General features: G+C 71.9%; 49 protein-coding genes (2 of these 49 only partly in view). 20 read left to right on the forward strand and 29 right to left on the reverse strand.

Annotated elements, in window-relative coordinates:
- The 6 genes from rpoC to pxpA all read right to left on the reverse strand — a co-directional run.
- Positions 1–385, reverse strand: partial view of a DNA-directed RNA polymerase subunit beta' gene (gene rpoC / locus BLT21_RS07305; protein WP_091500790.1) — the start only. It extends 3488 nt beyond the left edge of the window; only the first 385 of its 3873 coding nucleotides appear in the window; it begins with the start codon at positions 383–385; its stop codon lies off the left edge, out of view.
- Between the two features lie 41 nt (positions 386–426).
- Entirely contained in the window at positions 427–3921 is a 3495-nt protein-coding gene (locus tag BLT21_RS07310; protein WP_091500791.1) for a DNA-directed RNA polymerase subunit beta, read from the reverse strand.
- A 249-nt stretch (positions 3922–4170) separates the two neighbouring features.
- Positions 4171–4800: a hypothetical protein gene (locus tag BLT21_RS07315; RefSeq protein WP_091500792.1), complete on the reverse strand. Its 630-nt coding sequence runs from the start codon at positions 4798–4800 to the stop codon at positions 4171–4173.
- A gap of 96 nt (positions 4801–4896) precedes the next feature.
- Positions 4897–5547 carry a hypothetical protein gene (locus BLT21_RS07320; RefSeq protein ID WP_091500793.1) on the reverse strand — a complete coding sequence of 217 codons (651 nt, stop codon included), beginning with the start codon at positions 5545–5547 and terminating at the stop codon, positions 4897–4899.
- Positions 5548–5630: 83 nt separating this feature from the next.
- Positions 5631–7214, reverse strand: coding sequence for a 5-oxoprolinase subunit B/C family protein (locus tag BLT21_RS07325; RefSeq protein ID WP_091502131.1), 1584 nt, complete (start codon positions 7212–7214; stop codon positions 5631–5633).
- 44 nt (positions 7215–7258) lie between these two features.
- Positions 7259–8005, reverse strand: a complete 747-nt coding sequence (pxpA, locus tag BLT21_RS07330) for a 5-oxoprolinase subunit PxpA (protein ID WP_091500794.1) — start codon at positions 8003–8005, stop codon at positions 7259–7261.
- Positions 8006–8499: 494 nt separating this feature from the next.
- Between pxpA and BLT21_RS07335 the strand changes: the two genes are divergently transcribed.
- Positions 8500–10227, forward strand: coding sequence for an ABC transporter ATP-binding protein (locus tag BLT21_RS07335; RefSeq protein ID WP_091500795.1), 1728 nt, complete (start codon positions 8500–8502; stop codon positions 10225–10227).
- Positions 10228–10296: 69 nt separating this feature from the next.
- Here BLT21_RS07335 and BLT21_RS07340 read toward each other — a convergent pair whose 3' ends face one another.
- From BLT21_RS07340 to BLT21_RS07350, 3 genes are all read right to left on the reverse strand, one after another.
- On the reverse strand, positions 10297–11250 hold the full coding sequence (locus BLT21_RS07340; RefSeq protein WP_091500796.1) for an ABC transporter permease: 954 nt from the start codon (positions 11248–11250) through the stop codon (positions 10297–10299).
- Positions 11247–12251, reverse strand: coding sequence for an ABC transporter permease (locus tag BLT21_RS07345; RefSeq protein WP_091500797.1), 1005 nt, complete (start codon positions 12249–12251; stop codon positions 11247–11249). The genes BLT21_RS07340 and BLT21_RS07345 overlap by 4 nt, the downstream gene beginning before the upstream one ends.
- 84 nt (positions 12252–12335) lie before the next feature.
- Positions 12336–14009, reverse strand: coding sequence for an ABC transporter substrate-binding protein (locus BLT21_RS07350; RefSeq protein ID WP_091500798.1), 1674 nt, complete (start codon positions 14007–14009; stop codon positions 12336–12338).
- Positions 14010–14172: 163 nt separating this feature from the next.
- Between BLT21_RS07350 and BLT21_RS07355 the strand changes: the two genes are divergently transcribed.
- From BLT21_RS07355 to BLT21_RS07365, 3 genes are all read left to right on the forward strand, one after another.
- Entirely contained in the window at positions 14173–15036 is an 864-nt protein-coding gene (locus BLT21_RS07355; protein ID WP_091500799.1) for a spermidine synthase, read from the forward strand.
- Positions 15037–15115: 79 nt separating this feature from the next.
- Positions 15116–15643 carry a hypothetical protein gene (locus tag BLT21_RS07360; protein ID WP_091500800.1) on the forward strand — a complete coding sequence of 176 codons (528 nt, stop codon included), beginning with the start codon at positions 15116–15118 and terminating at the stop codon, positions 15641–15643.
- Between the two features lie 40 nt (positions 15644–15683).
- Positions 15684–16172: a SprT-like domain-containing protein gene (locus BLT21_RS07365; protein WP_091500801.1), complete on the forward strand. Its 489-nt coding sequence runs from the start codon at positions 15684–15686 to the stop codon at positions 16170–16172.
- 89 nt (positions 16173–16261) lie between these two features.
- Here the strand turns inward: BLT21_RS07365 and BLT21_RS07370 are convergent, their stop codons facing one another.
- Positions 16262–16909 carry a 2-phosphosulfolactate phosphatase gene (locus BLT21_RS07370; protein WP_091500802.1) on the reverse strand — a complete coding sequence of 216 codons (648 nt, stop codon included), beginning with the start codon at positions 16907–16909 and terminating at the stop codon, positions 16262–16264.
- A 32-nt stretch (positions 16910–16941) separates the two neighbouring features.
- Between BLT21_RS07370 and BLT21_RS07375 the strand changes: the two genes are divergently transcribed.
- Complete coding sequence (locus BLT21_RS07375) at positions 16942–17457, forward strand: hypothetical protein (RefSeq protein ID WP_091500803.1); 516 nt, start codon at positions 16942–16944, stop codon at positions 17455–17457.
- Positions 17454–17981 carry a GNAT family N-acetyltransferase gene (locus tag BLT21_RS07380; RefSeq protein ID WP_256335980.1) on the forward strand — a complete coding sequence of 176 codons (528 nt, stop codon included), beginning with the start codon at positions 17454–17456 and terminating at the stop codon, positions 17979–17981. The genes BLT21_RS07375 and BLT21_RS07380 overlap by 4 nt, the downstream gene beginning before the upstream one ends.
- Before the next feature lie 36 nt (positions 17982–18017).
- Here BLT21_RS07380 and BLT21_RS07385 read toward each other — a convergent pair whose 3' ends face one another.
- The 5 genes from BLT21_RS07385 to BLT21_RS07405 all read right to left on the reverse strand — a co-directional run bounded on the left by BLT21_RS07385 (position 18018) and on the right by BLT21_RS07405 (position 23466).
- On the reverse strand, positions 18018–19397 hold the full coding sequence (locus tag BLT21_RS07385; protein ID WP_091502133.1) for an ABC transporter permease: 1380 nt from the start codon (positions 19395–19397) through the stop codon (positions 18018–18020).
- A 98-nt stretch (positions 19398–19495) separates the two neighbouring features.
- Positions 19496–20257 carry an ABC transporter ATP-binding protein gene (locus BLT21_RS07390; protein ID WP_091500805.1) on the reverse strand — a complete coding sequence of 254 codons (762 nt, stop codon included), beginning with the start codon at positions 20255–20257 and terminating at the stop codon, positions 19496–19498.
- Between the two features lie 197 nt (positions 20258–20454).
- Positions 20455–21111: a response regulator gene (locus BLT21_RS07395; protein WP_091500806.1), complete on the reverse strand. Its 657-nt coding sequence runs from the start codon at positions 21109–21111 to the stop codon at positions 20455–20457.
- A complete protein-coding gene (locus BLT21_RS07400) occupies positions 21108–22319 on the reverse strand; it encodes a histidine kinase (protein WP_091502135.1) in 1212 nt (403 codons plus the stop codon). Before BLT21_RS07400 ends, BLT21_RS07395 begins: the two co-directional genes overlap by 4 nt.
- Before the next feature lie 112 nt (positions 22320–22431).
- Positions 22432–23466, reverse strand: coding sequence for a diacylglycerol/lipid kinase family protein (locus BLT21_RS07405; RefSeq protein WP_091500807.1), 1035 nt, complete (start codon positions 23464–23466; stop codon positions 22432–22434).
- 178 nt (positions 23467–23644) lie between these two features.
- Between BLT21_RS07405 and BLT21_RS07410 the strand changes: the two genes are divergently transcribed.
- Entirely contained in the window at positions 23645–25135 is a 1491-nt protein-coding gene (locus BLT21_RS07410) for a DUF6421 family protein (RefSeq protein WP_091500808.1), read from the forward strand.
- Between the two features lie 47 nt (positions 25136–25182).
- Positions 25183–26250 carry a threonine aldolase family protein gene (locus BLT21_RS07415; protein WP_091500809.1) on the forward strand — a complete coding sequence of 356 codons (1068 nt, stop codon included), beginning with the start codon at positions 25183–25185 and terminating at the stop codon, positions 26248–26250.
- A gap of 123 nt (positions 26251–26373) precedes the next feature.
- On the opposite strand, the gene BLT21_RS07420 is transcribed toward BLT21_RS07415, so the two are convergent.
- Positions 26374–26829 carry a VOC family protein gene (locus tag BLT21_RS07420; protein WP_091500810.1) on the reverse strand — a complete coding sequence of 152 codons (456 nt, stop codon included), beginning with the start codon at positions 26827–26829 and terminating at the stop codon, positions 26374–26376.
- A gap of 100 nt (positions 26830–26929) precedes the next feature.
- Between BLT21_RS07420 and BLT21_RS07425 the strand changes: the two genes are divergently transcribed.
- A complete protein-coding gene (locus tag BLT21_RS07425; protein WP_091500811.1) occupies positions 26930–27931 on the forward strand; it encodes a helix-turn-helix transcriptional regulator in 1002 nt (333 codons plus the stop codon).
- A 117-nt stretch (positions 27932–28048) separates the two neighbouring features.
- On the opposite strand, the gene BLT21_RS07430 is transcribed toward BLT21_RS07425, so the two are convergent.
- Together BLT21_RS07430 and BLT21_RS07435 are read right to left on the reverse strand one after the other, a co-directional pair.
- Positions 28049–29968: a M3 family metallopeptidase gene (locus BLT21_RS07430; RefSeq protein ID WP_091500812.1), complete on the reverse strand. Its 1920-nt coding sequence runs from the start codon at positions 29966–29968 to the stop codon at positions 28049–28051.
- Between the two features lie 123 nt (positions 29969–30091).
- Entirely contained in the window at positions 30092–30703 is a 612-nt protein-coding gene (locus BLT21_RS07435) for an NUDIX hydrolase family protein (RefSeq protein WP_091500813.1), read from the reverse strand.
- A gap of 77 nt (positions 30704–30780) precedes the next feature.
- On the opposite strand from BLT21_RS07435, the gene BLT21_RS07440 reads away from it, so the two are divergent.
- From BLT21_RS07440 to BLT21_RS07455, 4 genes are all read left to right on the forward strand, one after another.
- On the forward strand, positions 30781–31437 hold the full coding sequence (locus tag BLT21_RS07440; protein ID WP_091500814.1) for an alpha/beta hydrolase: 657 nt from the start codon (positions 30781–30783) through the stop codon (positions 31435–31437).
- Positions 31438–31650: 213 nt separating this feature from the next.
- Positions 31651–33318: an ATP-binding cassette domain-containing protein gene (locus BLT21_RS07445; protein ID WP_091500815.1), complete on the forward strand. Its 1668-nt coding sequence runs from the start codon at positions 31651–31653 to the stop codon at positions 33316–33318.
- A gap of 115 nt (positions 33319–33433) precedes the next feature.
- Entirely contained in the window at positions 33434–38284 is a 4851-nt protein-coding gene (locus BLT21_RS07450) for an Lhr family ATP-dependent helicase (protein ID WP_091500816.1), read from the forward strand.
- Complete coding sequence (locus tag BLT21_RS07455; RefSeq protein WP_091500817.1) at positions 38277–39050, forward strand: DNA-formamidopyrimidine glycosylase family protein; 774 nt, start codon at positions 38277–38279, stop codon at positions 39048–39050. Before BLT21_RS07450 ends, BLT21_RS07455 begins: the two co-directional genes overlap by 8 nt.
- A 30-nt stretch (positions 39051–39080) precedes the next feature.
- Here BLT21_RS07455 and BLT21_RS07460 read toward each other — a convergent pair whose 3' ends face one another.
- The gene (locus BLT21_RS07460) at positions 39081–39728 is read right to left on the reverse strand and encodes a YitT family protein (RefSeq protein WP_256335981.1); all 648 of its coding nucleotides are present in this window, start codon (positions 39726–39728) and stop codon (positions 39081–39083) included.
- Between the two features lie 231 nt (positions 39729–39959).
- Here BLT21_RS07460 and BLT21_RS07465 point away from each other — a divergent pair, with 231 nt between their 5' ends.
- Positions 39960–40367: a transferase gene (locus BLT21_RS07465; protein WP_091500819.1), complete on the forward strand. Its 408-nt coding sequence runs from the start codon at positions 39960–39962 to the stop codon at positions 40365–40367.
- 29 nt (positions 40368–40396) lie between these two features.
- Complete coding sequence (locus BLT21_RS07470; RefSeq protein ID WP_091500820.1) at positions 40397–41137, forward strand: LysR substrate-binding domain-containing protein; 741 nt, start codon at positions 40397–40399, stop codon at positions 41135–41137.
- 44 nt (positions 41138–41181) lie between these two features.
- Here the strand turns inward: BLT21_RS07470 and BLT21_RS07475 are convergent, their stop codons facing one another.
- Complete coding sequence (locus tag BLT21_RS07475) at positions 41182–41481, reverse strand: hypothetical protein (RefSeq protein ID WP_091500821.1); 300 nt, start codon at positions 41479–41481, stop codon at positions 41182–41184.
- A gap of 76 nt (positions 41482–41557) precedes the next feature.
- Between BLT21_RS07475 and BLT21_RS07480 the strand changes: the two genes are divergently transcribed.
- The gene (locus tag BLT21_RS07480) at positions 41558–42283 is read left to right on the forward strand and encodes a glutamine amidotransferase-related protein (RefSeq protein ID WP_091500822.1); all 726 of its coding nucleotides are present in this window, start codon (positions 41558–41560) and stop codon (positions 42281–42283) included.
- Between the two features lie 43 nt (positions 42284–42326).
- Here BLT21_RS07480 and BLT21_RS07485 read toward each other — a convergent pair whose 3' ends face one another.
- Together BLT21_RS07485 and BLT21_RS07490 are read right to left on the reverse strand one after the other, a co-directional pair.
- Complete coding sequence (locus BLT21_RS07485) at positions 42327–43328, reverse strand: LacI family DNA-binding transcriptional regulator (RefSeq protein WP_091500823.1); 1002 nt, start codon at positions 43326–43328, stop codon at positions 42327–42329.
- A 221-nt stretch (positions 43329–43549) separates the two neighbouring features.
- Positions 43550–44095: a hypothetical protein gene (locus BLT21_RS07490; protein ID WP_091500824.1), complete on the reverse strand. Its 546-nt coding sequence runs from the start codon at positions 44093–44095 to the stop codon at positions 43550–43552.
- A gap of 911 nt (positions 44096–45006) precedes the next feature.
- Between BLT21_RS07490 and BLT21_RS07495 the strand changes: the two genes are divergently transcribed.
- From BLT21_RS07495 to BLT21_RS07510, 4 genes are read left to right on the forward strand one after another with little or no spacing between them, the layout of a single operon-like run.
- Positions 45007–46257 carry a sugar ABC transporter substrate-binding protein gene (locus tag BLT21_RS07495; RefSeq protein WP_091500825.1) on the forward strand — a complete coding sequence of 417 codons (1251 nt, stop codon included), beginning with the start codon at positions 45007–45009 and terminating at the stop codon, positions 46255–46257.
- A 2-nt stretch (positions 46258–46259) separates the two neighbouring features.
- A complete protein-coding gene (locus BLT21_RS07500) occupies positions 46260–47405 on the forward strand; it encodes a carbohydrate ABC transporter permease (protein ID WP_091500826.1) in 1146 nt (381 codons plus the stop codon).
- Complete coding sequence (locus tag BLT21_RS07505; RefSeq protein WP_371113430.1) at positions 47402–48274, forward strand: carbohydrate ABC transporter permease; 873 nt, start codon at positions 47402–47404, stop codon at positions 48272–48274. The genes BLT21_RS07500 and BLT21_RS07505 overlap by 4 nt, the downstream gene beginning before the upstream one ends.
- Entirely contained in the window at positions 48271–50184 is a 1914-nt protein-coding gene (locus tag BLT21_RS07510; RefSeq protein ID WP_091500827.1) for a glycogen debranching N-terminal domain-containing protein, read from the forward strand. Before BLT21_RS07505 ends, BLT21_RS07510 begins: the two co-directional genes overlap by 4 nt.
- 31 nt (positions 50185–50215) lie before the next feature.
- On the opposite strand, the gene BLT21_RS07515 is transcribed toward BLT21_RS07510, so the two are convergent.
- The 7 genes from BLT21_RS07515 to BLT21_RS07545 form a co-directional block, all read right to left on the reverse strand.
- Positions 50216–51067 carry a tryptophan-rich sensory protein gene (locus tag BLT21_RS07515; protein WP_091500828.1) on the reverse strand — a complete coding sequence of 284 codons (852 nt, stop codon included), beginning with the start codon at positions 51065–51067 and terminating at the stop codon, positions 50216–50218.
- Between the two features lie 31 nt (positions 51068–51098).
- Positions 51099–52838 (reverse strand): malto-oligosyltrehalose trehalohydrolase, encoded by a 1740-nt coding sequence (treZ, locus tag BLT21_RS07520; protein WP_091500829.1) that lies wholly within the window; start codon positions 52836–52838, stop codon positions 51099–51101.
- Positions 52839–52902: 64 nt separating this feature from the next.
- Positions 52903–53550 (reverse strand): VOC family protein, encoded by a 648-nt coding sequence (locus BLT21_RS07525; protein ID WP_091500830.1) that lies wholly within the window; start codon positions 53548–53550, stop codon positions 52903–52905.
- Positions 53547–54182 (reverse strand): alkylhydroperoxidase domain protein, encoded by a 636-nt coding sequence (locus BLT21_RS07530; RefSeq protein ID WP_091500831.1) that lies wholly within the window; start codon positions 54180–54182, stop codon positions 53547–53549. Before BLT21_RS07530 ends, BLT21_RS07525 begins: the two co-directional genes overlap by 4 nt.
- Positions 54179–54817, reverse strand: coding sequence for a CMD domain protein (locus tag BLT21_RS07535; RefSeq protein ID WP_091500832.1), 639 nt, complete (start codon positions 54815–54817; stop codon positions 54179–54181). The genes BLT21_RS07530 and BLT21_RS07535 overlap by 4 nt, the downstream gene beginning before the upstream one ends.
- Entirely contained in the window at positions 54814–55923 is a 1110-nt protein-coding gene (locus BLT21_RS07540) for a putative FMN-dependent luciferase-like monooxygenase (protein ID WP_091500833.1), read from the reverse strand. Before BLT21_RS07540 ends, BLT21_RS07535 begins: the two co-directional genes overlap by 4 nt.
- On the reverse strand, positions 55920–57281 hold the 3' portion of the coding sequence (locus BLT21_RS07545; RefSeq protein WP_091500834.1) for a dipeptide ABC transporter ATP-binding protein. It continues 312 nt past the right edge of the window; only the last 1362 of its 1674 coding nucleotides appear in the window; its start codon lies beyond the right edge, outside the window — the gene reads right to left on this strand; the stop codon is at positions 55920–55922. The genes BLT21_RS07540 and BLT21_RS07545 overlap by 4 nt, the downstream gene beginning before the upstream one ends.

Consider the following 57281-nt stretch of genomic DNA (forward strand, 5'->3'; position numbering starts at 1 on the left):
TGACCTTCTCGAGGTCCTTCGGCGCCATGTCGAGCAGGTACCCGAGGCGCGAGGGCACGCCCTTGAAGTACCAGATGTGGGTCACGGGAGCGGCGAGCTCGATGTGTCCCATGCGCTCGCGGCGGACCGAGGACTTGGTGACCTCGACGCCGCAGCGCTCGCAGACGATGCCCTTGAAGCGGACGCGCTTGTACTTTCCGCAGGCGCACTCCCAGTCGCGGGAGGGGCCGAAGATCTGCTCGCCGAAGAGGCCGTCCTTCTCGGGCTTGAGCGTGCGGTAGTTGATGGTTTCGGGCTTCTTGACCTCGCCGAAGGACCAACGACGGATGTCGTCAGCAGTGGCCAGGCCGATGCGAAGCTGATCGAAGGTGTGTGACTCGAGCACTGATTCTCCTGTGTCGGAATTCTGTTCGTTGCCTGGCCGGATCAGATCTCGTCGATCGACGAGGACTCGAAACGGCTGGAGATGTTGATGCCGAGCTCTTCCGCTGCGCGGAAGGCCTCATCGTCGGTGTCGCGGAGGTTGACCTCGGTGCCGTCGGCCGAGAGGACCTCGACGTTCAGGCAGAGCGACTGCATCTCCTTCATGAGCACCTTGAACGACTCGGGGATGCCGGGCTCCTGGATGTTCTCGCCCTTGACGATGGCCTCGTAGACCTTCACACGGCCGACGATGTCGTCGGACTTGATCGTCAGGAGCTCCTGGAGCGCGTATGCGGCGCCGTAGGCCTCGAGGGCCCACACCTCCATCTCACCGAAGCGCTGGCCGCCGAACTGGGCCTTACCACCGAGCGGCTGCTGGGTGATCATCGAGTACGGGCCCGTCGAGCGCGCGTGGATCTTGTCGTCGACGAGGTGGTGCAGCTTCAGGATGTACATGTAGCCGACCGAGATCGGAGCCGGGAACGGCTCGCCGGAGCGACCGTCGAACAGCTTCGTCTTGCCCGAGGAGTCGATGAGACGCTCGCCGTCGCGGGTGAGGTTCGTCGAATCGAGCAGACCCGCGATCTCGGACTCGAACGCGCCGTCGAACACGGGCGTCGCGACCTTCGTGCCGGGAGCGGCCTCGCGGGCGATCTCGGGCAGGCGCTCAGCCCACTCGGGGGTGCCCTCGACCTTCCATCCCTGCGCGGCGATCCAGCCGAGGTGCAGCTCGAGGACCTGGCCGAAGTTCATTCGACCCGGGATGCCGAGCGGGTTCAGCACGACGTCGACGGGCGTGCCGTCGGCGAGGAAGGGCATGTCCTCGACGGGGAGGATCTTCGCGATGACACCCTTGTTGCCGTGGCGGCCGGCGAGCTTGTCACCCTCGGTGATCTTTCGCTTCTGGGCGATGTAGACCACGACGCGGCGGTTGACGCCCGAGCCGAGCTCGTCGTCGCCGTCCTCGGCGTTGAACTCCTTGACCGCGATGATGGTTCCCTGCTCACCGTGGGGCACCTTCAGCGACGTGTCGCGGACCTCGCGGCTCTTCTCGTTGAAGATCGCGCGGAGCAGACGCTCCTCGGCCGACAGCTCGGTCTCGCCCTTGGGCGTGACCTTGCCGACGAGGATGTCGCCGGGGCGGACCTCGGCGCCGATGCGGATGATGCCGCGCTCGTCGAGGTCCTTCAGCAGGTCGGGCGCGACGTTGGGGAGGTCACGGGTGATCTCCTCCTTGCCGAGCTTGGTGTCGCGCGCGTCGACCTCGTACTCCTCGATGTGGATCGAGGAGAGGGTGTCGTTCTTGACGAGCTCCTGGCTGAGGATGATCGCGTCCTCGAAGTTGTGACCCTCCCACGTCATGAAGGCGACGAGGAGGTTCTTGCCGAGGGCGAGCTCGCCGTCCTGCGTGGCGGGGCCGTCGGCGATGACCTCGCCGACCTCGACGCGCTCACCGGCCGAGACCACGACGCGCTGGTTGTACGACGTGCCCTGGTTCGAGCGGTCGAACTTGCGCAGGAAGTAGTCCTGCGTGCCGCCCTCGTCGAGCTGCACGGTGACGACGTCGGCCGAGACCTCGGAGACGACACCGGCCTTCTGCGCGGTGAGGACGTCGCCGGCGTCGATCGCGGCGTAGCCCTCCATACCGGTTCCGACCAGCGGCGAGTCGCTGCGGAGCAGCGGCACAGCCTGACGCTGCATGTTCGCACCCATGAGGGCGCGGTTCGCGTCGTCGTGCTCGAGGAAGGGGATGAGCGAGGTCGCCACCGACACCATCTGGCGCGGCGAGACGTCCATGTAGCCGATCTCGTCGTTCGGGAACAGGTCGACCTCGCCGCCCTTGCCGCGACGGGCGAGGACGCGGTCGGCCACGAACGAGCCGTCCTTGTTCAGCTCGACACCGGCCTGCGCGACGACGTAGTCGTTCTCCTCGCTCGCGGTGAGGTAGTCGATCTCGTCGGTGACCTTGCCGTCGACGACGCGACGGTAGGGGGTCTCGATGAAGCCGAACGCGTTGATGCGCGCGAACGATGCGAGCGAACCGATCAGACCGATGTTCGGGCCTTCCGGGGTCTCGATCGGGCACATGCGGCCGTAGTGCGACGGGTGGACGTCGCGGACCTCGACGCCGGCGCGCTCACGCGACAGACCGCCGGGGCCCAGCGCCGACAGGCGGCGCTTGTGGGTCAGACCCGCGAGCGGGTTGTTCTGGTCCATGAACTGCGACAGCTGCGAGGTTCCGAAGAACTCCTTGATCGCGGCGACGACGGGGCGCACGTTGATCAGGGTCTGCGGCGTGATCGCCTCGATGTCCTGCGTGGTCATGCGCTCGCGGACGACGCGCTCCATGCGCGAGAGACCCGTGCGGACCTGGTTCTGGATGAGCTCGCCGACGGCGCGGATGCGACGGTTGCCGAAGTTGTCGATGTCGTCGGTGTCGAGACGGATCTCGGCGTTCTTGCCGTCGCGGATACCGTCGAACGTCGCGTCGCCGCGGTGCAGACGCACCAGGTACTTGATGGTCGCGACGATGTCGGCGACGGTGAGCACCGACTCCTCGATCGAGGTGTCGAGACCCAGCTTCTGGTTGATCTTGTACCGGCCGACCTTGGCGAGGTCGTAGCGCTTCGCGTTGAAGTAGAAGTTGTCGAGGAGCGCGCGCGCAGCCTCGGCGGCGACCTGCTCGCCCGGACGGAGCTTGCGGTAGATGTCGCGGAGCGCGTCTTCCTTAGTGAGGATGGTGTCCTTCGCCAGGGTCTCCTCGATGGAGTCGTAGCCGGCGAACTCGGCCATGATGTCCTCGCTCGTGAGGCCGAGGGCCTTGAGGAAGACGGTGACCGACTGCTTGCGCTTGCGGTCGATGCGCACGCCGACCTGGTCGCGCTTGTCGATCTCGAACTCGAGCCATGCACCGCGGCTGGGGATGACGCGGGCCGAGACGATGTCCTTGTCGGAGGTCTTGTCGGGCGTCTTGTCGAAGTAGACACCGGGCGAACGGACGAGCTGCGACACGACGACGCGCTCGGTGCCGTTGATGATGAACGTGCCCTTGCCGGTCTGGAGCGGGAAGTCGCCCATGAAGACCGTCTGGGTCTTGATCTCACCGGTGAGGTGGTTCATGAACTCGGCCTCGACGTACAGCGGGGCGGCGTAGGTCTTGCCTCGCTCCTTGCACTCTTCGATGGAGTACTTCTCGGGCTCGAGGTACGGGTTGGTGAACGACAGCTGCATCGTCTCGCCGAGGTCCTCGATGGGCGAGATCTCCTCGAAGATCTCCTCGAGGCCGCTCTGGAGCGCGATGTCGGTGCGGCCGGCGGCCTGCGCCTCGGCGAGGCGGGCCTTCCAGGTGTCGTTGCCGACGAGCCAGTCGAACGACTCCGTCTGCAGAGCCAGCAGGTCGGGGACCGTGAGCTTGTCGGAGATCTTCGCGAACGAGAGGCGGGAAGCTCCGCGACCGTTCTTGGTGGTGGTGGTGGATGCGTTGCTCGCAGCAGCCAAGGGGATTACCTCCGTGGCCCGAGGGGGGCCGGTTCCTTGTCGTCAGGTGGAGTGCTCCCGATCCGAGCTCGCGCGTCTCACGCCGTCGGACGAGGCGGAATCGCGCAGAGCACAAGCCGACCACCATATGAGGGCAAGGGGGACGGGAGCGCAACTACCAACTATAGGCGGCGCGACGCGCCATGTCCAGCGCAATCCTTGACGACCTTTGGATGCTGCGGTATAAACCCGCTCGGGCCCGGCGTCGGCTCAGTCCCAGGTCCAGCTGGACAGCACCGTGTCGGCCGTGTCGAGCCGCTCCGCATCGGCTGTATCGGCCGGCGACGCGAACGTGATCACGTACGTCTGATCGTCGCGGCTCGCGTAGTACTGGTCGATGATCACCTCGCCCTCCTCCGTGACGAGACTCGCGACGAGGTGGGCTGACTCGCTGCCGCCGATGTCGACGCGATCCTCCAGGGTCACCTCGGTGGCACCGACCGCCTCGAGGCTCGAGATGCCGTCGGCCTCGACGTCGTCGGCGGTGATGACGCCCGGTGAGACGACGACGCTGATGTAGCGTGCGGCGGCATCCGCGGACTCCGTGACGAACACGTCGACCTGGCCGTCGGTGGGGTCCTGGGCGGGCACGCTCCATCCGGCCGGCACCGCGAAGCTGTACCCCGTTCCGATCACCGTCTCGCTCTCCGCGGACGGGGCGGACGGGGTCGACGGGCTCCCGCCAGCGCCCGTGGGGGTCGCGGCGGGTGTCGCCCGCGGGGTGCCGGTGCCGGCCGTCCCCGTGGGGTCGCCGCCTCCCGGCCCGGCATCGCACGCGGCGAGGAGCAGCGCCGCGGAGACGACGACGGCGGCTATCGGTGCGGTTCGCGATCGCCTCATGGGTCTCACGCTAGGTGAAACCTCCGCAGCGGCCCTCCCCTTGACAGACGAGACGCGCCGCCCGCGGAGGAGCGGACGGCGCGTCGGGGGCAGGGGTCAGGCCCAGGCCCAGGAGGCGAGGACCGACTCGTAGACCGCGGCGCGGTCGGCATCCGAGACGTCCGTGTTGAACGAGAACGTGACGACGTAGGTGCGGTCGTCGGTGGTCGGGTAGAACTGGTCGACGTTGTACGTCGCCCCCTGCTCGGTGACCGTCGCGGTGATGTGCGCGGACTCGGTGCCGGCGATCACGGTGCGCGACCCGACGGCGACGTCGGCAGCCCCCGTCTGCGCCTTCAGCTGCTCGACGCCCTCAGCCTCGATGCTCTCGGGCGTGACGACCTGTCCGTCGGGCCCGACGACGACGTTGACGTTGTCGGCGAAGGCCGCGTTGGGGTCGGAGAGGTCGGCCACGAAGACATCGAGCTGCTCCGTGCCGGGGATCTGCTGCTCGGGGATGGTCCACCCCTCGGGGACCGAGAAGCTGTATCCGGTCCCGGTGATCAGCTCGCCCGTCGCGGGCGCGACGTCGGACGCGCTCGCGGTGGACTGGGGGGCGGATGAGGGCGCGGAGGCCGAGGGCGACGAGGACGACGCGCCGGCGTCCCCCGACGCGGCGGTGTCGTCGGCCTGCCCGCCGCAGCCGGCGAGCAGGAGCGCCGCCGAGACGAGGAGTGCGGCCGCAGAGGTGGTCTTGGTGCGTGTCATGTCCCCGACGCTAGGGGAAACCGCCCGACGGCACGGGGTCTTGACAGGGGGAGTTCTCCCCCTTGACGGATCGACCGATCCGGTCAGTGCGCCGACGACGCCACCGGTCGCAGCCGCACCCGGTCACCGGGCCGCGCCTGCGCGAGCCGGCCCAGGCCCGCCGCGGTGACGACGCCCACGACGGGGTAGCCGCCGGTCACCGGACCGTCGACCCCGAACACCACGGGCAGTCCGGAGGGCGGCACCTGGATCGCTCCGGGGACCATCCCCTCGCTCGCCAGCTCGTCCGAACGCGAGCGCTCGAGCGACGGACCCTCGAGGCGGACGCCGATGCGGTCGGCGGCCGCGGACACCGTCCACGTCTCACCGGCGAGCGCACGGCGGGCGGTCCCGGTGAGCCAGTCGTCGCGGGGACCGGGAACGAAGGGGACGTCGAGCGGCGCGGCGTCCGTCCCGACATCGGGGAGGCCCCAGGGATGCAGCGGCAGGGCGGGCGGATCCGTCGCGATCTCCTCGCCGACCGCCACGACGTCGCCGGCCCGCAGCGGCGCGGGCCCGAGGCCGGAGAGCGTGTCGGTGGAGCGCGATCCGACGACCGGAGCGGCATCCCACCCGCCCCGCACGGCCAGATAGGCGCGGGCACCGGCGAGCATCCCGTCGAGCCGCAGCTCCGTCCCCGCGGGCCACGCGTGGACGACGAAGGGATCACCGGGCCGGCCGTCGATGACCACGGGAGCCCACCCGCCCGTCACGACGACCGCCAGGTCGCGCTCCGCCACCGCGCGCAAGCCGCCGAGGACGACCTCGATCGCGGCGGCCCCGGCCCGGTTGCCCAGCAGCCGGTTGGCGAGCGCCCAGGCGTCGCGGTCGGCGGCGCCCGAGACGGCGATCCCCTCGGCGGCCCGGCCGGGGCGGCCGCCGTCCTGCAGTGTCGCCCGTGCGCCCGGCTCGACGATGCGGATGCCGCGGGGCGCGTGGTGACCGGCGGGCGACACGGGGGGCAGGGTCGGGCTCGAGGTCGGTGCGGGGCCGGGCGAGCGGCTCACGGACCGGGAGCGCGCGGGTAGGAACCGCACCGGGGTTCCCGGAGCGAGGAGCGCGGGACGGGTCCCGTCGGGGTCGAACAGCACCGCATCGGTCGTGCCGATGAGCCGCCAGCCGCCGGGGCTCTCACGGGGATACGCGCCGGAGAATGCGCCGGCGAGCCCCACGGCACCGGCCGGCACCTGCGCGCGGGGCGACGGCAGCCGGGGGACGTTCAGATCCCACCCCGCCCCGACGAGGTAGCCGAATCCCGGCGCGAACCCGGTGAATGCGACGGTCCACGCGGTCGCCGCGTGCCGGGCGACGAGGGCCTCCGGGCTCGTCCCGAGGATGCTCGCGACGTCATCGAGGTCGGTGCCGTCGTAGCGGACCGGCAGCACCGCCGGCGTGAGCGCGTCGGCGGCGGGAGCAGCACCGGCGGCCGCAGCCGACACCCACGCGCGCACCGTATCGGACGTCAGCCGCGCGCGATCGAACCGCACGAGTACCGTCTCCGCCGCAGGCACCACGTCGACGACGCCCGGAGGAACCGCGGCGGCGAGGCGCGCGTGCAGCGCCATCACACCCGCGAGATCACCGGCCTCGAAGAGCACGGCATCGCGTCCGAGCGGCAGCATCCTCATGCCGGCCGCTTGCATGTCGGGCACGGCCCGGCCGCCGGCAGCGCTCACCACGGCGCGCGCACGGCGATCCCCGCGGCATCCAGCGCCGAACGCACCGCCCGGGCCATCGACACCGCCCCCGGCGAGTCGCCGTGGACGCACAGCGAGACCGCATCGCTGTGCACCTCCTCGCCGGTGACGGCGACCACCACGCCCTCGGTGGCGAGGCGCAGAGCGCGCTCCGCGGCGGCGATGGGGTCGTCGAGCAACGCGCCCGCCTCGCCCCGCGGCACGAGCGACCCGTCGGACCGGTAACCGCGGTCGAGGAACGCCTCGAGTCGGAACGGCAGGCCCGACCGGGCGGCGGCACCCTCGATCGCACCGGCCAGCCCCAGCACCGGGACGGCCCGGCCGAGCTCCGCCGACAGGTCGGCCACGGCACCGGCGACGGCCGCCGCCGTGGCCGGGTCGTCACTCGCAGCGTGGTACAGCGCGCCGTGCGGCTTGACGTAACGGAGGTCGGCGCCGGCCCGCACCAGCGCCTGCAGCTGCCCGAGCACCTGCGCACGCAGTTCGATCGGTTCGACCGACATGCGTCGCCGGCCGAAGCCCGCGCGGTCGAGGTAGGACGGGTGTGCACCGACGGCGACACCCGCGGCAGCCGCATCCGCCACAGCCGCGCGCATCGACGACGCATCGCCGGCATGGCCGCCGCACGCGATCGACGCGCTCGTGACCACCGCGAACATCGCGGCGTCGTCGGCGGTCGGCACCCCCTCGACGGTCTCGCCCAGATCGGCGTTCAGGTCCATGGACCCACGCTAGCCGCGCCGCCCGCGTCGCGCCGCGCGGGTCCCGGGGTCGGCTTCGCCGCGCCGCGCCGGAGCCCGCGCCGCGTCGCGCCGGAGCCCGCGCCGCGCCGGTCCCGCGATCGGCTTCACCGTGCCGCGCACAGGCTGATCGACCCGCGGAGCCCGCCGACGGCGAGCCAGACGCGCCCGAACCTGCGGACGGCACGCCGAGCGGCACCTCCCCGGGCCCGCCCGGCGCCGCAGCCCGGACCGCGCCCGGCGCAGCAGCGGCGCGGCCGTGCCGTGGTCACTCCGTGCCGTCGACAGGCTCAGCCGCCCCCTCGGGGCCACGGACCGCGCTCCCGCCGCCCGCGAGCCTGCGCACGGCACGGGAAGGTGCCGTGCGGGCCGCGGCGCGGGGCGGACGACCGCCGACACCGCGGTCCGGGTTACGTCGATGTAACGGGTCGCGCCGACACCGTGCGCTCGCGGCCGCGGGCGGGCAGGATGGGCCAATGGCAGACTCCTCCACTCCCCTGCTGCGGGTGAGCGACATGGCCGTCGACTTCCGCACGCTCGAGGGCCCCGTCCACGCGGTCGAGGGCGTCGACCTCGAGATCTCCGCCGGCGAGACGGTCGCGATCGTCGGCGAATCCGGGTCCGGCAAGTCGACGACGGCGATGGCCGTCATCGGGCTCCTGCCCGGCAACGGACGCGTCGTGCGCGGCAGCATCCGCCTCGACGGCCAGGAGCTCGTCGGCGCCCCCGAGAGCACGCTACGACGCATCCGCGGCGGCGCGATCGGCCTCGTGCCGCAGGACCCCATGTCGAACCTCAACCCGGTCTCGAAGATCGGCACGCAGGTCGCCGAGACCCTGCTGGCGCACGGCCTGGCGACGCCGAAGGACGTCGACGCGAAGGTCGTCGAGACGCTCGCGGCCGCCGGCCTGCCCGACGCCGCGGAGCGCGCCAAGCAGTATCCGCACGAGTTCTCCGGAGGGATGCGGCAGCGCGCCCTCATCGCGATCGGACTGGCCTGCAACCCGCGGCTGCTCATCGCCGACGAGCCGACGAGCGCCCTCGACGTGACGGTGCAGAAGACGATCCTCGATCAACTCGACCGGATGACGGGAGAGCTGGGAACATCGGTCCTGCTCATCACCCACGACCTCGGTCTCGCCGCCGAGCGCGCGGCGCGGGTCGTGGTCATGCACCGCGGCCGCATCGTCGAGCAGGGGCCGGCCCGTCAGATCCTCGAGGACCCCCAGCAGCCGTACACCCAGGCGCTCGTGAAGGCGGCTCCGTCGGTCGCGGCGGTGCGGCTTCGCCCCGAGGCCTACCGTTCGACGCCCGCGACGCACGCGACGCCCGCCACGCCCGCGGCAGCCACGCCCGCGGCATCCGTCGTCCCGATCGTCGAACCCGCGACTCCGGGAGGCCGCGAGGCCGCCCGCCGCGAGAACATCGTCGAGATCGAGAACCTCACGAAGCTCTACAAGATCCGCGGACGCAAGGACGACTTCGCCGCTGTCAGCGATGTTTCGCTCACCATCCCGCGCGGCGAGACCGTCGCGATCGTGGGTGAGTCCGGGTCGGGCAAGACGACGACCGCGCGGATGCTGCTGAAGGTGATCGAGCCGACGTCGGGCTCGATCCGGTACGAGGGGCAGGACGTCGCGGCCCTGAAGGGCGCACAGCTGAGGGAGTTCCGTCAGAAGGTGCAGCCGATCTTCCAGGACCCGTACTCGTCGCTCAACCCGATGTTCACGATCGAGCGGATCATCGCCGAGCCCCTCGAGTTCTACCGCCGCGGCTCGTCGAAGGACCGCGCCGCCCGCGTGCGGACTCTGCTCGACGACGTCGCCCTGCCGCAGACGATGCTGCGGCGGTATCCCTCCGAGCTGTCGGGCGGTCAACGCCAGCGCGTCGCGATCGCTCGCGCCCTCGCCCTCAATCCCGACCTGATCGTGTGCGACGAGCCGGTGTCGGCGCTGGATGTGCTCGTGCAGGACCAGATCCTCACGCTGCTGCGCGACCTGCAGACCGAGTACGGGCTGAGCTACCTCTTCATCTCGCACGACCTCGCAGTCGTGCGACTCATCTCGGACTACGTCTGCGTGATGAAGAACGGCGAGCTCGTCGAGGCGGCGTCGAGCGAGGAGATCTTCACCAACCCGCGCGATCCGTACACGCGCCGGCTGCTGTCGTCGATCCCCGGCAACGAGCTCGACATCGCCTCCTGATCGGCCCACGCCGCCCGGCGGTGCGGGTGACCCGGCGCGGGTCACCGGGCGCGGGTCAGCGGGCGCGGGTCAGCGGGCGCGGGTGCGGGGGTCCATGGCTTCGCGGAGGGCCTCGCCGAGCAGCGTGAAGCCGAGCGCGGTGATCATGATGCACAAGCCGGGGAGGAACGCGAGCCACGGCGCGATCGCCAGCTCGTTCTGGGCGTAGGTGAGCATGCGGCCCCACTCGGCGGTGGCCGCTCCCCCACCGCCGAGCCCGAGGAACGACAGCGCGGCCGCGTCGATGACGGCGGTCGCGAGGGTCAGCGTCCCCTGGACGATGACGGGGCCGAGGCTGTTGGGCAGGACGTGGCTCATCGTGATCCGGCCGCGCCCGAGACCGAGCGTCTGCGCCGACAGGATGTAGTCGGCGCTGCGCTGCTGCAGCATCGACGCACGCAGCAGGCGAGCGAAGATCGGCACCTGCGAGGCTCCGATCGCGATCATGATCGCGAGCTGCGACTGCCCGAGCAGCGCCGCGATCGACACCGCGAGCAGCAGGTTCGGGACGGAGAGCAGGATGTCGACGAAGCGCATGACGACCGTGTCGACCCACCCCCCGAACATCCCGGCGATCAGCCCCAGCAGCATGCCGCCCGCGAGGCCGAAGGCCGTCGAGATGATGCCGATCAGCAGCGAGGCGCGCGCTCCCCAGATGAGCTTCGAGAGCACGTCGCCGCCGAAACGGTCGAGGCCCAGCGGGTAGCCGGCGATCTCGCCGGGACCGGGGATGTTGGTGGGCGTGACCTCGCGAGCACCGGGGAGCGCCGTCTCGGGGTACGGCGCGAGCCACGGGGCGAGGACGGCCACGAGCAGGAACAGCAGCACGATCGCGGCGCCGATCCAGGCGACCGGGTTGCGACGCAGCCGTGCGAAGACGTCGTGCCAGAAGCCGCCGCCCGTGCGGACCTCGAGCACCTCGTGCTCGGCCGCGGCGGTGGCGGGCCCGCCACCGGGGGCGGGAGGGAGCGCGTTGGTGCTCATGACACCCTCACTCTCGGGTCGATCAGGCTGTACGACACATCGACGAGGAGGTTGATGAGCGCGTAGATGATGGCGATGAAGATGATGAACCCCTGCAGCACGGGGAAGTCGCGGGCGCTGATCGCACGCGCCAGGAACGAGCCGATGCCCGGGAAGGCGAAAACCGTCTCCGTGAGGATGGCGCCGGCGAGCAGCAGACCCACCTGCAGGCCGACCGTGGTTGCGACCGGCAGCATCGCGTTGCGCAGGATGAAGCGGCTGCGGAGCGTGCGACGGGCGACGCCCTTGGCGCGTCCGGTGCGGACGTAGTCGGAGTTCTGCACCTCGAGCACCGAGGCGCGCGTGATGCGCACGATGATCGCGAGCGGGATCGTGCCGAGCGCGAGCGCCGGCAGGATCAGGTGCAGGACCGCATCCCACGCGGCGTCGAACTCGCCCGTGATCAGCCCGTCGAGGACGTAGAAGTTCGTGTAGTGCGTCGCGTCGATGCGGGGGTTCTGCCGACCGTCGGACGGCAGCCAGCCCAGCTGCACGGCGAAGACGTACTTGAGCATGAAGGCGAGGAAGAACACCGGCACCGTGACGCCCACGAGGCTCAGCACGACGGCGAGGTGGTCGCTGATGCGGCCGTGGTGGCGGGCGGCGAGGTATCCGAGCGGGATGCCGACGCCGACGGCGAAGACGAGTGCCGCGACCGAGAGCTCGATGGTGGCGGGGAAGCGGCGGAGGAACTCCTCGACGACGGGGCGGCCCGTCTCGATCGACGATCCGAAGTCGCCCGTGAGCAGGCGCCCCATGTAGGTGGCGTACTGCTCGAGGATGGGGCGGTTGAAGCCGTAGAGCTCGTTGATGCGCGCGATGGCATCGGGGGTCGCCTTCTCGCCGAGGAGGGCGACGGCGGGGCCGCCCGGCAGGGCGCGGACCCAGAGGAAGAGGAGGATGCTGAGCCCGAGGAGCGTCGGGATCAGCAGGAGCAGCCGGTGGCCGATGGTTCGCAGCAACGCGGAATCTTTCGGTCGAGAGGGGTGCGGGGCGGGCTCGCGCCCGGGGCGGCGGCCCGCCCCGCGGGAATCAGCGGGTCGTCGTCACTCGGTCAGGACGATGTCCGTGAACACCTCGTCGTTGACCGGGCTGGCCGGGTAGCTCTCGACGCGCGGGTCGAACGCGAGCGTCGGGGCCGGGTGGGCCAGCGGGACGCCGGGGATGAACTCCGCGACCTGCTCGTTGATCTGCTCGTAGAGCGCGGTCTGCTCCTCGAGGTTCGGCACGCCGCGCGCGGCGTTCAGCGCCGCGAACAGCTCGGGGTTGTCGAAGCCCCACTCGGCGGACTGCGCCCCGAAGAAGACGCCCACGAAGTTGTCGGTGTCGTTGTAGTCGCCCGTCCAGCCCAGCAGGTGGATGCCGTGGTCGGCGGTGCCGGTGATCTTGTCGAGGTAGTCGGGGCTCCAGGCATCCGTCTGGGCCGTCAGCTGCACACCGACCTCGGTCAGCTGCGTCGAGATGACGGTCGCGATCTGCTCGGGGTCCGGCATGTAGGGGCGCGAGACGTTGACCGGGTAGTTGAAGGTCAGCGTCAGCGGGTTGGCCTCGGTGTACCCGGCTTCGGCGAGCAGCGCCTTGGCCTGCTCGGGGTCGTAGTCGTAGGTGGTGACGTCGGGGTTGTAGCCGTTGACGGTGTCGGGCATGAACTGCGTCGCGACCTCGGTGCCCTCGGGGAGCACCTGCGAGATCAGCGCCTCCTTGTCGATCGCGTACGACAGCGCCTGACGTACGCGGATGTCCTGCAGCTCGGGCTGGGCCTGGTTGAAGGCGAGGTAGAGGATCGTGAACGGCGGACGCGAGACCATCGTGAAGCCGGCGTCCTCGAGGGCGGCCGTGTCGGCGGGCCCCACCAGGTCGTACCCGTCGATCGAGCCGGCCTCGAGAGCCTGACGGCGTGCCGTCGGGTCGTCGATGACGCGGAAGATGATCTTGTTCACCTGGCCGGCATCGCCCCAGTAGTCGTCGTAAGCCGAGAGCGTGAGCTCCTCGCCCGGCGACCACTCGTCGAACTTGTAGGGGCCGGTGCCCGTCGGGTGGCCGGCGCCGTACTCCGACAGCGACGGCGATTCCTCGGTGCCGCCGATCTCATCGGCGCCGTACTCCTCGAGCGCCGTGGGGCTCTGCATCGCGAAGGACGGCAGCGACAGGGCCGGGATGAAGCCGGCGAACGGCTGCTTCAGCTGCACGGTCGCCTCAAGGTCGGAGTCGGCGGTGCACGAGTCGAAGACGGCGGTGTCGGGGGACTCCACGTACCCGCGGAAGAGCTTGCCGTAGTAGTACGACAGCGCCTCGCTCGCGGCGAGACCGGTCCAGTTGTACCAGCGGTCGAAGTTGGCGCACACCGCTTCGGCGTTGAAGGGGGTGCCGTCGTGGAAGGTCACGCCCTCCTTCAGCTGGAAGGTGTGGGTCAGTCCGTCGTCGGAGGACTCCCAGCTCTCGGCGAGCAGAGGGGCGGGGTCGGCCGTGCCGGGCTCGGTGCCGACGAGGCCCTCGAAGATCTGGCGCGAGACGCGGAAGGTCTCGCCATCCTGCGCGAAGGCGGGGTCGAGGTTGGCCGGGTCGGCGGAGGCCGCGAAGACGAAGGTGCCGTCGACGTCGGTCGTGGCATCCGACTCGCCGCCACCTCCGCGCTGGCTGGTGCACGCCGAGAGCGCGAGGGCGCCGATGGCGACCGCCGCGAGTCCCGCGAGCGCGCGCTTGCGAGGAGTGGAGAGCATGGGGGTGTCCCTTTCTGAGGTCCGGAGCGGGCCCACCGCGGCGCGCTCCGAGGTAATTGGGTCCGAACCTATACGGGCCCGGGGGTCGAAGTCATTACATCGATGTCTCGATCGTGTTTCGACTGCGCGGAGCGGCCTGCCCGGGTGCCGCTAGCGTTGAGGGATGGCACGAGCGCGCGTCGAGGAGTCCGGTCCGCAGGCACGCCTGTCGGACGGCACGATCGCCCGCATCGTCGCCTCGTCGTTCACCTCGGGCTTCGAACTCGACGTCGACGGGACGCCGCAGTCGCACGTCGATCTCGACGACCCGACGCACCTGCACTTCGAGTACATCGCGCGCATGGCCGCCGTGATCGACCGGCTGCGGATGCCGGGACAGCCGCTCACCGCCGTGCATCTGGGAGCCGGGGCGCTCACGCTCCCGCGGTACATCGCGCACACCCGTCCGGGCTCGCGCCAGCAGGTGATCGAGCTCGAGCAGCCCCTCGTCGACCTCGTGCGGGAGGCCCTTCCGCTCCCCCGCGATGCGCAGGTGCGCGTGCGCATCGGCGACGCGCGCGCCGTGGCCGAGAAGCTGCCGCCGGGACTCACCGGCGCGGCCGATCTGGTGGTGTCCGACGTGTTCGCGGGAGCGCAGACCCCCGCGCACCTGACCACCGTGGAGTACTACCGCTCGCTCGCGCGACTGCTCGCCCCCGGCGGCGTGCTGCTGGTCAACGTCGCCGACGGCGCGGGCCTCGCGTTCGCCCGCCGCCAGGTCGCCACGGTGCGCGAGGTGCTTCCCGAGGTCCTGCTCCTCGCCGAGGTGCAGCTGCTGAAGGGCCGCCGGTTCGGCAACATCGTGATCGCCGCATCCGCCTCGCCGTTGCCTTCGGAGTGGCTGCCGCGGCTGATGGCAGCCGGGCCGTTCCCCGCGAAGGTCGCGCAGGGGACCGAGATCGACGAGTTCGCGCGCGGGGCGCGGGTCGCGACCGACGGCGATGCGACGCCGTCGCCCAAGCCCTCGGCATCCGTCTTCGAGCGCTGACCGGCGCGGCGGGCGGTCGCATCGCGCGCTTTCGGTGAGACTGGGATCCACCGTTCTCGAATCGCGGAGGGGGACGACGGTGGGCTACATCCTCGGGTACGACCCGGACACGCTGCGGGAGATCGTCGACCCGGACCAGTGCGCAGAGCGCCTCGCCGAGATCGGCGAGCAGCGCAGCCTGCCCGCGCTGCTCGAGCGTGTCTGGCTGCTGAAGGTCCTCGACCGCCTCGACGAGGCCCTCGTGGTGGCGGAGCAGGCGGTGCGCGTCGCGCGTATGGCCGGCACCCGCAAGGACCTGCTCCGTGCGCGCGTGCTGCACGCGACGATCCTGCAGAACCGCGGCGCCTACGCGGCCGCCATCCAGGAGCTCACCACGTGCGCGGAAGAGGCCGAGGGCCAGAACTGGCCGTTGCTCGCCGCCTTCGCGTACCAGCACCGCGGCAAGGTCTCGTACGACGCCGAGGAGTACGCCGACGCGCGCACCGACTTCAAGCGCGCCCTGTTCCTGCGGCAGGAGGGCGGCGCGCCCGAGGACCAGCTCGAGTCCACCCTGCTCGCCGTCGACGCCGCCGAGCGACGTCGTTCGCGCTCGAGCGTGGCGAGCTGAACACCGTCCGCTGTCGCACCTCGCACGTAGCGTCGACCGTATGAGCGATCTCGATCGGGTCCGGGTCTGGGCCGAGGCGCTGATCGGAGCGCACCTCGACGACTCGTGGTCGTTCCGCTTCGACAACGCCAAGCGCCGCGCGGGCCAGTGCGACTACACGCGCCGGTGCATCAGCGTCTCGCGCTATCTCGCCGCACGGTTCGACGACGACGAGAACCACCAGACCCTCCTGCACGAGGTCGCCCACGCCATGGCGGGGCCGGCCGCGGGCCACGGCCGCGACTGGCTGCGGACCGCGCGCGAGCTCGGATACGTCGGCGGCACGACCCATCGCGGCGAGACGGCCGTCGAGCTCGCGCCCTGGGTGGGACACTGCCCCGCCGGGCACGTCGCCTATCGGCACCGGCGCCCGACACGGGCGGCATCGTGCCGCGCGTGCGCTTCGTCATACGACGAGCGGTACCTCTTCCGGTGGGTGCGGCGCGAGATCTCGCCCGCCGACCGGCGCGCGGCCGCGACGCCCCGCTGAGGGGTTGCTCGAACTCCTCATCTCCGGTCGCCGAGTCGTCGGATCCGGTGGCTGAGGGCTCGTTCGGAGCGGTTCTTGAGGAGTTGGGGTCAGGCGCCGGTGAAGACGCCGTCGCGGAGCACGGGGGCGACCCCGTCGACATCGATCTGCGCGGCGGCGAGCGCATCGTCTCGGAGCCCGCGCTCGAGCAGCTCCTGACCCGATCCGCTCGCCGTCAGCAGGTGCCGGACGGCGCCGCCGAGCCCGCGGAACGACTCGCACGCCGCAGCGGCCTCGGGCGAGGTGTGGTCGATGCCGAGCCGCGACAGCGCGTCGACGACGGCACCGGCGCCCAGCAGATCCTCGACGGCGAAGCGCAGGTCGGACGCCTCGTCGGGGCCCGCGAGCTCTCCCGCGGCGATGACCGCGATACTCGTGCGCGCGCCGCGTCGCCGCTGCTCATCGAGCACCGCATCGGCGACCGCGGCGGCGTTGCGCAGGCAGCCGAGCAGCACGACCGAATCGGACGCCGCCGCCGCGATCGCCGCGCCGTTGCGCGACACCGCGTGCGCCGCCTCGTCGAGCGGCACCGCCTCGCCCGCCGCCACGCGCGCCGACACCGTCGACGAGAAGCGCAGCACGTCGACCACGACCACGACCTCGGCGGGCGCCGCTCGGCGCAGGCCCGCGAGACCCCAGTCGAGGCGCACCTGGTAGCGGGACTGGTCGAACGGCGTGGATGCTGCGGGCGACGGCATCCGATCAGCCTATGACGGGGCAGACTGGGCTCATGCGCATCCTCCAGAAGCTCGTGCTCGACTGCGACGCCGACGCCGCTTGGCGTGCCCTCCACTCGCCGCGGGCGCTCGCCGAGCTGTACGCGCCGCTGATGGGGCTCGAACCGCTGGCGGCCGAGGGGATGCCGACCGCGCTCGAGCCGGGCGCCGACGTCCCGGTTCAGCTGTCGGCGTTCGGGATGCCGGTCGGGCGGCAGCTCATCCACGTGTCGGACCGCGCCGTCGAGGAGCGTCGACCGGGGGCGGCGGATGCCGACACGGTGCGCATCCTGCGCGACAGCGGCATCCCGCTCACCGGCCCGCTGTCGGTGCTCGACGTCTGGGACCACCAGATGGCCGTCTCGCCGGCGCCCGGCGACCCGACCCGCACACTGTGGCGGGAGCGTCTGGTCATCGGCGGCCTCGCCGCCCCCGCGCTGTGGCCGATGTTGTGGGCGACATGGCAGTGGCGCTCGACGCGCCTGCGTCAGGTCGCGCCGACCTGGGCCTACGACCCCGAGCCCGCGTGACCCGACCGGCGGTGCGGCGGGCGGTGCCCGCGGACGCCGCCGCGATCGCGCACGTGCACGTGCAGGGTTGGCGCGAGGCCTACACCGGCCGGATGCCGCAGCGCATCCTCGACCGCCTCGACGTCGAGCGCCTCACGCGCGTACGGCGCGAGGTGCTCGTGCGCGAGCAGCTGATCGCCGGGGCGCCTGACGCCCGCTCGCACGACCCCGGTCGGACATGGGTGGCGGTGGCGGGTGGCGAGATCGTCGGCTTCGCCGTGAGCGGCATCTCGCGCGACGATCCCCGGGTCGCCGAACTCGAGCTGTACGCGATCTACGTGCTGGCCGCCCATCACGGCACCGGCGCGGGCCAGGCGCTCCTCGACGTCGCGATCGGCGACGGGCCGGCATCGCTCTGGGTGCTCGACGACAACCCGCGAGCCCGGGCGTTCTACGTCCGCAACGGGTTCCGCGCCGACGGTGCCGTCAAGGACGACTCGGTGTGGGGCGAGACCATCACCGAGGCCCGGCTCGTCCGCGGGTGACGGACGGGCCGGGCCGGCGGACGAGGCGCGGGGCACTCACTCCGCGAGGGCCTCGACCGGGGAGACCCGCGTGGCGAGCCGCGTCGGCACCACGGCCGCCACGAGGGTGAGGACCGCGGTGGCGACGACGATGCCCGCGATCGTGAGCCACGGGATCCCGGGCAGCACGAAGCTCGGCGCCAGCCACAGCGGTGGCACGCGCACCGAGCCGAGCAGCGACTGCGCCGCAGCCCAGCCGTAGGCGACGCCGAGCAGCAGCCCGAACATCACGGAGGTGATCGTGATGTGCGCGGCCTCGAAGAGCACCATGGACCGGATCTGACGCCCCGTCAGTCCGAGAGCCCGCAGCAGACCGAGCTCGCGTGTGCGCTGCACGACACCGATCGTCAGCAGGTTCACGAGCCCGACGGCGGCGATGACGGCCGAGACCCCGACGAGAGCCATCATGACCGCGCTGAAGGTGTCGAGCAGTCGCGCCATCTCGCTCGAGACCTCGCCACCGCCCGACGCGGACATCACGCCCTTCACCGACTCGGTGGCCACGGCGAACATGGTGACGAGCGTGACGCCCATCACGACGCCGATCGCCATGCGGCTCGACCGCTCGGGGTAGCGCAGCGCGTTCTCGGCCGCGAGCCGCGCCGGCGCGGAACGACCGAAGAGGCGGCCGGTGAGGCGCAGCAGAGGCGGCATCACGAGGGTGGCGCCGAGGCTGAGTCCGGTGAACGAGGCGAGACCGCCGAAGAAGGCGATCACGACGCCGAGCGGCGTGACGAAGCCGGTGAGGATGCCGAGGGCGAGCAGCACCGCCCCGAGCGCGAACAGCGAGACCGCGGTGACACGGCGGCGGACACGGCCGGCGGCCTCCTGCGCCGTCCGCGGTGCGGATCCGGCGAGGGCGGCGAGCGGCGTGACCTCGAGCACACGGCGCGATCCGGCCCACGCGGCGAACCAGGTCGTCAGCGCCACCACGACGGCGGGAGCGATCAGCACCGGCTGCACGACGCTGTAGTCGACGTCGAGGCCCCACGCGCGGGCCGCGACCGCCTGCAGCCCCAGAGCCGCCGCGGTGCCGCCCATCAGTCCGGCGACGGCTCCGATCGCGCCGACGACGAGACCCTGTCGGGCGATCTCGGCACGCTGCGATCGGGCCGAGGCGCCGATGAGGCGCAGGAGCGCTATCTGACGGGTGCGCCCGGCGACGATCGTCGCGAAGGTGTTGGCGGTCACGATCGCGGCGACGTACATCGCGACGGCGACCAGCAGCACGCTGAGGATCGCCACGACCGCGATGACGGTCTCGCCGCCCGCCAGGAACGGATCGGCCATGAGCCAGGCCCCGATGAGCCCCGTCGCCGCGACGAGCAGCACCCCGAAGCCGCCCGAGATCGCGGCGACGAGCACGGACGCGCCCATGCCGCGCTCGCGCAGCCAGGCGAGGCGTCCTGCTGCGGGACCGGGACGTTCCGGGCCCACCGTCGCACCGGGACGGGCCGTCGGAACGGTGGCGGCGGTCACGACGACACCTCGGCGGCGAGCATGTGGGCCGAGATCGCCTCGGCGCTCTGGCTGGGCTTGTCGGCGACGATGCGCCCGTCGCCGAGGAAGATCACGCGGTCGGCGTGCGATGCGGCGACGGGATCGTGGGTGACCATCGCGATGGACTGGCCGTGCTCGCGGCTCGCGGTCGCCAGCAGCGCGAGCACCTCGCGCCCCGAACGCGAGTCGAGGTTGCCCGTCGGCTCGTCGGCGAAGACGAGGTCGGGGGCGGTCGCGAGCGCGCGGGCGATCGCGACGCGCTGCTGCTGTCCGCCGGAGAGCTCGTGGGGGCGGTGCTTCAGACGCGCGCCGAGTCCCAACGATGCGACGAGGCCGTCGATGCGGGAGCGCTCGAGCGCCGAGGGCGCCCGCCCGTCGAGCTCGAACGGCAGGGTGATGTTGCCGATGACGTCGAGCGTGGGCACGAGGTTGAACGACTGGAACACGAACCCCACGCGGCGACGGCGCAGGATCGTGAGGTCGAGGTCGGAGAGCCCGGAGATCTCAGTATCGCCGATCCAGACGCGACCCGAGGTCGGGGCGTCGAGGCCCGCCATGATGTGCATGAGGGTCGACTTGCCCGAGCCGGAGGGGCCCATGATCGCGGTGAACTCGCCGCGACGGATGCCGACCGAGACGCCGTCGAGGGCGCGCACGCCCGATTCGCCGGAGCCGTAGGTCTTAGAGAGGTTCTGGACCCGGGCGGCGAGGCCGAGGTCGGTGGTCGAAATCTGCATGTCACCGACGCTACGGACGCCCCCGGGCTCCGGCATCCGCCCCCCGTCGCTCCCGCCTACATCTCCCGGATGACCCCCGACCCGCGAGACCTCAGTCGCGCCTCGAGAGCCCGGCGCCGACCCACCGTCTCGGGGCGCGACTGAGGTCTCGCGGTTCGGGTTCGGGTTCGGGTTCGGGTTCGGGCGGGGACGCGGGGTCAGGCGAGGCCGTGCTCGAAGGCGAAGACGACGAGCTGGACGCGGTCGCGCAGGGCGAGCTTCGCGAGGATGCGGCTGATGTGCGTCTTCACGGTGGCCTCGGAGAGGTACTCGCGCTGCGCGATCTCGGCGTTCGAGAGGCCGCGCGCGGCGAGCCCGAAGATCTCGCGCTCGCGGTCGGTGAGCCCGGTGAAAGCGGGCGGCACGGGCTTTTGCTCGGGCGCGGAGAACTTCTCGAACAGCTCCCGGGTCGCGGACGCCGCGATGACCGACGACCCCGCGTGCACCGTGCGGATCGCCGCGAGCAGGAACTCCGGATCGGCGTCCTTCAGCAGGAAGCCGCTCGCCCCCTGGCGGATGGCGCGGGCGGCCGCCTCATCGAGGTCGAACGTCGTGAGCATGACGATGCGGGGCGGGGCGCCGTCGAAGACCGGGTCGTCGAGCAGCTGCGCCGTCGCGGTGAGGCCGTCCATCACCGGCATCCGGATGTCCATGAGCACGACGTCGGGACGCGTCGATCGCACGACCCCGATCGCCTCGGCTCCGTCGGAGGCCTCGCCGACGACGTCCATGTCGGGCTGCGAGGCGATGACCATGCGGATGCCCGCGCGGAAGAGCGACTGGTCGTCGACCAGCACGACGCGCACCCCGCTCACGCGCCGCCGCCCAGCGGGGCGCCCACGGGCAGGGTCGCGGCGACCACGAAGTCCGAGCCGACGGGGCCGATCTCGATGCTGCCGCCGATGAGCTGCGCGCGCTCGCGCATACCGATCAGTCCGTGACCGCCCGAACGCATCGGCCCGGTCGTGTCGACCGTCGACGGCGAGAGCGGGTTGCGCACGCGCACCTCCACACGGTCGGCCAGCCACGACAGGGACACGTCCACGGTACCGCCGGCGCCGTGGCGCATCGCGTTGGTCAGCGCTTCCTGCAGGATGCGGTACACCGCGATCTGCACCGCGGCGGGCGGCTCGCCCGGCGGCGAGGGGTCGACGTCGACGCGAAGATCCAGACCCGCGGCGCGCACCTGCGCGTAGAGCACCTCGAGCTCGGCGACGGTGGGCTGCGGCCCCTCCCCCTCGCTGTGACGCAGCTGGGTGAGCAGCATCCGGACGTCGGAGAGTGCGGAGCGCGCCGTCGTCGAGATGGTCTGCAGCGACGTGGCCGCCGCCGCCGGATCCGCCGCCGCCGCGTAGCGGGCACCGTCGGCCTGCGCGATCACGACGGCCAGGGAGTGGGCCACGACGTCGTGCATGTCGCGCGCGATCCGGTTGCGCTCGAACTCGGCCGTCGCCCGCGCCTCGGCGCGGCGCTGCGCCTCGGCGTTGCCGCGGGCGCGCATGCCGACCCGCACGAGGGCGCCGACCGTCCAGGCCAGGAGCAGGCCGAAGACGGAGGCGACGAAGAGCATCGTCCCGGTGACCAGCAGGTAGGTCAGCTCGTCGCCGGCCGCCGTGATCGAGTACATCGCCGAGGGCACGAGCAGGTAGACCGTGATGGTCAGGGCGCCCGCGATCGACGACGCGAAACCGAGCCAGAACACCCGGTTCGAGCCGTAGGCGGCGCAGGTGTACAGCACCGCGAAGATCGCGATGTCGACGGGCAGCGGCGGCAGCTGGGCCAGCATCTGCAGGATCGCACCGACCCACGCGAGGGCGAGCGCGACGGGCGGCGAGAGACGGCGCAGCGCGACGGCGGCGCTGAAGGGCACGAGCAGGAGGACCGCGACGATGGCCGAGACGCGGTCGCTCGGGATGCCGGTGCCGAGCACGCCGACGAACGTGAACAGCAGCATGAGCGCGGCGAACGCCACGGACACCGAGACGTCGGTGGCGAGCTGGGGCCGGGTCAGCGAACGGAACACGCTACGACGGTACGCGAGCACCGGGGGCGCGACATCCGTCTGGCGATGTATCCCCTGGGGGGACGCCGGAGCGCCGGCCCGCACCGCACCGCACCGCACCGCGCGGCGCCGGTCAGACGGGCCGGTCGCCGTCCGCACCGGCGGCACCGTCGGGCTCGGCCGTGCGCGGCGCGTAGATCCGCAGCCCGTCGGGGACCGCGCGCACCCGCATCCGGTACCCGTCGGCCGGCGCCTCGCCGAGCTCGCCGTCGTGGGCGAAGACGGGCGTCGCGCGGCCGGGTCGCACCGTGAGCTCGATCTCCGCGACCACGAGGCGCTCGATGTCGGACGCCGGCGGCATCAGACGCAGCGCACGCAGGACGGCGAGCGTGCGACGGCCGAAGGCGAGCGAGGTGACGGCGCGCAGGCGGGTGCCCCGGGCGTGGTGCACCCGCACGTCGAGCACCGGCTCGTCGAGGCTCGCCCGGCGCATCATCGCGATGCGCCGGGGGTCGCCGCGGCCGATCGCAGCGAAGACCGACCACACCTCGGCACGCCGGCCGTCGCGGACGACGGTGACGCGATGGGCGCCGTGGATCTCGCGCCACGCGGCCACCGCCCCGCCCCACCACTTGCCGAGGCTCGTGCGCTTCTCGCGTTCGGCGAGCAGTTCGGGATACGCACCGAGCGACACGGCGTTCAGGACGGTGATCGGCTCGTCGTCGTCGACGGTGACCTCGGCGACCGCGACGACGCGGGTGCCGCCCGAGGCGAACGCGTCGAGCGAGACCGCGACGGACTCGAGCCCGGCGGCTCGGGCGAAGTGGTTGAACGTCCCGCCCGGGAGCACGAGCAGCGGCAGGTCGTGCTCCCGGGCGACGTGCGCGGCCCGCGAGACCGAGCCGTCGCCGCCGAGGACGGCGAGAGCTGAAGGAGGGTCGTCGCCCGACATCGCTGCGGACACGACGTCGCCGATCGTCGAGTCGCCGAGGTGCACGATACGCGCCTCCGGGAGCCGTCGCCGGATCTCGGTCATCGGGTCGGCACGCACCACCGAGGTACCGGCGCGGGAGTTGGCGATCAGCAGCACCCCGCGCCCGTCCGACGCCGGGGCGCCCCGGTCCGCGTCGGGGCCGGCGGTCGGGCTTACGGGGGAGTCGTCAGGCATGAGGCGACGCTAATCCCCCGGCCTACCGCCCGCCGACGGGTTGACACCCGCGCCCGCCCGCCGAACGCACCGCCGCACCTCACCGGACCATCGCCGGAACGCGGCCCGGCCGATTAGGCTGACGCCACCTGACCATCGCTCCCGCGCGGGAGCCGTACCTCGTAGATCGGAGGTTCCCATGTCCATCGCCCAGACGCACCCCACCCCCGGTGCCGCCAAGACGATCATCGGCGAGCCCGAGGTCGTCGAGGACGGCGGCGCGGTCGTCGTCGTCGCGAGCATCGCGCTCGCCGACGGCGTCGAGCACGACCCGGCCTGGTTCGCGTTGCGCGACGCCGCGACGGCCCTGCACGAGCTGCAGGCCGCCGACGGCTCCGTGCCCGACGCGGGCCATCACGAGGCGGCGCGCCGCCACGTCGCGGCGATCACCGCCGCCATCGGCCGGCTCGCCCCGAGGTTCCCGCACGACGCGGATTACCTCGCGGCGTCGATCCGGGACTTCGACCGGTGGGCGGCCTCCGATCATCCGGACGGCGAGGCTTCGACGGAGGGGGCGTTCGGCGTGCCCGATTTCCTCGATTCGCTCGTGGCCTTCCAGCCGCAGCTCCACCGCGTCGACGGCATCCGGCATCTCGTCGTCTTCCCGATGTACACGCAGAACGGATCGCGGAACCGCCACGTCGAGGCGCTGCTCGTCGAGACGATCTGGCCCGAGCCGATCGCGCGCCTCGAGACGATGTACCCGAACCGGCTCTTCGTCTCGCTGCGGCTGCTCGACTTCACGGCCGGGTACGACACCGATTCGGCGGTGCTGTTCCCCGAGACCGTCGCGATGCGCGAGATCCCTCCGTTCACGTGGGGTGCGATCTTCCAGGACCGCGAGGCCGCCCGGTACCGCCGCGTCGTGCGGGCCGCGTCGGAGATCACGAAGCTCGACCTGCCCGCCGAGGCGGCGGAGATGCTCGACGACCAGGCGCTCACCGAGCGGGCGTTCGTCATGTGGGACCTCATCCACGACAGGACCCACATGCGCGGCGACCTGCCGTTCGACCCGTTCATGATCAAGCAGCGGATGCCGTTCTTCCTGTACTCCCTCGAGGAACTGCGGTGCGACCTGACGGCGTTCCGCGAATGCGTCGCGCTCGACCGGCGGCTGAGTGCCGAGGCGGATCTCGACCCGGTCGACGCCGAGTTGCTGCGCCTTTCGCGGCTCGTGCAGTACGCAGTGATCTTCGACCGGATCTTCCGGTTCGCGATCACCGGCACGCGGGTGCGCAACTACGACGGGCTCGGCGGGCAGCTGCTGTTCGCCTGGCTGCATCGACGCGGTGTGCTGCACTGGACCGACACCGCCCTCGCGTTCGACTGGGGGGAGGTGCCGGATGCCGTCGTCGCCCTCGGCGACGCGATCGACCGCCTGTACTGGGAGTCGATCGACCGGCCCAAGACCGCGCACTGGCTCGCGGCCTACGACCTCGTCCGCTCGGTACTCGAACCGCATCCCGCGTCGGCGTGGGCCCGCGGCCTGCCCGACGAGGTGCTCGCGGGGCCACCGAAGGGCTACACCGACGCGGTGCTGGACGACGAGTTCCCGCTGTCGATGTTCTACGAGGCGCTCGAGAAGAAGATGCGCGACGTGATCGCCTCCACCCGCGGCATCCGCGGCTGACCCGCGCACGGACCCGAGGCCGCGCCCGAGGCTGAAAGGATGAGGTCATGACCTCCCTGCACGACACCTCGGTGCGCGGCTTCGCGTCCGACAACTACTCCGGCATCCACCCGGAGGTCCTGGCTGCGATCACCGCCGCCAACGACGGACACCAGACCGCCTACGGCTCGGACGTGTACACCGCGCGTCTGCAGGAACTCGTCGGCGAGCACTTCGGCGCGGGCGCCGAGGCCTTCCCGGTCTTCAACGGCACGGGCGCCAACGTCACGGCGCTGCAGTCGATGCTCCCCCGCTGGGGTGCGGTCATCGCCGCGTCGACCGCGCACATCAACGTCGACGAGGGCGGTGCGCCCGAGCGGGTCGGCGGCATCAAGATCCTGAACGTCCCCACCGACGACGGAAAGCTGACCCCCGAGCTCATCGACCGCGAGGCGTGGGGCTGGGGCGACGAGCACCGCGCGCAGCCGCTCGTCGTGTCCATCACGCAGTCGACCGAGCTCGGGACGGTGTACTCCCCCGACGAGCTGCGGACGATCGCCGACCACGTGCACGAACGCGGGATGCGGCTGCACATGGACGGTGCGCGCATCGCGAACGCCGCCGCGGCCCTGGGTCTGCCCCTGCGCGCCATCACGCGCGACGTCGGCGTCGACGTGCTGAGCTTCGGCGGCACGAAGAACGGCGCGATGCTCGGCGAGGCGATCGTCGTGCTCGACCCCGCGGCATCCGAGGGGCTCACCTACCTGCGCAAGCTCAACATGCAGCTGTCGTCGAAGATGCGCTTCGTCTCGGCACAGCTCGTCGCGCTGCTCGAGAACGACCTGTGGCGCCGGAACGCCGAGCATGCGAACGGGATGGCGCAGCGTCTTCGCTCGGCCGTCGAGGCAGGTATCTCCGACGGCTCGGTGCGGGGTGTGGCGTTCACGCAGCCGACGCAGGCCAACGGCGTGTTCGCGGTGCTGCCCGAGGGCGTCGCCGACCGGCTGCGCGAGTCGTTCCGTTTCTACGATTGGGATGAGGCCCGCCGCGAGGTGCGGTGGATGTGCTCGTTCGACACATCGACGTCCGACGTCGACGCCTTCGTCGCCGAGCTCGCGCGCCTGACGACCGCCTGACGCGCCCGCCCGCCCCGGCGCGGGCGCGGGCGCGGGCTCGGGCTCGAACCGCGAGACTTCAGGTGCGCCCCGAGAGCCGGGGTCGAACCCAGCGTCTCGGGGCGGAAGTGACGTCTCGCGGTGCTACGCGGCGGTCACGCTGAAGCTCCAGGTGACGCCGAACCGGTCGGTGAGCATGCCGAAGCCGGCGCTCCACGCGGATGCGGCGAGCGGCTCGACGATGACCGCGTCCGCCGCGAGCGCATCCCACGGGCCGCGGAGCTCGTCGATGCTCTCGGACCCGACCGAGACGAAGAACGCCTGGTCGGTGAGAGTGGCATTGTCCTGCCGACGCGTCGAGCCGCCCCCGGCGATGGATCCCTCGGTATTGCCCGGGATGTCGTACGCCATGACGCGGAAGCCGCCTGGTGCGACCACCAGACCGAAGACGACGGCATCGGCGCCCGGCAGGTCAGCGGGCATGCCGACCTCGGCGTACGTGGTGATGACGACGTGCCCGCCGAACGCGTCGCCGTAGAACTCGAGCGCCGCACGGGCATCGCCGCGGAAGTTGAGGTGGGGTGTGGTCTGGATGGTCATCGCTGCTCCTGAGGAAAGGGCCGGCCCGATCGGCTCGACGACCTCACCCTGACAGCCCTTGCGGTCAGGTTCTGTCCGCAAGGGTGGATACGGTGGGGCGATGACGACGACCTCGCGGCTGCTGACCCTGCTGTCGCTCCTGCAGGCCCGCCGCGACTGGCCGGGCGGAGTGCTGGCCTCCCGGCTGGGGGTGAGCGACCGCACGGTGCGACGCGACGTCGAGCGACTGCGCGAGATGGGATACCGCATCCAGGCGACGACGGGACTCGACGGCGGATACCGGCTGGAGCCCGGCAGCGAGCTGCCGCCGCTGCTGTTCGACGAGGAGCAGACCATCGCCGTGGCCCTCGCCCTGCGGACGGCGCCGACCCTCGGCGGGGGCATCGGCGAGGCCGCGGTGCGCGCCCTGACGACGATCCGGCAGGTCATGCCCGGACGCCTCCGGCACCGCCTCGACGCACTGGCCGTCACCGTCGTCGACCGCCCGGGGGATGCCGCCCCGGCGGACGTCTCGCTCGACGTGCTCTCGACCCTGGCGAACGCCATCCGCGACCGTGTGACCCTGCGGTTCGACTACGGCGAGGGGCGCGATGCGGGGGCTGCGGGCGCGGAGGGCGGTGCGGGCGCGGCCGAGACCGGATCACCTCGCCGCGTGGAGCCGCACCATCTCGTGACCTCGGCCGGCCGGTGGTACCTGGTCGCGTGGGACCTCGACCGCGCGGACTGGCGCCTGTACCGGGTCGATCGTGTCCGCCCGCGGATCCCGGCCGGCGCCCCCTTCGTGCGACGCACCGTGCCCGGCGGCGACGTCGACGCGTTCGTCTCCGCGCGCTTCCGCGGGTCGGATACGGCGGCGTGGCCCTGTCGCGGCTCCGTCGTCCTCGACCTCCCGGCATCCGCGGTCGCCCCCTTCGCGGGCGATGGCACCGTCACGGCGATCGACGACGGGCACTGCCGCCTCGAGGCGGGGTCGTGGTCGTGGACCGCGCTCGCGGCCTCGTTCGGTCGGTTCGACGCCGAGCTCGAGGTCGTCGGACCTCCCGAGCTCGCCGATGCGTTCACCCTCCTCGCCTCGCGCTACGCCCGCGCCGCCCGCGCCTGACGAACCGCGAGACGACACTCGCGCCCCGAGAGCCCGGCGCGCACCCCGCTTCTCGGGGCGCGAGTGAGGTCTCGCGGTTCGTGGGGCCGGGCCGGGCGGGCGGGGCGGGCGGGCGGGTCAGGCTCCCGCGAGCCAGGCGCGGTAGGCGTCGAACGAGTACGGGCGACCGAGGAAGTCGGCGACGAGGTCGGCGGCGTCGCGGCTGCCGCCCGGCTCGAGGATGCGCTCGCGGTAGCGGGTCGCGACGGCCGGGTCCATGAGGTCGTCGCCGAACGCCGAGAGCAGGTCGCGGGCGATGACGAGGCTCCACTGGTACGTGTAGTAGCAGGCTCCGTACCCCGTGAGGTGCCCGAAGCCCGCGTACGTGTGCCCGTTCGGCAACGGGTGCACCGGGGACGACGCGCGGTACCAGCCCTCGACCGCGGCCTGCAGATCGCTCGGGCGCTCGACGTGCAGACCGTACGAGACGTTGGCATGCCCGAGCTGACGGGTCACCTCGAGGGCGCGGCCGAAGGCGTCGGCCACCCGCATCCGCTCGACCAGGTCCGCCGGGATCGGCTCGCCGTCCGCGTTGCGCGCGAACGTGGCCAGCACGCCGGCATCCCAGGCCCACTCCTCGAGGAGCTGGCTCGGCGCTTCGACGAAGTCCCACTCGGTCTCGATGCCGCTGAAATCGGCCCACACGGCGTCGGCACCGCCGAGGATGCCGTGGACGAGGTGTCCGAACTCGTGGAAGAACGTCACGACCTGGTCGTGCTCGAGCAGCCCGCGCGAGAAGTTGCACAGCAGCACGCCCTCGGGAAGCGACCGCCCCGCGATGCCGGGCGCCAGACCGAAGCAGGCGGCGTGGTTGTACTTGCCCTCGCGCGGGTGGAGGTCGAGGTGGATCCGGCCGAGCCGCCGCTCGCCGCGCACGACGTCGTAGCTGCGGACGTCCGCGTGCCAGGCACCCGCCTCGACGGGCACGTACGTGACGTCGAGCAGGCGGGCCGTGACGTCGAGCACGCCCGCGAGCACGTTCTCGAACGCGAAGTAGGCGCGCACCGCCTGCGCGTCGACGGCGTAGTCCTCGCGCTTGAGCGCGCTGAGGAGGTACCAGAGGTCGGCGGCGGTCACCGCATCCGCGTCGGGCTCGTCGACCCGCAGCCGCGCGAGCAGCCGGTCGTACTCGGCCGCGGCGGCCTCCCGGGTGGCGACGTCGATGTCGTCGAGGAACGAGCGGATGGCGGCGCTCGAGCCGATCATGCGCGTCTCGGTCTCGTAGTCGGCCCAGTCGCCGTATCCGAGCAGCTCGGCGCGCTCGGCGCGCACGGCGAGCAGCTCGGCGAGGACGGGGTCGTTGTCGGGCCAGGCGAGGTCGTTGTAGACCGACAGCAGCGCCGTGCGCGTCGACCGGCGCACGGCGAACTCGCGCACCGGCATGAGGTCGGTGTACTCGGTCGTCAGGGTGACCAGGCCCTCGTCGTCGGCGGGGTGCGCATCGATGAAGTCCTGCGGCAGCCCCTCGAGCGCGTCGGCGGGGAGCTTCAGCTCGCGCCGGCCGTCGCGGATGTTGCGCGAGAAGGTGAGCGAGAGCTCGGTGTCGCGCTCGGCGAGCACGCGCAGCCGCTCACGGGTGGCCTCGTCGCGGTCGACGCCGCCCCGGCGGAAGTCGCGCTGGATGTGGGCGAGCAAGCGGCGGGCAACGGCATCCAGCCCGTCGGTCGCGAGTCCGTCGAAGACGGCGAACAGGGCGGGGTCGAGCGAGCGCTGCGAGAGCAGGGCGTCGATGGCCTGCACGCGGGCCTCGGCGGCGTCTCGGACGTCGGCGTCGGGGTGCGACTCGCTCAGCAGGGATGCCTCGGACGCCGCCTCGGCGACCGCGATCGAGGCCTCGTTCCAGAGCTGCAGGCGGGCGAGCGGCGACAGGTCGCGTCCGGCGATCAGCTGCGCGTCGATCTCACGCACGCGGGCGATGCGCGCGTCGGGACGCTCAGCCGCGAAGGCGAGCCATCCGGCGGCGTCGGCGGGGAAGGCGAGGGGCTGCGGATCGGTCATGCCCCGAGCCTACTTACGCCGCCCGCTCCTCGAACCGCGAGACGTCACTTCCGCCCCGAGACCGTGGGTTCCACGGCCGGTCTCGGGCCGCGACTGAGGTCTCGCGGTTCGGGAAGGGCGGGGTCAGCGCAGGGCGCCGACCGAGGCGAGAGCGAGCCGGATGAGGGTGCCGCGACCGCCCTCCATCTCGGCGGCGAGCGCGTCTGAGGCCGCTTCGGCCGGGTCGAGCCAGGTCACCTCGAGCGCATCCTGCCGCGGCTCGCACGTGCCCGTGACCGGCACGACGAAGGCGAGCGACACCGCGTGCTGACGGTCGTCGTGGAACGGCGTCATGCCGGGCAGCGGGAAGTACTCCGCGACCGTGAACGGTGCCGGCGAGGCGGGAAGCAGCGGGAAGGCCATGGGGCCGAGGTCGTTCTCGACGTGGCGGAAGAGCGCGTCGCGGATGGTCTCGCCGTACCGCACCCGGCCCGACACGATCGTGCGCGTCATCTCCCCCACGGGCGTCGCGCGCAGCAGGATGCCGACCTGCGTGACCGCGCCGAGACCGTCGGTGCGCACCGGCACCGCCTCGACGTACAGCATCGGCAGGCGGCGGCGCGCCTCGGTGAGCTCGATGTCGCTGAGCCAGGCGGGGTTGGTCGCGCCGCCTCCGGGAGCCCCGCGCAGCGGGTCGGCCGGTAGCGACGACTCGCCGCGCTCGTCGGGATCGGGATCGGGGGTGCGCACGGCCATGCCTCATGTATACCAATGCCACCCGGCGGTATCCGGTGACACCCGACGGTGTCGGAGGCGGCTGGCAGGATGGTGTCATGTCGAACCCGGCACTCGATCCCGCCGCCGTGCGCTGGTCGGCGGCGCCCGCCGAACGGGCCGGTCGGCCGCTGCTGGTGCTCCTGCACGGATACGGCTCCGACGAGAACGACCTCTTCGGGCTGACACCTCACCTGCCGGCCGAGTACGTCTTCGCCGCGGTGCGCGCGCCCCTCGCTCCGCCGTTCCCCACACCGGGCTGGTCGTGGTACCCGATCGAGGGGCTGAACGGCCGCGATCCGCAGGCCGCGACGGCGGCGGCGGCGGCGAGAGCCGTGGTCTCATGGATCGACGCCGAGCGTGGCGACGCGGCCTTCGTCGGGCTCCTGGGCTTCTCGCAGGGAGGGGTCATGGCGCTCGAGGCCCTGCGCCTGCGGCCGCACGACCTCGCGTTCGCCGTCAACCTCTCGGGCTACGCGAATCCGGGGGCGCTCGAGACCGACGACGCCCTCACCGAGCTCCGCCCCGCGGTGTTCTGGGGGCGCGGCGGACGTGACGCGGTCATCCCGGCCGCGCTCGTCGCTCACACCGCACAGTGGCTGCCGAGCCGGGTCGAGCTGAGCGGGCGCGTCTATCCCGACCTCGGCCACGCGGTCTCGGCCGAGGAGCTCTCGGATGTGGCGACGTTCCTCCACAAGCAGCTCCCCGCGGCGTAGACTTCCCGGGCCCCTGCCCCGAGTGTGAGGAACGACCGGTGATCGGTTTCGACGCGACCGCGCTGTAATCACGCGCTGATCCGTCGACCCCTCGGGCGTCCGACCTGGCCAGCGCATCTCTATCTCCGCGCTGGCCGCCGGACCGTTCCGCCCCGGTCGGGGTGTCTTCGGTGTCGGTCGCGCCCGCGCCCGACGACATCCGAGGAGGCAGACATGCCCCATCCCACTCCCGCGGTCGTCCTCGACCGCGTCACCCTCATCCACCCCGACGGAACCCTCGCCGTGCGCGACGTATCGGGAACGTTCGGAGCCGGGCGAACCGGCCTCGTCGGCCGCAACGGCTCGGGCAAGACCACGCTGCTGCGGCTGATCGCGGGCGAGCTCGCGCCGACATCCGGCTCGGTCGCCACGTCCGGACGGGTCGAGATGCTGCCGCAGCGCCTCACCCTCGACGTCGAGCGGCGGGTCGCCGACCTGCTCGGGGTCGCCGCCACCGTCGACGCCGTGCGCGCCGTCGAGTCGGGCGACGTCGACCCGCGTCACTTCGACGCGATCGGCGACGACTGGGATGCCGAGGCGCGAGCCGCGGCCGCGCTGGCGGAGGCCGGCCTGCCGGCGGGCACGCTCGACCGGCGGGTCGGCGACCTCTCCGGCGGCGAAGCCGTGCTCGCGGCCCTCGTCGGCGTGCGACTGCGCGGCGCGGAGATCGCGCTTCTCGACGAGCCCACGAACAACCTCGATCGCGATGCGCGCGAGCGGGTCGGCGAGCTCGTGCGGGCATGGCGCGGCACGCTCGTCATCGTCAGCCACGACACGGCCCTGCTGGAGCTGATGGACGACACCGCGGAGCTGTACGGCACCGAGCTCGACGTGTTCGGCGGGCCTTACTCGCAGTGGCGCGCATGGCGCGACGCCGAGCAGGCGGCTGCGCGGGCGGCCGAGACCACGGCGGCCGCGGCGCTGCGGCGCGAGCGGCGCGACCGGGCCGCAACCGAGACGAAGCTCGCGCGCCGCGCGGCGATGGGGGCCAAGGCGCAGCGCGAGAAGCGCGTGCCCGGCATCATCTCGGGCAATCGCGCCTCGGCCGCGCAGGTCTCGGCGGGTCGTACCCGCGGCGAGGCCTCCCACCGCGAGGCGGCGGCCCGGGCCGCGCTCGACGCGGCGGGCCGACGGGTGCGGGACGACGACGCCGTGAGGATCGACCTCCCCGACCCCGGGGTCGCGGCCGGCCGACGGCTCGCGACGATCGGCGACAGCGAGCGCTCGTGGGTGCTGCAGGGCCCCGAGCGCACGGCGCTCATCGGGCCCAACGGCGCGGGAAAGACGACGCTGCTCGAGGCGTTGGTGCGGTCGGCGCGCGACAACTCCTCAGAATCCGACACCGCGGCGGCCCCTCGCCCTGTCTGCCCGCTCGACGAGCAGGATGTGAGGAGTTACGGCGCCGCCACGGCGCACACCGACCGCGTCGGCTACCTCTCGCAGCGCATCGACGGGCTGCGGGACGACGCCACGGTGCTCGAGAGCGTGCGCGAGGCGGACCCCGCGGCGACGGACGCCGAGCTGCGGACCCGTCTCGCCCGGTTCCTGCTGCGCGGCGACACCGTGCTGCGGCCCGTCGCGGCACTGTCGGGCGGGGAGCGGTTCCGGCTCGCTCTCGCGCGCGAGCTGCTCGCGGATCCCCCGCCGCAGCTGCTCGTGCTCGACGAGCCGACGAACAACCTCGACCTCGACACGGTGGATCAGCGGGTGCAGGCACTGTCGGCGTACCGCGGGGCGGTGCTCGTGGTCAGTCACGACGGCGGCTTCCTCTCGCGTCTCGCGCCCGACCTGACGCTCGAGCTCCGCGACGGCGTGCTGAGCGAGGTGCCGGCCGACCGGTGACGGGGAGGTCGGGGGGCGGGCCGGGGGCGGCCGCAGCCGGGCGGCGGGGTTGGCACGACGGACGCCGCCCGCGCAAGGCCGCGCCGATGTCGGAGGTCCGCGCGAAGATGAGGGCATGGCCGATGTGCTCGCCCGATTCTCCGCGCCCACCGCGGACTGGTTCCGCGGCGCGTTCTCGAAGCCGACCGCGGCGCAGGCCGGCGCGTGGGACGCGATCTCCGCCGGAAAGCACGCGCTCGTCGTGGCCCCGACCGGGTCGGGCAAGACGCTCTCGGCCTTCCTGTGGGCGATTGACCGCATCTTCCGCGACAAGGTGGCCGCCGGCCCCGTCGACGCCGCACCGGCCAAGCGACGGAAGTCGGATGCCGCACCCGCCGACACCCGGGTGCTCTACGTCTCGCCGCTCAAGGCGCTCGGCGTCGACGTCGAGCGCAACCTGCGCTCACCGCTCGTGGGCATCGGCCAATCGGCCCGTCGTCTCGGCCAGCCGGTGCCCGATGTGACGGTCGGGGTGCGGTCGGGCGACACGTCGTCGGCTGACCGCCGCGCGCTCGTGGCCCGCCCGCCCGACATCCTCATCACGACACCCGAGTCGCTCTACCTGATGCTCACGTCGCAGGCGTCCGAGACGCTGCGGGGTGTGCACACCGTCATCGTCGACGAAGTGCACGCCGTCGCCGCCACGAAGCGCGGAGCGCACCTGGCCGTCAGCCTCGAGCGCCTCGATGCGCTGCTCGAGAAGCCCGCCCAGCGCATCGGCCTGTCGGCGACGGTGCGCCCGATCGACGAGGTCGCCCGCTTCCTCGGCGGTGCGGCGCCCGTCGAGATCGTCGCGCCGAAGGCCTCGAAGGCCTTCGACCTTAACGTCGTCGTGCCCATCCCCGACATGCTCCACCCGCCGGCTCCCCCGGGCTCCGACGATCCGGCCACCGGCGCAGCCGTCCGGAACGAGGGCGATGATGATGGGGAGGACGACGACGACGACGGCGCCTGGTACCGGGCACCGCAGGCGACGGAGGTCACCGGGTCGGTCTGGCCCCACGTCGAGGAGGCGATCGTCGACCGCATCCTGCAGCACCGTTCGACGATCGTGTTCTCGAACTCGCGTCGGCTGGCCGAGCGGCTGACCGGACGCCTCAACGAGATCTACACCGAGCGCCTCGGCGGCGAGCTCCCCGAGCCGGCGGTCCCCGCGGGCATGATGGCGCAGGCCGGGGCGACGGCCGGAGCCGAGCCGGTGCTCGCCAAGGCGCACCACGGCTCGGTGTCGAAGGAGCAGCGCGCCCAGGTCGAGGACGAGCTGAAGTCGGGCGTGCTCCGCTGCGTCGTCGCGACGTCGAGCCTCGAGCTCGGTATCGACATGGGTGCCGTCGACCTCGTGATCCAGGTCGAGGCGCCGCCGTCCGCGGCGTCCGGTCTGCAGCGCGTCGGGCGCGCCGGCCACCAGGTCGGCGAGGTGAGCCGCGCGGCCCTCTTCCCGAAGCACCGCGGCGACGTGCTGCACACCGCCGTGGTGACCGAACGGATGCTGGCGGGCAAGATCGAGGCGATCGCGGTGCCGCAGAACCCGCTCGACATCCTCGCGCAGCAGACCATCGCCGCCTGCGCGACGGGAACGATCGAGGTCGAGAGATGGTTCGAGACCATCCGCCGCAGCGCCCCGTTCCGCACGCTCCCCCGGTCGGCCTACGAGGCGACGCTCGACCTGCTCGCGGGGCGCTTCCCCTCCGACGAGTTCGCCGAGCTGCGCCCGCGGCTCGTGTGGGATCGCGACCAGGGCACGCTCACGGGTCGTCCCGGCGCTCAACGCATCGCCGTCACCAGCGGTGGCACGATCCCCGACCGCGGCCTCTTCGGGGTCTTCGTCGCCGGCGAGAGCCGGAACGCGCGCGTGGGCGAGCTCGACGAGGAGATGGTCTACGAGTCGCGCGTCAACGACGTTTTCACCCTCGGCACGACGAGCTGGCGCATCGTGGAGATCACACACGACCGCGTCAACGTGGTCCCCGCGTTCGGGCAGCCGGGCAAGCTGCCGTTCTGGCACGGCGACGGCCTCGGGCGCCCGGCCGAGCTCGGCGAGGCGCTGGGCAAGTTCAGCCGCGAGGTGTCGGCGGCAGGGCCGGAGAAGGCCGCCGACCGCCTGCGCGAGTCGGGCCTCGACGACTACGCGATCGAGAACCTCCTCGCGCACCTTGCGGAGCAGCGGGAGGCGACCGGCAGCCTGCCGACCGATCGCACGCTGACCGTCGAGCGCTCGCGCGACGAAGTGGGCGACTGGCGCGTCATCCTCCACTCCCCGTACGGCATGCACGTACACGCACCCTGGGCGCTGGCGGTCAATGCCCGTATCCGCGAGCGTCTGGGCGTCGAGGGTGCCGCGGTCGCGAGCGACGACGGGATCATCGCGCGGGTGCCCGACGCCGCCGCCGAACCGCCCGGCGCCGACCTCTTCGTCTTCGATGCCGACGAGCTCGAGCAGATCGTGACCGACGAGGTGGGCGGCTCGGCGCTCTTCGCCTCGCGCTTCCGCGAGTGCGCGGCCCGGGCACTGCTGCTGCCGCGACTCAACCCGAACAAGCGCGCCCCGTTGTGGCAGCAGCGGCAGCGGTCGGCACAGCTGCTCGAGGTGGCGCGACGGCATCCGTCGTTCCCGATCATCCTCGAGACCCTCCGCGAAGTGCTGCAGGACGTCTACGACCTGCCGGCCCTGCTGCGCATCACCCGCAGCATCGCCGACCGCCGCATCCGTCTCGTCGAGACGACCACCTCGCAGCCGTCGCCTTATGCGCGCGACCTGCTCTTCGGCTACGTCGGCGCGTTCATGTACGAGGGCGACTCGCCGCTCGCCGAGCGCCGTGCGGCCGCACTCTCGGTGGATCCCGCCCTGCTGTCGGAGCTGCTCGGCAAGGTCGAGATGCGCGAGCTGCTCGACCCCGACGTCATCGCGCAGTTCGAGCGCGAGGTGCAGCGCCTCGATCCCGATCGTCGCGCGCGTGGCGTCGAGGGCGTCGCCGACCTGCTGCGGATCCTGGGTCCGCTCGACCCTGCCGAGGTCGCAGCCCGCCTCGAGGAGTCCGCCGGCGCAGGGGTGCGGGAGGAGACCGCCACAGCGGAGGAGATCGGCTCAGCGGAGAAGATCAGCACGCCGGAGGGTCCGGACGCCGCGCCCGCTCCTCCCGACGCCGGACCTCCGCCCGCGCACCGGATCACCGAGGCTGCCGAGCTGCTGCAGCAGCTGGTGACCGCCCGCCGGGCGATCCCCGTCACGATCGCGGGCGCATCACGCACCGCGGCGATCGAGGATGCCGGCCGTCTCCGCGACGCTCTCGGCGCAGCGCTTCCCGTCGGCATCCCGACCGCGTTCCTCGAGCCCGTCGTCGATCCGCTCGCCGACCTCGTGGCGCGGCACGCGCGCACCCACGGCCCCTTCCGCACCGCCGACGTCGCGACGCGGCTCGGCATCGGCACGGCTGTCGCACGCCAGACCCTGCAGCGGCTCGAGTCGCAGGGTCGCATCGCGAGCGGCTACTTCCTGCCCGAGGCCTCCGGTGCCGCGGCGGACGATCTCGAGTGGTGCGACTCCGAGGTGCTGCGCCGACTGCGGATGCGGTCGCTCGCCGCGATCCGCGGCAGCGTCGAGCCGGTGTCGCCCGAGGCCTTCGCCCGCTTCCTGCCGGTGTGGCAGCACGTCACGCGTCCTCTCGAGGGCGTCGACGGCGTCGCAGCCGTCATCGAGCAGCTCGCGGGCGTGCCGATCCCCGCGAGCGCGTGGGAGTCGCTCGTCCTGCCCTCGCGCGTGCGCGACTACGCGCCCGGGATGCTCGACGAGCTGACCGCGACCGGCGAGGTCGTGTGGTCGGGTCACGGCACGCTGCCGGGCCGGGACGGCTGGATCGCGCTGCACCCCGCCGACATAGCGCCGCTCACGCTCGCGTTGGCCGACGCCGACTCCGAGGCCGATGAGTCGGCGACCTCGGGCGACCTCGAGACGCGCATCCTCGAGGCCCTCGCGGTCGGCGGAGGCTGGTTCGCGGGCCAGCTCGTCGCCGCAGTGGGAGCGCCGAACGAGCAGAGCGTGCTCGACGCGCTCTGGCGACTCGCGTGGGCAGGCCGCCTGACCAACGACACCTTCACCCCCGTCCGCTCGCTGCTGTCCGGGGGCTCGCAGGCGCACCGCAGTGCCCGCCGCACACCGCGATCCCGCCTGTACCGCGGCACGCCGCTGGCACGACCCACGACGCCGTCGGCGCCGCGCCCCTCGACTCTCGGCGGCCGGTGGTCGCTGCTTCCCGCCGTCGAGCCCGACCCGTCGCTGCGCGTCACGGCCTCTGCGGGGCTCCTCCTCGACCGGTACGGCGTCGTGACTCGGGGCAGTGTGCAGTCCGAGGGCGTGCCCGGGGGGTTCGCCCAGGTCTACCGCGTGCTCGCGGGCTTCGAGGAAGCGGGACACTGCCGCCGCGGCTACGTCATCGAGACGCTCGGCGCAGCGCAGTTCGCCGCATCCGTGACCGTCGACAGGCTGCGCGAGTTCGCCGCGCTGGCCGATCCCCCGCCTCGGCGCGCGGTGACGCTCGCAGCGACCGACCCGGCGAACCCGTATGGCGCAGCCCTCGGCTGGCCCGCGCTCGAGGGCGTCTCGCATCGCCCGGGGCGCAAGGCGGGCGGCGTCGTCGTGCTCGTCGATGGAGCGCTCGTGCTCTATCTCGAGCGCGGCGGACGCTCGGCTCTCGCCTTCACCGACGACGAAGAGGTACTCACCGCCGCCGCGGCCGACCTCGTGCGCACGGCACAGGCCCGCCGCCTCGACACCCTCACCGTCGAGCAGGTGAACGGCGAGTTCGTCTACAGCACCGCGACCGGGCGGGCCCTGCGCGCCGGCGGGTTCGTCGAGTCGTCGCGGGGGCTCACGCTGCGCCGCCCGACGGCAGGAGCCCGCGCGATGTCGGGGAGCACCGAGCGTGCCTGAGGGCGACACCGTCTTCCGAGCCGCACGCAAGCTCGGCGAGGCGCTCGTGGGCGAGGAGGTCACGCGCTTCGACATCCGCGTTCCCGGCAGCGCCACCGCCGATCTGCGGGGCGAGGTCGTCTCATCGTCGATCGCGCGGGGTAAGCACCTGCTGCTGCGCATGGGCGCGTTCAGCCTGCACTCGCATCTCAAGATGGAGGGGCGCTGGCACGTCTATCGTCACGGTGAGCGCTGGCGCGCACCCGCCTTCCAAGCCCGGGCGATCGTCGGAACCCACGATCGGGACGCCGTCGGCTTCGAGCTCGCCATGGTCGAGGTGCTGCCGACCGCCGACGAGGACCGTCTCGTCGGCCATCTCGGTCCCGACCTGCTCGGGCCGGACTGGGATCTGGCCGAGGCGGCACGGCGCGTGGGCGCCGACCAGCGAGCCGCGCACGTCGCGCTGCTCGATCAGCGCAACGTCGCGGGGTTCGGCAACGTCTACGCGAACGAGCTGCTCTTCGTCCGCGGCATCCTCCCCACGACGCCCGCGACCGAGATCGACGTCGTCGGGGTGCTCGAGACCGGTCACCGGATGATCCACGCCAATCGTGACCGATCGGCGCGCACCTTCACGGGCAACGACCGCCCCGGCCAGCGGATGTGGGTCTATCGGCGCGAGGGCAAACCCTGCCGCCGCTGCGGCACGCTCATCCAGACCGACGAGATCGGCGCGCTGCCGACGAGCGAGCGGAACATCTTCTGGTGTCCGCGCTGTCAGAGCTGACCCGCCGCTGAGCAGAACTGCGTCGGGTCTTCAGCGGCCGATGTAGCGCCCCGGTCGATGGTTCAGCACGAGGACGATGTTGAGCACGATCGCCCCCGCCGCGCTGAGCAGCACCGCGGGCCACGGGAGCACGAGCAACGCCGACGTGATGATGATGACGTCGAAGATCATCTGGGTCCACCCGGCGCTGAGGCCCGTTCGGTCCTGCAGGACGAGCGCGATGATGTTGACCCCGCCGAGGCTCGCGCGGTGTCGGAACAGGATCAGCAGGCCCACGCCCGCCAGCAGGTTGCCGCCGAGGGTTCCGTAGATCGGTTCGATGCTCGCGAAGTGCAGCAGCTGCTGGTGGACGAAGGTGAAGGCCGACACAAGGCCGATCGACGCGAACGTGCGCAGCGTGAACGAGACGCCCTTCTTCCAGAGGGCGAGCACGGCGAACGGCGCATTCACGACCGCGAAGAGCACGGGGAACGACCAGCCCGTCGCGTAGCCCAGCAGCAGCGCGAGACCTGCCGTGCCGCCGGTCACCGAGCCGGACTCCTTCAGGAGGTACAGGCCGAGCGACGCCACGAACGTGCCGGTGACGATGCCGAGCAGGTCTTCCGCTCGCGTGTGGCGCGTCAACGCGGCCTCGAAGACGAGCGAGGGTCCGGTCGACGGTGCGCGAGAAGGCTCCACCCGCCCATCCTCGCAAACCCCGACGCGTGCGGGCGCCATCCCGTGCGAGCCGGGCATGTTATCGCGCCGGCGTCGGCTCGCACACCCCTTCGACCAGGGAACACCCGCGTCGCAGGCTTGTTCCAGCAAACCGGTCGACCCGCCGCTCCGAATGATTCTCGGGAATGAAAACGCGGATCGCGGGGTTGTTTCCAGTACTCAGTACCGGAACCGGAACTGTCGGAGGGGATCGTGGGCAAGAACTACATCGACATCGAGAACGACCGTGGAGAAACGCTGCGTTACCGCAAGCACGCCAACGGTCGGGGCTTGATCGCGAACGGGGCCAAGGTGCACCCGACCGCGCTGATCGAAGCAGGCGCCTACGTCGAACCCGGAGTCCAGGTCGCAGCGGGCGTCCACATCGGGCGCGGCGTCTGGATCGAGCGCGAGGCCGTCATCGGCCCGAACGTCGAGATCGCACCGCACGCGCACGTCGGATCGGGCGCAGCGATCGGCCCGCGGGCCAAGATCGGCATCCGCGCCTTCATCGGCGCGCACGCGCACGTCGCGGGCGGTTCGCTGATCGGCGACGACGAGAACATCGCCGATGGCGAGCACGTCGCGACCGACCAGCGCGGACTCCGCCTGGCCGCCTGACACCAGCCGCGCCGGGATACGCTTCAGACATGACTCCCGGCCGCTCCTCCGGCCGCCCCGCGCGGGGCTCCGGTCGTCGCACCGCGAAGTCGACCCCGCCGCGTGCGGCCGCGACACGTAAGACCGACCACACGATCACGCGCGCGACGGGCGCCGGCAGCGATGTCCATCTCGCGCGCCTCGGACCGTTTCGCCTGGGCGCGGTGCCCGGTGCCACTCCCGGCAAATGGATGGACGTCTGGAAGGAGCGGATGCCGGCCAACGCGATCGAACTCCGCACCATCGAGGTCGCCGAGCAGCAGCGCGCCCTGACCGACGGGTCGGTGGATGCCGCTCTGGTCCGCCTCCCTGTCGTGCGTGACGGCCTGAGCATCATCTCCCTTTACGACGAGACAACCGTCGCGGTGTGCGCGGTCGACGCCGCGCTCAGCGCTGTGGACGAGCTCACCCTCGACGACCTCGTCGGCGAGATCGTGATGGTACCCGCCGACGACACCCTCGCGATCGACGTGCCGGGCGCCGTGGCCCCGAACTTCCCCACCCTCGCTACGACGGAGGACGCCGTCGCGACGGCGGCGACCGGTGCGGGGATCGTTCTCATGCCGATGTCGCTCGCACGTCTGCACCACCGCAAGGACGCGACCTACCGCCCGATCGTCGACGCACCGACCTCGACGATCGCCCTCGCGTGGCGCACCGATGCGACCACCCCGCTCGTCGAGGCGTTCATCGGGATCGTCCGGGGTCGCACCGCGAACTCGTCGCGCTGACGACGAGCGACTTCGTCCTGCCGCGGCCGGGTGGGCGGTGCACTTCACGCGCCATGAAGGCGGCGCGCGCCGTCGACGACCGCGCCCGCGACGGGGGTCCGCGCGAGCAGGGCGGTCGCGTCGACGGGGTCGTCGACGGCCGCGGCATCCGGATCGTGCTCGATCTCGACGACCACCGGCGAGGGCAGCCGCAGCGCGGCCTTCGCCGATCGGGCACGCGCCTCGAGCTCCGCAGCGTCGTCCGGTCGGCGCACCCGCCACCCGCGCGGCGCGGCCGCGACGTCGATCCGGTCGAGGACGTCGCTCAGCGCGGCGACATCGGTGACGATCACACGCGAGGTCATGCGGCCATTGTCCCTCTGTCGTCACCGCGCGTCATCCCCGCGGACCCGACGCCTCGTCGCGGCCTAGACTTTCCGCATGGCCCCGCTCGTGTACGTCTGCGTGCGCCCGCAGCAGGTGGCCGCCGAGGCCGAGTACGCGTCGTTCCGATCCGCGATGGGGCTCGACGAGACCGGGCTCGAGCGAATCGACCTCACGCGAGACGCGCTCCCCGACGATGCCTTCACGCGGTGGCGCGGATTCGTCGTCGGCGGCAGCCCGTACAACGCCACCGACGACCCCGATTCCAAGTCGGAGGGTCAGCTGCGGCTCGAGGCCGATCTCGCCCGCATCGCCGACGCCGCTGCGTCCGGATCGACGGCGGCGCTGTTCACGTGCTTCGGCATCGGCGTCGCCACGACGCGGCTCGGCGGGACGATCTCGCGCGACTTCCCCGAGGACACCGGTCCGACGGACGTCACTCTCACCGATGCGGGACGGGCCGACCGCCTCCTGGGCTCGCTCGCGCCGACGTTCACGGCGTTCACCGCGCACAAGGAGGGCACCGAGACCCTGCCCGCGGGCGCGGTGCTGCTCGCCACCAACCCAGACTGCCCCGTGCAGGCCTATCGCGTCGGCGACACCCTGTACGCGACCCAGTTCCACCCCGAGCCGACTCCGCAGGCATTCACCGAGCGCATGACGGTCTACCGCAACGACGGCTATTTCGACGCGGCCGACTACGACCGCATTGCGGCCCGTGTGCTCGCGGCCCCCGTGACCGAGCCCAGCCGACTGCTCGCCGCCTTCGCCGACGCGTTCTGACCCGCGGCGCCTCCGACGCCCCTCGGACGGATCGGTATGGGGGTCAGCGCAGCACGAGACGCGGCTCGACGAGCACGTGCGCCGCGCCCGCGGTCGCCGCCCGCGGCGCGACCGAAGCACCGGTCGGCCCCATGAGCAGCTCCAGCACGCCGTCGGCGACCCGTTCGGGAAGCTGCTCGATGCTGCTGAGGCCCAGCGCCTCGGCGGCCGGGGTGTTGTCGAAGCCGACGATCGGCAGAGCGTCGCGGCCCGCGGATGCCGCCGCGAGCCGCGCGCCGATCGCGAGGGTGTCGCTCGCACAGACGATTGCGGCGATATCGGGCCGATCCTCGAGCGCGATGGTCACGGCAGCGCGCGCGGCGGCGACGTCCTCCTCGGCGGTGAGCCTGACACCCGTCGCCCCCGCGATCTCGCGCCAGCCGCGCTCGCGATCGTCACCGGTGCCCGACCCCGCGGGCCAGCCGAGGAACGCGACGGTCCCGGCCCCCGCGTCGGTGAGATGGGCTGCGGCCGAGCGGGTGCCCGCGGCCCCGTCGACGTCGACCCACAGGTGCGCCGGATCGTCGACGTCGTCGATGCCCCACGGTCGCCCGAAGGCGACGAAGGGAACGTCGCGCTCGATGAGCCACCCCGTGCGCGGATCGCCGTGGAACGTCCCGGTCACGACGAAGCCGTCGACCTCGCCGCCCTCGACGAGCTCGCGCATCCGCTCGATCTCCTCGTCGGCCGACCGCGCCGCATACAGCAGGACGCGCAGTCCGCGCTCGCCGGCCTTCTCGGTCAGGGCATGCACGAATCGGTCGAGCACGACACCCGAGATGCCGCCGGCGTACGGATCGAGATGGATGCCGATGGCACTGCTGCGCCGGGTGCGCAGAGCCCGCGCTGCGATGTGCGGACGGTAACCGAGGTCGGCGATCGCCCGCTCGACGCGCTCCCGGGTCTCGTCGCGCACGATCGCGGGGCTGTTGAGCACGTTCGACACCGTCTGCCGCGAGACCCCGGCGGCGCGCGCGACGTCTTCGACGGTGGGTGCCTTGACCATGGGCGACCATCTTACGGTTCGCGCGCGGTGGGCGTTCGGCGTTGCCTCACGGCCCCTGATCGAGGGATGGCGCCTCGGCATTCAGCACTTGTGCCGCGATGTCAGCGCCAAGCGAAAGGCGCTGATAGTTCCCAAGGCGTGACCGCACTCGCCGTAGTCATGAACCCCTCGCAGTTACGGCACTCACCCTTTAAGGCCTATGCCAACTGCGGCATGCTCAGTCAGGCTTTCTGAGGAGACAGCCGGTCAAGGTACGCGCGCGCCTTTTCGATGTATCGACGGCGCGCTGCGTGCCCGAAGAACAGCGCGTCCCAGCCGCGAGGCCGGACGACAGACCAGAAGTCGTCACCGACCTGTCCCCAGGCGCTGATGATCTCCGCGTCATCGATCCTGGGGTCACCGGTTCCTCTCGACCACCGAGAGACGAGAAGACGCATGACGGCCACGAACCAGAATGTCATCGCCGCCGAGTCAGCGAGTATCTCGTCCACCTCGATGCGCCGGGACCCGTCATCGGTCTCACCCCACTCCGGTCGCTCCGACCTCGGAAAAGCGATCGGGTCCGCCCCTCTTCCGAGCTCGTTCAGACGTGACCTGAGACGTGTGTGAGAAGGCGCGTCGATAAGCCCCAGCATCACTCCCAGCGCGAGCCCGGTGTCTGTCAGCCGATCGACATCCATCACCGCTTCCACCGAGAAGCCGACTCCCCCGAGAACATCGAAAGATCGCCGCATCGCCGCAATCTGTTCGTCGCCTCGGACGCTCATCTCACCGCCTCCGATCGAAATACGAATGCATCAAACGACCACGGGGTGTTGACCTGGGCGCCAGTACTCGGTCTTGTCGGAGCGCCCTCGTGGGTAGTGGCTGTGGGTTCAGCCGTCATCACGACGGTGGGCATGGTTGGCATTCTTGCTACAGCGACTCTCTCAGCCAAATGGGAACGGGACGCCATTGCCCAGTATGTTCACGAGGACGAAGGTCAAATGACCGCGAGGCGGGTGCGTGAATAGACGTGGCGCTGGAGCCGCGGCCCAGCAGCAGACCCGCGCCGGTGCCGATCATGTTCCCAAACGCTATGTGTTGGAAGTGCGCACGCCTCACTTGCGCCTCAACGGCCTTCCTACTAGCGAGCCGACTCACGGTTCCGGGGGCCAAGTTAGCACGGGCGATACTGCGAGCGCCCGCTTTCAGGAGGGCGGTCACCCCCGAACCTGCCACCATGCTCAGAGCGGAGACAGCGGCATTGGTCCAGTCGCCTTGAATCGCGTGGAGCGCGACCTGCACCCCTCCGCAAGCGGCCGCAATACCGAGAACCGGGACGAAACCGTCGCGGTGGCGCGACCCCAGGGGGAGGGTACGACCACGTGAAGGTTCCTGTTAAGGGCCTGTCGACTGATGCTCCGCCGGGTAGCGACAGCAAGGTGGTCGATACCCGGAGGAGGGGACTACTGCCCCCGCGGCGTCGCTGGTCCGGTGTAGAGGCACCGCACGGTCTCTGCGGCGCCACCGCGCGCCGGCACCCCCGTTGACACAACCGCGTCTGCTTCGTATGGTGTCAGCACGCGCAATTTGATCGTTCAAAATTCTGGCCGGCGCAACGCAGCACCGCATCCACCCGACCGGCCCGCACCCGATCGACGCACCGCGTCCTGCCTCATCAAAGGAGAAGAGACACATGACATCGCACCGCACGCGCTCGGCGCTCGGAGCCACCGCGCTCCTCGCCGCCGGCGCCCTCGCCCTGACCGCCTGCGGCTCGGGCTTCGACGACACCGGCGACGGCGGCTCCGCCGACGGGTTCACCAGCTCGGACGACGCACTCACCGTCGTGATCGGATCGTCGGGAGACGCCGAGACACAGGCCGTCACCGACGCCGTCGCGGCGTGGTCCGAGCAGTCGGGCGTCGATGCGACCGTGCAGGCGGCCACCGACCTGCCGCAGCAGCTGTCGCAGGGCTTCGCCGCCGGCTCGCCCCCCGATGTGTTCTACCTCTCCGCCGACGCGATGGCTGGCTACGCGGGCAACGGGTCGCTGAAGGCCTACGGCGACGAGCTCGCCAACCGCGACGACTTCTACCCGTCGCTCGTCGAGAACTTCACGATCGACGACGAGTTCTACTGCGCGCCCAAGGACTTCTCGACGCTCGGTCTCGTCATCAACACGCAGCTGTGGGAGCAGGCGGGACTCACCGACGCCGACATCCCCACCGATTGGGACCAGCTCGCCGCGGTCGCGCAGCGGCTGACGGCCGATGGCCGCGCCGGACTCGCCTTCGGCGCCGAGTACCAGCGGATCGGTGCGTTCATGGCGCAGGCGGGCGGCGGGCTCGTCACCGACGGCGCTGCGACCGCCGACAGCAGCGAGAACGTCGAGGCGCTCGAGTACGTCAAGACCCACCTGGCCGACGGCACCTTCGCCTACGCGGCCGACCTCGGCGCCGGCTGGGGTGGCGAGGCATTCGGGAAGCAGCTCGCGGCCATGACGATCGAGGGCAACTGGATCACCGGCGGCCTCGCGGCCGACTACCCGGATGTCGCCTATACGGTCGCCCCGCTGCCCGCAGGGCCGGGCGGCGAAGGCACGCTCCAGTTCACCAACTGCTGGGGCATGGCCGCAGACAGCCCCAACCAGCAGGCGGCGCTCGAGCTCATCGAGTACCTCACGAGCACCGACCAGCAGCTGGCGTTCTCCGAGGCCTTCGGTCCGATGCCGTCCATCCAGTCGGCCGCCGATGCGTGGCGGGACGCCAACCCCGACCTCGCGTCGTTCCTCGACGGCGCGGAGTACGCGCAGTTCCCGCCGAACCAGGACGGCTCGGCCGACGTCATCACCGACTTCAACTCACAGCTCGAGTCGCTCGCGACGGGTGACCCGAGCAGCATCCTCGAGTCGGTGCAGGCGAACCTCGAGGCGATCGTCGGCTGACGATGACCGGGATCGCAACAGCACGGCCCACCGGCCGTCGCGGTGACCGGCCGCGCCGCGCCGAGTCCCCTCGCGGGGCCCGGCGCGGCATCAACGGCAAGCAGGCCGCCGCCGGGTGGCTGTTCGTGTCACCCGTCATCGTCATCCTCGGGGTCTTCATGCTCGTCCCCGTGCTCATGGCACTGTGGGTCAGTGTGTCGGACTGGGGCGGCCGGGGCAGCCCGCTCTCGCCGTCCGTCGGCTTCGTCGGACTCGACAACTACGCGGCGGTCACGACCGAGGGTGGACTCGCAACGCGCGACTTCGGCATCGCGCTGCGGAACAACGCCTGGTACGTGCTGCTCGTCGTCCCCCTGCAGACGGCCCTGTCGCTGTTCCTCGCCCTGCTTGTCAACCGGGCGATCCTGCGGGGCCGCGGCTTCTTCCGCACCGCGTTCTACTTCCCCTCCGTCACGAGCTCGGTGGCGATCACGGTGCTGTGGCTCTTCCTGTTCTCCGCGAGCGGCGTCGTCAATGAGGTGCTGTCGTGGATCGGGATCGCCGGCCCGAACTGGTTCAACGACCCCAGCGGGGTCGGCCACAACCTGCTGGCGGCCGTCGGCGTCACGGCGGGCCCCGCGGCACTGACGGACGGCGGCGTGCTGGGCGTCTCGTGGTGGGACTGGCTCGCCGGCCCCTCGGTGGCCATGAGCGCGTTCATCCTCATGGCGGTTTTCACGACGTCGGGCACCTTCATGCTGCTGTTCCTCGCGGGCCTGCAGAACATCGGGGCCGACACCGAGGAGGCCGCGATGGTCGACGGCGCCTCGGGGTGGCAGCGCTTCTGGCGCGTCACCCTGCCCCAGCTCAAGCCCGTGCTCTTCACGGTGCTGACCCTCGGGCTGATCGGCACGTGGCAGGTGTTCGACCAGATCTACACCGGCACGCAGGGCGGCCCGAGCAAGACCACGCTCACCCCGGCGTACCTCAGCTATCAGGCCGCATTCGGTTCGCAGGACTGGGGACAGGGCGCCGCGATCGCGTTCATGCTCTTCGCGATCATCGTCTTCTTCACGATCGTGCAGCGCCTCGTGCTCCGCGACCGGCCGGTATCGGCGCGGCGAGCGCGGCAATACCAGGTGCGACCGGATCGGGGGCAGCAGCCGTGACCGCCTTCGCCGCCCCGCCGCGCGCCCGGCGCCAGCTGTCGCGCCGTGCGCTCACGGCGCAGATCGCGCTGTACGCACTGCTGATCGCGCTCGCGCTGATCTACATCTTCCCGTTCCTCGTTCAGGTCGCGACCTCGTTCAAGACCGAGGCGGACGCCGCGTCCGATCCGATCTCGCTCATCCCGTCACCGGTGTCGTGGGCCGCCTACGAGCGGCTCTTCGCGTTCTCCGACTTCCCGGTGTGGTTCGCGAACTCCGCCGTCGTGACGGTCTTCGTGACGCTCGGCCGGGTGTTCTTCAATTCGCTCGCCGGATACGCGCTCGCCCGGCTGCGGTTCCGCGGCCGGGGGGTGATCTTCGCCGCGCTGGTGGCCGTCATGGCCGTTCCGACGGTCGTGCTGCTCATCCCCAAGTTCCTCGTCATCAACCAGCTCGGCATCTACGACTCGTACGCCGGCATGATCCTGCCGCTGCTCGTGGATGCGGCCGGCGTGTTCATCATGAAGAACTTCTTCGAGTCGATCCCGGTCGCCGTCGAGGAGCAGGCGCGCATCGACGGCGCGGGCACGTTCCGGATCTTCTGGTCGGTCGTGCTCCCGATGGCGCGACCCGCCCTCATCACGATCGTGATCCTGTCGTTCCAGGGGTCGTGGAACGAGCTCAGCCACTTCATCGTGTCGACCCAGTCGCCCGAGCTCACGACGCTGACCAAGGGCGTCGCGTCGCTCGCGAGCGGTCAGCTGAGCCAGGGCACGCAGTATCCGATCAAACTCGCGGCGGCGGCGATCATGACGATCCCCGTCGCGGTGATGTTCTTCATCTTCCAGCGGCGCATCATGAACGCCAGCGAAGGAGCCGTCAAGGAATGACCATCCCCCGCCAACCCCTGCTCGATGACGCCGTGATCGCGCTGCGCGCGCCGACGCAGGCCTGGTCGCGCGCATCCGGCGACATGGGCGCAGCCGCGATCGACGGCATCTACCACGGCGACGTCCGGCACGTGCGTTCCCTCGCTCTCGCCTGCACCGACTCCGCGGTGGAGTGGATCTCGGCCTCGACCGAGTCGGCCTCGCGCATCGTCTTCGGCGGTCTGCTGCGGGGACTCGATTCGCCGCTGCCCGACCCGCGCGTGCGGCTGCTGCGCGAGCGCACGGTGGAGGACGGCGGCTTCGCGGAGGTGCTGCGGGTGGTGTCGGCGCGCGACGAGCCGCTGACGACGACCATCACCATCGAACTCGTCCCCGATTTTGCGGCGCTCCCGGAGGTCAAGGCGGGCCTCGCGGAGGCATCCCCCCTCGAGGTCACCGCCTCCGGCGGCACCGCCCATGCGCGCTCGGGCGGCCGTGGGCTCGAGGTCTCGGCGCCCGGTGCAGAGGTCGACGTGCGCACAACCGTGTCCGGCGAGAGCATCCGCCTCACCTGGCGCATCAGCATCCCGCCGCGCAGCGAATCGACTCTCGGCTGGTCGCTGCGGATGACCGACCCGGCGCTCGTCGTGGCGGGGGCGACGTCGCCCGCACCGTGGTCGCGGGCCGACGTCGCACGGCGGGGCGCAGCGCTCGAGCCGCGCCTCGGGCGCTGGCTCGACCGCGCCCTCGACGACCTCGACGCGCTGCGCCTGACCCTGCCCGGGCACGCGGACGACGAGTTCTACGCCGCCGGCGCCCCGTGGTTCTTCACCCTGTTCGGACGCGACTCGCTGTGGGCGGCACGGCTCGCCCTGCCCCTCGACATCGGGGTGGCGGCGTCGACCCTGCGCGTGCTCGCCCGTCTGCAGGGCGACCACGTCGACCCCGACACCGCGCAGCAGCCCGGCAAGATCCTGCACGAGCTCCGGGCCGCGGCCCTCGAGATCCCGAGCGAGGGGGTCGTGCTGCCGCCGGTCTACTACGGCAGTGTCGACGCGACGGCCCTGTGGGTGTGCCTGCTCGTCGACGCATGGCGGGCGGGGATGCCCGAGGTCGAGGTGCGCGCGCTGCTCCCGCACCTCGACCGGGCCCTCACCTGGCTGATCGAGTACGGCGATGCCGACGGCGACGGATTCCTCGACTACATCGACGAGAGCGGTCGAGGGCTGGCGAACCAGGGCTGGAAGGACTCGGGCGACTCCATCCAATGGCGCGACGGCACCCTCGCCCGGGGACCGATCGCGCTCTGCGAGGTGCAGGCCTACGCCTATGAGGCCGCCATGGGCGCGGCCGAGCTGATCGAACGCCTGGCGCATCGCAGCGACCGCGCTCCCGACGAGCTGCGCCGCTGGGCGGCGGCGCTCCGCGATCGGTTCGCCGCCGCGTACTGGGTGCAGACCGCGGAGGGCCGCTACCCCGCGATCGCCCTCGATCGCGACAAGCGTCCCGTCGACAGCCTGACGAGCAACATCGGACACCTCGTCGGCACCGGCATCCTCGACCCCCTCGACGAGGCCGCCGTCGCCGCACGGCTGCTCGATGCGTCGATGTCGAGCGGGTACGGCATCCGCACCCTCTCGACGGGGGCCGCCGGTTACTGGCCCCTGTCGTACCACGGGGGAAGCGTGTGGCTGCACGACACGGCCATCGCGGCGCACGGCCTGGCACGGGCCGGCTTCGCCGACGAGGCCCGCGAGGTCGTGGCGGGCATGCTCGCGGCGGCCGACGGTTTCGGCTACCGCGTGCCCGAACTCCACTCCGGCGACGCCGCAGCGCAGACCCGCGTTCCCGTGCCCTACCCGGCCGCCTGCCGGCCGCAGGCCTGGTCGGCTGCGGCGGCGATCGTCGCCCTGCGGGTGCTCGAAGGCTGAGTCGACCGAGGGCGGGGGCGGGCCGTGCGGGTCAGGCGGTGCGCGTACGGTGCAGGATGCCGCGGTGCTCGCGGCCGTTCGAGCGCCAGGCCACGACGGCGGCGGCCCCGATGACGACGACGATGACCAGGACGGCGGCCACGGCCACGGGGGTCGAGTGCGGCTGATCGGTGCTCCGGGCGATCGCGATCCAGGCCAGCCCCCACGACAGGGCGATGATCGGCGAGGGGCGGCCGCGCGAGAACGCGGCGATACCGACGCCGACCGCCGCGACGACGACGAGGACGGCCACGCCCCAGACATCGGCCTGAGCGCCCCACGATTCGGGCACGACGCGGCTCAGCCACGCCGTGATGTTGGCGACGGTGGCGAGCGACACCCACCCGAGGTGCAGCCCGACCGTGGCGTCCATCAGCAGACGGTCGCCGACCGACCGGGGACGCGAGCGCACCAACAGGTGGAACGTCCACCCCAGGGCCGCGAGCAGCGCGACGATGGCGACGACCGTGAGAGGGAGCGTCGTGAACTGGGCGGCGAGAAGCCATCCGCCGTTCAGCACGGCAGTCAGCGCGATCCACCAGCCCGCGCGCCGCTGCCGCTCGCGCGCACGCTGCGACGGCAGGGCCTGCCAGATCGTGTACCCGATCATGAACAGGTAGATCACCGACCAGATGCTGAACGCCTGCGTCCCCGGCGCGAGCACGGTCGAGTCGGCGTCGAGCGCGCCGCCCTGCAACTCACGCACATTGGTTCCGCCGAACAGCCCGGTGCCGACCATGGCGGCGATGATCATGAAGACCACGGCCGCGATGACGCCGACCTGGCGGACGATGTCCGAGCCCTGCTGCGGCGGACGGGCGGCGTGGTGCGCGGTGGTGCTCATCCCCTCACGCTACGACGGCACCCGCGGCAGGTCATCGGCTTGACAGAGCGGGACCGACGATCACGGCCGAGTTCGGCGCGACGACGAGGAGGTCGTCGACGAGACGACTCTCGCGCGTCTCGAGCCACACGACGTCGCCGCGGGGCTCGATGCGCCACGGCTCCTCCGACAGGTTCACCAGCACACGGGCGCGGCCGCGCTGCAGATCGTAGAGCCGGCCGCCCGTGCCCTCCGTGGCGCCGGCGCCCCGAGCGGTGAAGCGTGGGTCGGTGAGGTCGGGCGTCGTGCGGCGCAGACGCGCGAGGTCGCGATACAGCGCGAGCAGCCGAGCGTGGTCGCCCTCCTCCGCCTCGGTCCAATCGAGCTTGGAGCGCAGGAAGGTCGCCGGGTCGTTGGGGTCGGGCACGAGGTCCTCGTCCCACCCCATCTCGGCGAACTCCTGCTTGCGCCCCGCAGCGGTCGCTTCGGCGAGCTCCGGCTCGGGGTGCGAGGTGAAGAACTGCCACGGCGTCGATGCACCCCACTCCTCGCCCATGAAGAGCATGGGGGTGCCGGGCGCGGTGAGCGTCAGCACGGCGCCGATGGCGAGGTGGTCGGCGTCGAGCGTCGCCGAGAGCCGGTCGCCCGCGGCTCGGTTGCCGATCTGGTCGTGGTCCTGCGCGAAGGTCACGAGCCGCCACGACGGCGACTCCGGCGGGATCGGCCGCCCGTGCTCGCGACCGCGGAACGACGAGTAGGTGCCGTCGTGGAAGAAGCCCGAGTTCCAGGTCTTGGGCACGGCGTCGAGCGCGTCGAAGTCGGCGTAGTACCCCACCGTCTCTCCGGTGAGCGCGACGTGCACCGAGTGGTGCCAGTCGTCCGACCACTGCGCCGTCATCCCGTGACCGCCCGCCTCGCGCGGGAGGATCATGACGGGATCGTTCATGTCGCTCTCGGCGATGAGCGTGAGCGGCCGGCCGAGGTGCGTGCTCAGCGCATCGACCCGATCGGCGATCTCGCCGAGGATGTGCACGGGGCTGTCGTCGTCGTGCAGCGCGTGCACGGCGTCGAGCCGCAGGCCGTCAACGTGGAAGTCGCGCAGCCACATCTCGGCGTTGCCGACGATGTACTCGCGCACCGCGTCCTCATCGAGGTTGACGCTGTCGCCCCAGGTATTCCGGCGGCCGTCGCGGAGGTACGGACCGTACTCGGGCAGGTAGTTGCCCGAGGGGCCGAGGTGGTTGTAGACGACGTCCTGGATGACGGCGAGTCCGGCCGCGTGGGCCGCATCCACGAACCGCCGGTAGGCCTCGGGGCCGCCGTAGCTCTCCTGCACGGCGTACCAGAGCACGCCGTCGTAGCCCCAGTTGTGGGTGCCGTTGAACGCGTTGACCGGCAGCAGCTCGACGTGCGTGATGCCGAGCTCGACGAGGTGGTCGAGACGGGCGATCGCCGCGTCGAGCGTGCCGGCACTCGTGAACGTGCCGATGTGCAGCTCGTAGATGATGCCGCCCGCGATCGGACGTCCCGTCCACGCCTGATCGGTCCACGCGAACGACGAGGCGTCGTCGATCGCGGAGAGCCCGTGCACGCCGTCGGGCTGCCGCCGAGAACGTGGATCTGGGCGCACGTCGTCGCCGTCGCCGAGGACGAAGCCATAGCGGTCGCCCGTGGCGAGATCGACGTCCGCCGACCACCAGCCGTCCGCGCCCGCCACCAGCTCGAGGTCGGTCTGCTCCGGCCGCCGGAGTCGGACCCGCTCGGCCCGGGGTGCCCACACGTTGATCGTCATGACACCATCCTCGCGAGCGCACCGACCCCGCGGCCAGTGGTGGCGGGAACGACCCGGAATGTGCTTAGAGCTCGACGACCTCGCCCGACTCCGTGCGGAGCACGAGCCGGTACCCCGAGGCGCGCCCGGCGACGATGCGCGCCGTCCCGTCGCCGAGTCCGAGTGCATCGACGAGCGCGCGCAGGTCGTCCGGTGCCGGCTCGGTCCGTTCGAACCCGAGCAGCTCGATCGTCGGGATGTCGGCGAGGCCCGGCTGCGGGGTGCTGCCCCAGTCGATCAGGAACGGCACGTCGAGTCGCTGCGCCGGACCGCGGGTCAGCCGCCATTCGAGCAGCTCGCCGGCGGGGGTGCGGCGGGACAGGTCGCCGACGTCGCCCGGGTCGTACCCGTTCCGCCGCGCGTGGTCGACGGTCGCCTGGATGTCATCGGGGTGGACCGCGTAGGCCTGCACCGACGGCGCCTCGAGCGACGCGATGTCGAACGTCGCCGGCAGCGCACGATCGATCCGCTCCGGGTCGGGACCGATGAGCTCGAGGTACTGCGGTCCGCGTCGGCCGTCGATCGTCAGCGCGACGAGCGCGTTCGCGGTTCCCGTCGGATGCGCGCCGCCCGGCGCGGCGATCACACCGGTGCGCTCCGCGAACCACGCGATCAGCTCGCCCAGGTCGGGTCCGGCGATGACGACGTGATCGAGTCGGGTCGGGATGCTCATGCGTCGGCTCCCCCGGTCGCGCGGCGGCGAGCCGGCACCTCGGGCTCGCCGAGCGACAGCATGAGCCGGTTCGCCCAGTTGAAGAAGGCGGCGCCGTTGACGACGTCGACGATCTCCGCGGCGTCGAGGCCTGCGGCGACCAGACGGTCGATCTCCGCGTCGCCGAAGGCGAGCGGGGTGTCGGCGAGCGCGACCGAGGCCGCCACGACGGCGTTCCACGTCTCGCTTCCGACGTCGACGCCCGTGCCCTCGTCGAGCAGGCGCTGCACGTCGTCACGGCGCCCCGACTCGCGGGTCGCCGCCGCGGCGTGCACGGATGCGCAGAACACGCAGCCGTTGCGTCGCGACGTCGCGGCGGCCGCCAGCTCGCGCTCGGCGCGCCCGACGCCGCCCGAGACGTTGAAGAAGATGTCGAGGTCGGTGAGCGTCCGGGTGCGGAGCGCCTCGGGGTCGCGGGCCAGCAGCCGGAAGTAGGGCATCTTCGCTCGCGCCGGCTCGATCAGCGCCTCCCGTTGCTGGTCGGTCAGGTCGTCCTCGGCGACGGGCTCGAGCCACGGCACCCAGCCGAGGCCGTCCTGCGTGAACGCGTCGGGGCGGGCGAGGTCGTCGTAGGCAGTGACGGGGCCGGTCATGAGGTTGCTCCTTCGACGGATGCCGGAACGGTGGCGGCGACTGGGTGGGCCGCGATCACGCGGAGCGCCCAGGCGCTGCGCAGCTGGAATGCGAGGAACGCGATGAGCTGCGACAGCGTGACGATGCCGTCGGCGCTCCATCCGGCGGCCACGAGCGCGCTCAGGTGCTCGGGCCGCGCCTCGCGCGGTCGGAACACGAGGAGATGCGCGTGGGCGAGAGCGGCGGTCAGCCGCTCGCCGAGCGCAGCCGCCGTGGCGGGCTCGGGCGACCATCGCGGGCCGTCGCGGCCTTCCGACCGTAGCGCCGGTTCGCGGTACCGCCCGTAGGGACCCTCCGCCCACGCGGACTCCGCGGCGGCGGCGACCGCGGGCGTCAGCGACGCGGCCTCATCGTCGAGCAGGTCGCGGTAGAAGTCGACGGCCTGCGCGAACCCGTGGAGCTCGGCCACGAACGCGGCCACGGCGTACCGCTCGGCGAGGGGGACGGTGCCGGCGTCGGCGGGTTCGAGGAGCGCCTCGAAGCTCCGCTGCGCATTCTCGCGGGCCTGCGCGCGCGTGTCGCGCACCCGGGAGAGCACGTCGTCGGCGCGGATGCCGGCGAGCAGGTCGATGATGTCGGCGGATCCGGTGGTCACGCGCTGGTCTCCTGACGGTCGGGGGTCGGTTGGGGTGCCGGGGCGGCTCCGCGTGCGGTCGTGTCGTCGGTCCGGTGCGCGCCGTGGAGCGCGTCGGCTGCGTCGGGCCCGGTCGACAGCCCCAGCCGGGGAGCGACCTGATCGGCGAGCAGCTGCAGCGATCGCAGCGTCAGCTCGTGGGTCGCGGCGATCGAGTGGACCTGGAACGACACATCGGTCGCCGCGGCGAGCGTCTCGTCACGCGAGAGCGATTCGACGACCTCGTCGACGGTGCCGACGTGCGTGTCGGTGATGCGGACGAGCTCGTCGATGCCGACGCGGTCGACGTCGGTCCCGTGCATCGTGGCCGCGAGCCGTCGCAGTCCGTCCTCGGCGAGCTCGAGGGCGCGCGTGCGGTTCTCCGGGTCGACGACGAGTCCCGTGCGCGAGGCGAGCACCCGCACCGGGGCACCCGCGGGCAGCGCATCCCGGTAGGCCGCGATGATCGGCAGCTGCAGGTCGTGCAGGGGCGCGCCGGGCGTCTCAGCGGGCCGCGGCTGCGTGCGCGAGAGCAGGAGGCCGTCACCCCGGGCACCCGCGCGCCGACCGCCCTCGACCGAGAAGGTCGCCTGCCAGATGCGTTCGCCGAGGTCGCCGGCATCCGGGTAGATGCGCGAACCTGAGCCGCGCACGCCGCGCCCCGCGAGCGCGTCCGCGAAGACGGACAGGTGATCCGCGAAGATCTCGCGACGCCGCTCGGGATCGAGGCCGAACGCCGCGAACGACGAAGGCGTGCCTCCCGACGCGACGCCGAGCTGCACGCGGTTCCCGCTCAGCAGGTCGAGCACCGCCGCGTCCTCGGCGGCGCGCAGCGGGTCGTCGATGGGCAGGGTGAGCACGGCCGTCGCGAGGCCGATGTGCGACGTGCGCTCGGCCGCGGCGGCGAGTAGGACGAACGGCGACGGCAGCCCGCCCTCGTCCTCGCCGAAGTGATGCTGCGCGACCCAGGCCGATGCGAACCCCGACCGCTCGGCCTGCTCGATCTGCTCGAGTGCGAACCGGTAGCGTTCGGCCGCCGTCGTCTCTTCGAGCAGGCGTGTGAAGAATCCCAGTCGTGGGCCGCTCATGCCGGAGCCTCCTGATTCGTGGTGGCGCGGGTGCGCTCGTCGGTCGCGGCCGCCGCCCGCAGGCCCGTGCCCGGGATGGCGTCGAGCAGTCGCCGCGTGTACTCGTGCTGCGGCTCGTCGAACACCCGCGCCACCGGACCCTGCTCGACCTGGACACCGCGACGGAGCACCGACACCGTGTCGCTCACCTGCCGCACGACGGCGAGGTCGTGGGAGATGAAGACATAGGTGAGGTCGAGTTCGTCCTGCAGCTTCGCGAGCAGTCGGAGGATCTGCGCCTGGACGGTGACATCGAGCGCCGAGACCGCCTCGTCGAGCACGACGAGGCGCGGCTCGACGATGAGAGCCCGGGCGATCGCGACGCGCTGCCGCTGCCCACCGGACAGCTCGCGCGGGTGGCGTTGACCGATCTCGGGCGCGAGCGCCACGAGGTCCAGGTGGTGCGCGACGCGTTCCGCGCGCTCCGCCCGGCTGCCGATGCCGAAGTTGCGCAGGGGCTCGGTCAGGATCGCCGAGATGGTCTGCCGCGGGTCGAGCGAGGCGTACGGGTTCTGGTAGACGAGCTGCGTCGTCCGGTGGAACTCGCGCCGCGAGCGCAGTGCGGTGACGTCGGTGTCGCCGACCCGCACGACGCCGTCGGTGGGCCGGTGGAAGCCGGCGATACTGCGCCCGATCGTGGTCTTGCCCGAGCCCGACTCGCCGACCAGCGCGTGGGTCGTGCCGCGCGGGACGACGAACGAGACGTCGTCCACGGCGACAAGCGGTGCGCGGCCGGGGCGGGCGAACTCCTGACGGATGCCGCGCACGTCGACGAGCGGCGGCTCGCCCGGGGCGGCCGACGGTACAGCGCGGTCGACCACGCGGGCCAGCGAGGGCGCGTCGGTGAGCAGTGTGCGCGTGTACGCCGACGACGGCGAGGCGAGCACCGACGCCGAGCGGCCCGACTCCTGCACCTGCCCGGCACGCATCACGACGATGTCGTCGGAGCGGTCGGCGGCGACGGCAAGGTCGTGCGTGATGAACAGGATCCCGGTGCCGGTCTCGCGCCGGAGACCGTCGAGCAGGTCGAGCACGGTGCGCTGCACGGTGACGTCGAGGGCGCTGGTCGGCTCGTCGGCGATCACGAGCTCGGGCTCGAGGGCGATCGCCGCGGCGATCAGCACGCGCTGGCGCATGCCGCCGGACAGCTCGTGCGGGTACTGGCGGGCGCGCGCCTCGGGGTCGTCGATGCCGACGCGGTCGAGGAGGTCGATCACCCTCGAGCGGATGCGGCTGCGGTCACGCCATCCGTGGATCCGGAGCGGCTCGGCGACACTCGCGCCGATGGTCGCGACAGGGTTGAGCGAGTTGCCGGGATC

Origin of the sequence: Microbacterium sp. cf332 (assembly GCF_900102175.1) — a bacterium.
GTDB lineage: Bacteria > Actinomycetota > Actinomycetes > Actinomycetales > Microbacteriaceae > Microbacterium.

What these genes read in the sequence shown, in the direction of transcription:
- BLT21_RS07315 (WP_091500792.1), bottom strand. Translation starts at nt 4,800, where the DNA reads ATGAGGCGATCGCGAACCGCACCGATAGCCGCCGTCGTCGTCTCCGCG.
- BLT21_RS07320 (WP_091500793.1), bottom strand. Translation starts at nt 5,547, where the DNA reads ATGACACGCACCAAGACCACCTCTGCGGCCGCACTCCTCGTCTCGGCG.
- BLT21_RS07325 (WP_091502131.1), bottom strand. Translation starts at nt 7,214, where the DNA reads ATGAGGATGCTGCCGCTCGGACGCGATGCCGTGCTCTTCGAGGCCGGT.
- pxpA (WP_091500794.1), bottom strand. Translation starts at nt 8,005, where the DNA reads ATGGACCTGAACGCCGATCTGGGCGAGACCGTCGAGGGGGTGCCGACC.
- BLT21_RS07335 (WP_091500795.1), top strand. Translation starts at nt 8,500, where the DNA reads ATGGCAGACTCCTCCACTCCCCTGCTGCGGGTGAGCGACATGGCCGTC.
- BLT21_RS07340 (WP_091500796.1), bottom strand. Translation starts at nt 11,250, where the DNA reads ATGAGCACCAACGCGCTCCCTCCCGCCCCCGGTGGCGGGCCCGCCACC.
- BLT21_RS07350 (WP_091500798.1), bottom strand. Translation starts at nt 14,009, where the DNA reads ATGCTCTCCACTCCTCGCAAGCGCGCGCTCGCGGGACTCGCGGCGGTC.
- BLT21_RS07355 (WP_091500799.1), top strand. Translation starts at nt 14,173, where the DNA reads ATGGCACGAGCGCGCGTCGAGGAGTCCGGTCCGCAGGCACGCCTGTCG.
- BLT21_RS07365 (WP_091500801.1), top strand. Translation starts at nt 15,684, where the DNA reads ATGAGCGATCTCGATCGGGTCCGGGTCTGGGCCGAGGCGCTGATCGGA.
- BLT21_RS07370 (WP_091500802.1), bottom strand. Translation starts at nt 16,909, where the DNA reads ATGCCGTCGCCCGCAGCATCCACGCCGTTCGACCAGTCCCGCTACCAG.
- BLT21_RS07375 (WP_091500803.1), top strand. Translation starts at nt 16,942, where the DNA reads ATGCGCATCCTCCAGAAGCTCGTGCTCGACTGCGACGCCGACGCCGCT.
- BLT21_RS07385 (WP_091502133.1), bottom strand. Translation starts at nt 19,397, where the DNA reads ATGGGCGCGTCCGTGCTCGTCGCCGCGATCTCGGGCGGCTTCGGGGTG.
- BLT21_RS07390 (WP_091500805.1), bottom strand. Translation starts at nt 20,257, where the DNA reads ATGCAGATTTCGACCACCGACCTCGGCCTCGCCGCCCGGGTCCAGAAC.
- BLT21_RS07405 (WP_091500807.1), bottom strand. Translation starts at nt 23,466, where the DNA reads ATGCCTGACGACTCCCCCGTAAGCCCGACCGCCGGCCCCGACGCGGAC.
- BLT21_RS07410 (WP_091500808.1), top strand. Translation starts at nt 23,645, where the DNA reads ATGTCCATCGCCCAGACGCACCCCACCCCCGGTGCCGCCAAGACGATC.
- BLT21_RS07415 (WP_091500809.1), top strand. Translation starts at nt 25,183, where the DNA reads ATGACCTCCCTGCACGACACCTCGGTGCGCGGCTTCGCGTCCGACAAC.
- BLT21_RS07420 (WP_091500810.1), bottom strand. Translation starts at nt 26,829, where the DNA reads ATGACCATCCAGACCACACCCCACCTCAACTTCCGCGGCGATGCCCGT.
- BLT21_RS07425 (WP_091500811.1), top strand. Translation starts at nt 26,930, where the DNA reads ATGACGACGACCTCGCGGCTGCTGACCCTGCTGTCGCTCCTGCAGGCC.
- BLT21_RS07430 (WP_091500812.1), bottom strand. Translation starts at nt 29,968, where the DNA reads ATGACCGATCCGCAGCCCCTCGCCTTCCCCGCCGACGCCGCCGGATGG.
- BLT21_RS07435 (WP_091500813.1), bottom strand. Translation starts at nt 30,703, where the DNA reads ATGGCCGTGCGCACCCCCGATCCCGATCCCGACGAGCGCGGCGAGTCG.
- BLT21_RS07440 (WP_091500814.1), top strand. Translation starts at nt 30,781, where the DNA reads ATGTCGAACCCGGCACTCGATCCCGCCGCCGTGCGCTGGTCGGCGGCG.
- BLT21_RS07445 (WP_091500815.1), top strand. Translation starts at nt 31,651, where the DNA reads ATGCCCCATCCCACTCCCGCGGTCGTCCTCGACCGCGTCACCCTCATC.
- BLT21_RS07450 (WP_091500816.1), top strand. Translation starts at nt 33,434, where the DNA reads ATGGCCGATGTGCTCGCCCGATTCTCCGCGCCCACCGCGGACTGGTTC.
- BLT21_RS07470 (WP_091500820.1), top strand. Translation starts at nt 40,397, where the DNA reads ATGACTCCCGGCCGCTCCTCCGGCCGCCCCGCGCGGGGCTCCGGTCGT.
- BLT21_RS07475 (WP_091500821.1), bottom strand. Translation starts at nt 41,481, where the DNA reads ATGACCTCGCGTGTGATCGTCACCGATGTCGCCGCGCTGAGCGACGTC.
- BLT21_RS07480 (WP_091500822.1), top strand. Translation starts at nt 41,558, where the DNA reads ATGGCCCCGCTCGTGTACGTCTGCGTGCGCCCGCAGCAGGTGGCCGCC.
- BLT21_RS07485 (WP_091500823.1), bottom strand. Translation starts at nt 43,328, where the DNA reads ATGGTCAAGGCACCCACCGTCGAAGACGTCGCGCGCGCCGCCGGGGTC.
- BLT21_RS07490 (WP_091500824.1), bottom strand. Translation starts at nt 44,095, where the DNA reads ATGAGCGTCCGAGGCGACGAACAGATTGCGGCGATGCGGCGATCTTTC.
- BLT21_RS07495 (WP_091500825.1), top strand. Translation starts at nt 45,007, where the DNA reads ATGACATCGCACCGCACGCGCTCGGCGCTCGGAGCCACCGCGCTCCTC.
- BLT21_RS07500 (WP_091500826.1), top strand. Translation starts at nt 46,260, where the DNA reads ATGACCGGGATCGCAACAGCACGGCCCACCGGCCGTCGCGGTGACCGG.
- BLT21_RS07510 (WP_091500827.1), top strand. Translation starts at nt 48,271, where the DNA reads ATGACCATCCCCCGCCAACCCCTGCTCGATGACGCCGTGATCGCGCTG.
- BLT21_RS07515 (WP_091500828.1), bottom strand. Translation starts at nt 51,067, where the DNA reads ATGAGCACCACCGCGCACCACGCCGCCCGTCCGCCGCAGCAGGGCTCG.
- treZ (WP_091500829.1), bottom strand. Translation starts at nt 52,838, where the DNA reads ATGACGATCAACGTGTGGGCACCCCGGGCCGAGCGGGTCCGACTCCGG.
- BLT21_RS07525 (WP_091500830.1), bottom strand. Translation starts at nt 53,550, where the DNA reads ATGAGCATCCCGACCCGACTCGATCACGTCGTCATCGCCGGACCCGAC.
- BLT21_RS07530 (WP_091500831.1), bottom strand. Translation starts at nt 54,182, where the DNA reads ATGACCGGCCCCGTCACTGCCTACGACGACCTCGCCCGCCCCGACGCG.
- BLT21_RS07540 (WP_091500833.1), bottom strand. Translation starts at nt 55,923, where the DNA reads ATGAGCGGCCCACGACTGGGATTCTTCACACGCCTGCTCGAAGAGACG.